This is a genomic window from Streptomyces adustus, assembly GCF_009377175.1.
GTDB classification, from domain to species: Bacteria; Actinomycetota; Actinomycetes; order Streptomycetales; family Streptomycetaceae; genus Streptomyces; species Streptomyces adustus.
Genome location: NZ_VJZD01000046.1, coordinates 1 through 47156 on the forward strand (window position 1 = coordinate 1; position 47156 = coordinate 47156).

General features: G+C 72.2%; 43 protein-coding genes. 19 read left to right on the top strand and 24 right to left on the bottom strand.

The genetic code is table 11. The features are described 5' to 3' along the window. The 6 genes from FNH09_RS14065 to FNH09_RS14090 form a co-directional block, all read right to left on the bottom strand. A partial coding sequence (locus FNH09_RS14065; protein ID WP_152887778.1) for a hypothetical protein occupies nucleotides 1-553 on the bottom strand: 553 nt, incomplete at its 3' end. Nucleotides 554-927: 374 nt separating this feature from the next. Continuing rightward, nucleotides 928-1725, bottom strand: a complete 798-nt coding sequence (locus FNH09_RS14070; protein ID WP_152887713.1) for a type III pantothenate kinase — start codon at nucleotides 1723-1725, stop codon at nucleotides 928-930. 16 nt (nucleotides 1726-1741) lie between these two features. Then, nucleotides 1742-2719, bottom strand: coding sequence for a carboxylating nicotinate-nucleotide diphosphorylase (gene nadC / locus FNH09_RS14075; RefSeq protein WP_162468560.1), 978 nt, complete (start codon nucleotides 2717-2719; stop codon nucleotides 1742-1744). A gap of 5 nt (nucleotides 2720-2724) precedes the next feature. Beyond that, the gene (locus tag FNH09_RS14080) at nucleotides 2725-4482 is read right to left on the bottom strand and encodes an L-aspartate oxidase (protein WP_162468561.1); all 1758 of its coding nucleotides are present in this window, start codon (nucleotides 4480-4482) and stop codon (nucleotides 2725-2727) included. Further along, nucleotides 4479-5471, bottom strand: a complete 993-nt coding sequence (panC, locus tag FNH09_RS14085; protein WP_152887715.1) for a pantoate--beta-alanine ligase — start codon at nucleotides 5469-5471, stop codon at nucleotides 4479-4481. Before panC ends, FNH09_RS14080 begins: the two co-directional genes overlap by 4 nt. Continuing rightward, on the bottom strand, nucleotides 5468-6415 hold the full coding sequence (locus FNH09_RS14090; protein WP_162468562.1) for a DUF2520 domain-containing protein: 948 nt from the start codon (nucleotides 6413-6415) through the stop codon (nucleotides 5468-5470). Before FNH09_RS14090 ends, panC begins: the two co-directional genes overlap by 4 nt. 172 nt (nucleotides 6416-6587) lie before the next feature. Between FNH09_RS14090 and FNH09_RS14095 the strand changes: the two genes are divergently transcribed. Together FNH09_RS14095 and FNH09_RS14100 are read left to right on the top strand one after the other, a co-directional pair. Continuing rightward, nucleotides 6588-7826 carry a threonine aldolase family protein gene (locus FNH09_RS14095; protein WP_420802753.1) on the top strand — a complete coding sequence of 413 codons (1239 nt, stop codon included), beginning with the start codon at nucleotides 6588-6590 and terminating at the stop codon, nucleotides 7824-7826. Nucleotides 7827-7924: 98 nt separating this feature from the next. Further along, nucleotides 7925-9046, top strand: a complete 1122-nt coding sequence (locus tag FNH09_RS14100) for a DUF5937 family protein (RefSeq protein ID WP_152887721.1) — start codon at nucleotides 7925-7927, stop codon at nucleotides 9044-9046. A 21-nt stretch (nucleotides 9047-9067) separates the two neighbouring features. Here the strand turns inward: FNH09_RS14100 and FNH09_RS14105 are convergent, their stop codons facing one another. Beyond that, complete coding sequence (locus FNH09_RS14105; RefSeq protein WP_152887723.1) at nucleotides 9068-9742, bottom strand: response regulator transcription factor; 675 nt, start codon at nucleotides 9740-9742, stop codon at nucleotides 9068-9070. A gap of 113 nt (nucleotides 9743-9855) precedes the next feature. After that, nucleotides 9856-11058 (bottom strand): DUF7134 domain-containing protein, encoded by a 1203-nt coding sequence (locus FNH09_RS14110; protein WP_162468563.1) that lies wholly within the window; start codon nucleotides 11056-11058, stop codon nucleotides 9856-9858. A gap of 220 nt (nucleotides 11059-11278) precedes the next feature. On the opposite strand from FNH09_RS14110, the gene FNH09_RS14115 reads away from it, so the two are divergent. Beyond that, nucleotides 11279-12244 carry an SAM-dependent methyltransferase gene (locus FNH09_RS14115; RefSeq protein ID WP_152887782.1) on the top strand — a complete coding sequence of 322 codons (966 nt, stop codon included), beginning with the start codon at nucleotides 11279-11281 and terminating at the stop codon, nucleotides 12242-12244. Here the strand turns inward: FNH09_RS14115 and FNH09_RS14120 are convergent. Beyond that, entirely contained in the window at nucleotides 12209-13360 is a 1152-nt protein-coding gene (locus FNH09_RS14120) for an NADH-quinone oxidoreductase subunit D (protein ID WP_152887728.1), read from the bottom strand. The genes FNH09_RS14115 and FNH09_RS14120 overlap by 36 nt on opposite strands. Nucleotides 13361-13391: 31 nt before the next feature. Between FNH09_RS14120 and FNH09_RS14125 the strand changes: the two genes are divergently transcribed. Then, a complete protein-coding gene (locus FNH09_RS14125; protein WP_152887730.1) occupies nucleotides 13392-13898 on the top strand; it encodes a PH domain-containing protein in 507 nt (168 codons plus the stop codon). Next, the gene (locus FNH09_RS14130) at nucleotides 13895-15241 is read left to right on the top strand and encodes a PH domain-containing protein (RefSeq protein WP_162468565.1); all 1347 of its coding nucleotides are present in this window, start codon (nucleotides 13895-13897) and stop codon (nucleotides 15239-15241) included. Before FNH09_RS14125 ends, FNH09_RS14130 begins: the two co-directional genes overlap by 4 nt. Nucleotides 15242-15272: 31 nt before the next feature. Here the strand turns inward: FNH09_RS14130 and FNH09_RS14135 are convergent, their stop codons facing one another. Together FNH09_RS14135 and FNH09_RS14140 are read right to left on the bottom strand one after the other, a co-directional pair. Continuing rightward, on the bottom strand, nucleotides 15273-17051 hold the full coding sequence (locus FNH09_RS14135; RefSeq protein ID WP_152887732.1) for a hypothetical protein: 1779 nt from the start codon (nucleotides 17049-17051) through the stop codon (nucleotides 15273-15275). Nucleotides 17052-17124: 73 nt separating this feature from the next. Then, on the bottom strand, nucleotides 17125-18252 hold the full coding sequence (locus FNH09_RS14140) for an alpha/beta hydrolase (protein WP_152887734.1): 1128 nt from the start codon (nucleotides 18250-18252) through the stop codon (nucleotides 17125-17127). A 234-nt stretch (nucleotides 18253-18486) separates the two neighbouring features. Between FNH09_RS14140 and FNH09_RS14145 the strand changes: the two genes are divergently transcribed. The 6 genes from FNH09_RS14145 to FNH09_RS14170 all read left to right on the top strand — a co-directional run bounded on the left by FNH09_RS14145 (nucleotide 18487) and on the right by FNH09_RS14170 (nucleotide 23628). Beyond that, nucleotides 18487-20298, top strand: a complete 1812-nt coding sequence (locus FNH09_RS14145) for a phosphatidylglycerol lysyltransferase domain-containing protein (RefSeq protein WP_152887736.1) — start codon at nucleotides 18487-18489, stop codon at nucleotides 20296-20298. A 130-nt stretch (nucleotides 20299-20428) separates the two neighbouring features. Next, nucleotides 20429-21334 (top strand): dihydropteroate synthase, encoded by a 906-nt coding sequence (folP, locus tag FNH09_RS14150; protein WP_152887738.1) that lies wholly within the window; start codon nucleotides 20429-20431, stop codon nucleotides 21332-21334. Further along, entirely contained in the window at nucleotides 21331-21843 is a 513-nt protein-coding gene (locus FNH09_RS14155; protein WP_162468566.1) for a nuclear transport factor 2 family protein, read from the top strand. The genes folP and FNH09_RS14155 overlap by 4 nt, the downstream gene beginning before the upstream one ends. Nucleotides 21844-22090: 247 nt before the next feature. Then, the gene (folB, locus tag FNH09_RS14160; RefSeq protein ID WP_162468567.1) at nucleotides 22091-22450 is read left to right on the top strand and encodes a dihydroneopterin aldolase; all 360 of its coding nucleotides are present in this window, start codon (nucleotides 22091-22093) and stop codon (nucleotides 22448-22450) included. Then, a complete protein-coding gene (folK, locus tag FNH09_RS14165) occupies nucleotides 22447-23058 on the top strand; it encodes a 2-amino-4-hydroxy-6-hydroxymethyldihydropteridine diphosphokinase (RefSeq protein ID WP_152887741.1) in 612 nt (203 codons plus the stop codon). The genes folB and folK overlap by 4 nt, the downstream gene beginning before the upstream one ends. Before the next feature lie 84 nt (nucleotides 23059-23142). Then, complete coding sequence (locus FNH09_RS14170) at nucleotides 23143-23628, top strand: DUF3180 family protein (protein ID WP_162468568.1); 486 nt, start codon at nucleotides 23143-23145, stop codon at nucleotides 23626-23628. Between the two features lie 133 nt (nucleotides 23629-23761). Here the strand turns inward: FNH09_RS14170 and folE are convergent, their stop codons facing one another. The 6 genes from folE to dacB all read right to left on the bottom strand — a co-directional run bounded on the left by folE (nucleotide 23762) and on the right by dacB (nucleotide 31672). Next, nucleotides 23762-24367: a GTP cyclohydrolase I FolE gene (folE, locus tag FNH09_RS14175; protein WP_152887743.1), complete on the bottom strand. Its 606-nt coding sequence runs from the start codon at nucleotides 24365-24367 to the stop codon at nucleotides 23762-23764. 158 nt (nucleotides 24368-24525) lie between these two features. Then, on the bottom strand, nucleotides 24526-26565 hold the full coding sequence (gene ftsH / locus FNH09_RS14180; protein ID WP_152887745.1) for an ATP-dependent zinc metalloprotease FtsH: 2040 nt from the start codon (nucleotides 26563-26565) through the stop codon (nucleotides 24526-24528). Between the two features lie 183 nt (nucleotides 26566-26748). Beyond that, nucleotides 26749-27309, bottom strand: a complete 561-nt coding sequence (gene hpt / locus FNH09_RS14185; protein ID WP_152887790.1) for a hypoxanthine phosphoribosyltransferase — start codon at nucleotides 27307-27309, stop codon at nucleotides 26749-26751. A 78-nt stretch (nucleotides 27310-27387) separates the two neighbouring features. Beyond that, nucleotides 27388-28581, bottom strand: a complete 1194-nt coding sequence (gene tilS / locus FNH09_RS14190; RefSeq protein WP_152887747.1) for a tRNA lysidine(34) synthetase TilS — start codon at nucleotides 28579-28581, stop codon at nucleotides 27388-27390. Between the two features lie 226 nt (nucleotides 28582-28807). Continuing rightward, nucleotides 28808-29941 (bottom strand): zinc-dependent metalloprotease, encoded by a 1134-nt coding sequence (locus FNH09_RS14195; protein ID WP_152887749.1) that lies wholly within the window; start codon nucleotides 29939-29941, stop codon nucleotides 28808-28810. Nucleotides 29942-30040: 99 nt separating this feature from the next. Next, a complete protein-coding gene (gene dacB, locus FNH09_RS14200) occupies nucleotides 30041-31672 on the bottom strand; it encodes a D-alanyl-D-alanine carboxypeptidase/D-alanyl-D-alanine endopeptidase (protein WP_162468569.1) in 1632 nt (543 codons plus the stop codon). A 79-nt stretch (nucleotides 31673-31751) separates the two neighbouring features. On the opposite strand from dacB, the gene FNH09_RS14205 reads away from it, so the two are divergent. Together FNH09_RS14205 and FNH09_RS14210 are read left to right on the top strand one after the other, a co-directional pair. Next, on the top strand, nucleotides 31752-32243 hold the full coding sequence (locus tag FNH09_RS14205; protein ID WP_162468575.1) for an inorganic diphosphatase: 492 nt from the start codon (nucleotides 31752-31754) through the stop codon (nucleotides 32241-32243). A gap of 103 nt (nucleotides 32244-32346) precedes the next feature. After that, nucleotides 32347-34014: a threonine/serine exporter family protein gene (locus tag FNH09_RS14210; protein WP_162468570.1), complete on the top strand. Its 1668-nt coding sequence runs from the start codon at nucleotides 32347-32349 to the stop codon at nucleotides 34012-34014. A 51-nt stretch (nucleotides 34015-34065) separates the two neighbouring features. On the opposite strand, the gene FNH09_RS14215 is transcribed toward FNH09_RS14210, so the two are convergent. Beyond that, on the bottom strand, nucleotides 34066-35157 hold the full coding sequence (locus FNH09_RS14215) for a VTT domain-containing protein (protein WP_162468571.1): 1092 nt from the start codon (nucleotides 35155-35157) through the stop codon (nucleotides 34066-34068). Nucleotides 35158-35298: 141 nt separating this feature from the next. Between FNH09_RS14215 and FNH09_RS14220 the strand changes: the two genes are divergently transcribed. Beyond that, nucleotides 35299-35664 (top strand): YbjQ family protein, encoded by a 366-nt coding sequence (locus tag FNH09_RS14220; RefSeq protein ID WP_152887759.1) that lies wholly within the window; start codon nucleotides 35299-35301, stop codon nucleotides 35662-35664. A 62-nt stretch (nucleotides 35665-35726) separates the two neighbouring features. On the opposite strand, the gene FNH09_RS14225 is transcribed toward FNH09_RS14220, so the two are convergent. Continuing rightward, on the bottom strand, nucleotides 35727-36488 hold the full coding sequence (locus FNH09_RS14225) for a TipAS antibiotic-recognition domain-containing protein (protein ID WP_162468572.1): 762 nt from the start codon (nucleotides 36486-36488) through the stop codon (nucleotides 35727-35729). A 172-nt stretch (nucleotides 36489-36660) separates the two neighbouring features. Between FNH09_RS14225 and FNH09_RS14230 the strand changes: the two genes are divergently transcribed. Both FNH09_RS14230 and gad read left to right on the top strand, forming a co-directional pair. Continuing rightward, nucleotides 36661-37947, top strand: a complete 1287-nt coding sequence (locus FNH09_RS14230; RefSeq protein WP_162468573.1) for an ion channel protein — start codon at nucleotides 36661-36663, stop codon at nucleotides 37945-37947. 27 nt (nucleotides 37948-37974) lie between these two features. After that, nucleotides 37975-39381: a glutamate decarboxylase gene (gene gad / locus FNH09_RS14235; protein WP_152887763.1), complete on the top strand. Its 1407-nt coding sequence runs from the start codon at nucleotides 37975-37977 to the stop codon at nucleotides 39379-39381. A gap of 54 nt (nucleotides 39382-39435) precedes the next feature. On the opposite strand, the gene FNH09_RS14240 is transcribed toward gad, so the two are convergent. The 3 genes from FNH09_RS14240 to FNH09_RS14250 form a co-directional block, all read right to left on the bottom strand. Beyond that, nucleotides 39436-39984, bottom strand: a complete 549-nt coding sequence (locus FNH09_RS14240) for a DinB family protein (protein ID WP_152887765.1) — start codon at nucleotides 39982-39984, stop codon at nucleotides 39436-39438. A gap of 182 nt (nucleotides 39985-40166) precedes the next feature. Then, nucleotides 40167-41627 carry an aldehyde dehydrogenase family protein gene (locus FNH09_RS14245; RefSeq protein ID WP_152887767.1) on the bottom strand — a complete coding sequence of 487 codons (1461 nt, stop codon included), beginning with the start codon at nucleotides 41625-41627 and terminating at the stop codon, nucleotides 40167-40169. Between the two features lie 180 nt (nucleotides 41628-41807). Further along, the gene (locus FNH09_RS14250; protein WP_152887794.1) at nucleotides 41808-42632 is read right to left on the bottom strand and encodes a helix-turn-helix domain-containing protein; all 825 of its coding nucleotides are present in this window, start codon (nucleotides 42630-42632) and stop codon (nucleotides 41808-41810) included. A 343-nt stretch (nucleotides 42633-42975) separates the two neighbouring features. Between FNH09_RS14250 and FNH09_RS14260 the strand changes: the two genes are divergently transcribed. Beyond that, nucleotides 42976-43476, top strand: a complete 501-nt coding sequence (locus FNH09_RS14260; protein WP_152887771.1) for an ATP-binding protein — start codon at nucleotides 42976-42978, stop codon at nucleotides 43474-43476. A gap of 127 nt (nucleotides 43477-43603) precedes the next feature. On the opposite strand, the gene FNH09_RS14265 is transcribed toward FNH09_RS14260, so the two are convergent. Then, entirely contained in the window at nucleotides 43604-43864 is a 261-nt protein-coding gene (locus FNH09_RS14265; protein WP_338017569.1) for a DUF397 domain-containing protein, read from the bottom strand. A 769-nt stretch (nucleotides 43865-44633) separates the two neighbouring features. Here FNH09_RS14265 and FNH09_RS14270 point away from each other — a divergent pair. Together FNH09_RS14270 and FNH09_RS14275 are read left to right on the top strand one after the other, a co-directional pair. Then, entirely contained in the window at nucleotides 44634-45173 is a 540-nt protein-coding gene (locus FNH09_RS14270) for a hypothetical protein (protein ID WP_338017570.1), read from the top strand. Nucleotides 45174-45251: 78 nt separating this feature from the next. Beyond that, entirely contained in the window at nucleotides 45252-45794 is a 543-nt protein-coding gene (locus FNH09_RS14275; protein ID WP_152887774.1) for a DUF4232 domain-containing protein, read from the top strand. 24 nt (nucleotides 45795-45818) lie between these two features. Here FNH09_RS14275 and FNH09_RS14280 read toward each other — a convergent pair whose 3' ends face one another. Continuing rightward, nucleotides 45819-46934, bottom strand: a complete 1116-nt coding sequence (locus FNH09_RS14280) for a DUF2786 domain-containing protein (RefSeq protein WP_162468574.1) — start codon at nucleotides 46932-46934, stop codon at nucleotides 45819-45821. Nucleotides 46935-47156: the final 222 nt, after the last annotated feature.

The window sequence follows — 47156 nt, forward strand, 5'->3', positions numbered from 1 at the left end:
TTCCTGTGGTTCCCCCGGCGACCGCGCGGACATCGGCGCCGAGGCCGCCGGGGGAACCACAGGAAAGGCCCCCAGGGAGCGCCAGAAGGCGGGTACGGGAGGCGGGGACGGTGGGCGTGGACGAGGTGGCCGCGGGGCCGGCCGCGGACGCCTGAGCGCCCACGGTGGCCCGCCGGGAGGCGCAGCGGGCGAGCCGGGTGCGCACGTCCTGCTCCGCGAGCGTGCGGCAGCGGTCGAGGAGGGCGGCGGCGACGGGGCCGCCCCGCAGCGCCCGCAGGGCGGCGAGGTCGTCCGGGTCGGGACGGTACCCGGCACCCAGCGCCTCCTCCAGGAGCGCGAGATAACCGCTCGCGGTGCCGGGCAGGGCGGCGCGGTACCGGGCGAGGTCGGCCACCAGGAAGGCGCGCAGCCGGGCGCCCTCGCGCATCGCCTCGTCTAGGGACTCGGCGACGCGAAGGCAGTCCTGGACGTCCTCGGCCGAGGCGGGGGCGGGGTTCAGGGCGAGGGCGAGGGCGCGGCGGAGCACACGCAGCTCCTCCACGCCGAACGCCATGCCGCCGCGGGATCCGTATGGCGTGGGCATGGAGCGACGGTACGCGCTAATCAGACAAATTCCGCATAAGGTGCGGGCGTGGCGCGCGCGTCCCACCCGGGTGGCCGCCACCCGACCGGCCGCCACCCGACCGCGACCGGCACGGTCGCCGACCGGCCGTGCGGACCTCGTCCGCCCCGATCCCGGCCGACCGTTCGGAACCCGCCCCGCGCGGCCTCGCCCGACCGTGCCGAACCCGCCCGGCGCCGCCTCGCACCACCGCCCGGCCCGGCGGCGCAGACGCCCGCGCCACCGGCACGCGCCGGACCACGACACGGAGCCGGGGCGTTCCACAGGTTGGAACGCCCCGGCTCTGTCGTGTCGCGTGTGGTGCCTCAGAGGCGGGACACGTTTCGTTCGTAGACCATCCGCAGGCCGATGAGGGTCAGCCACGGCTCGTGCTCGTCGATCACGGACGCCTCGCCCAGCACCATCGGCGCCAGTCCGCCGGTGGCGATCACCGTCACCTCGTCCGGGTCGTCCGCCAGCTCCCGTGCCATCCGGCTGACGACGCCGTCGACCTGGCCGGCGAATCCGTACACGATCCCGGCCTGCATCGCCTCGACCGTGTTCTTCCCGATCACGCTGCGCGGCCGGGCGACCTCGATCTTGCGCAGCTGGGCGCCCTTGACGCCCAGCGCCTCGACCGAGATCTCGATGCCGGGCGCGATGACCCCGCCCACGTACTCCCCGCGCGCGCTCACCGCGTCGAACGTGGTCGCCGTGCCGAAGTCGACGACGATCGCCGGACCGCCGTACAGCTCGACGGCCGCCACCGCGTTGATGATGCGGTCGGCGCCGACCTCCTTGGGGTTGTCGGTGAGGATCGGCACGCCGGTCTTCACCCCTGGCTCCACCAGCACCGCGGGCACGTCGCCGTAGTACCGGCGGGTGACCTCGCGCAGCTCGTGCAGCACGGACGGCACGGTCGCGCAGATGGCGATCCCGTCGATGCCGTCGCCCAGCTCCTCCCCCAGGAGCGGGTGCATGCCCATCAGCCCCTGGAGGAGCACCGCGAGTTCGTCCGCGGTGCGCCGGGCGTCCGTGGAGATCCGCCAGTGCTCGACGATGTCCTCGCCGTCGAACAGGCCGAGCACCGTGTGCGTGTTGCCTACGTCGATCGTCAGCAGCATGGCCGGTCCCCGCTCCCTACTCCGCCGCTCGCAGATCCAGACCGATGTCCAGGATCGGCGAGGAGTGGGTCAGCGCCCCGACCGCCAGGAAATCCACGCCGGTGTCGGCGTAGGTCTTGGCGTTCTCCAGGGTCAGCCGGCCCGAAGCCTCCAGCAGCGCGCGCTCGCGGACGATCCCGGCCGCCTCCGCGCACTGCTCCGGCGTGAAGTTGTCCAGCAGGATCAGGTCGGCGCCCGCCTCCACCACCTCGCGCAGCTGGTGCAGGGTGTCGACCTCGACCTCGACCGGTACGTCGGGGAAGGCCTCGCGCACGGCCGCGAAGGCCTGGGCGACGCCGCCCGCGGCGACCACGTGGTTGTCCTTGACCAGGGCCGCGTCGGACAGCGACATCCGGTGGTTCACCCCGCCGCCGCAGCGCACCGCGAACTTCTCCAGGGAGCGCAGGCCCGGCGTCGTCTTGCGGGTGTCGCGGACCTTCGCCTTCGTGCCCTCCAGGGCGTCCGCCCACGCGCGCGTGGCGGTCGCGATGCCGGACAGGCGGCACAGCAGGTTGAGCGCGCTGCGCTCGGCGGTCAGCAGGTCGCGCGTGCGCGTGGTGACCGACAGGAGCTTCTGCCCGGCCTCGACCCGCTCGCCGTCCTCCACGTGCCGCTCGACCTCGAACTCGTCCGTGCAGACGACCGAGATCACCGCCTCGGCGACCCTGAGCCCGGCCACGACACCCGCCTCGCGCGCGGTGAAGTCGGCGGTGGCCACGGCGTCCTCGGGGATGGTCGCGACCGTCGTCACGTCCACGCCGTTGTCCAGGTCCTCCTGGATGGCGACATTGGCGATGTCCTCGACCTCCAGCGGGTCCAGGCCCGCCTCGGTCAGGAGCTGCGCGAGCGCGGGGTCGAGCCCGCACTCCAGGTATTCCTCGCCGGTGTCCGCGCCGCAGGCACAGCCGTCGCCGCAGCCGCCGGACGAGGCGAGGGGAAGGTCGGGGGTACTCACTGCTGTCACTGCTCCTGGGGACGGTGCGTGGCGGTCCCCGCCGCCCCGGCGGGGCCGGCGGCGGAGGGGAGGGTCGGGGGGAAGTCTGCGGTGTCCGTGGTGCGCACGGCCAGCGAGCGGTCCGGATTCAGCCGTACGACGATGTGGCGCCGCCAGGCGCTGTCGTCGCGGTCGGCGTGGTCCTCGCGCCAGTGGCAGCCGCGGGTCTCCTCGCGCTGCCCGGCGGCGGCGACCAGGACGCGGGCCACGCACAGGAGGTTGGTGGCCTCCCAGGTGTCGACGCCGGGCTCGGCGGTCTTGCCGTTCTCGTCGAGGGCGTCGCGGGCCTCGCTGTGCAGCCGCTGGAGCTGTCCGGCGGCCCGGTCGAGGGAGTCGGCGGAGCGCAGCACACCGGCGCCCTCGGTCATGATCCGCTGGATCGTGAACCGGTCCTCGGGGGCGAGCAGCGGGTGGGCCGGCTTCTCGGGCTGCGCGACCGGTGCGGGCACGCGCGCGTGCAGCCCGTCGCGGGCCCGGCCGCTCGTGATGTCGGCGACGATGCGCTCGGCGTAGACCAATCCCTCCAGGAGGGAGTTGGAGGCGAGCCGGTTGGCGCCGTGCACACCGGTGCAGGCGACCTCGCCGCAGGCGTACAGGCCCGGCACCGTCGTACGGCCGTGGGAGTCGGTGCGCACCCCGCCGGAGGCGTAGTGGGCGGCCGGGGCGATCGGGATGGGCTCGTGCACCGGGTCGATGCCGTGGGCGCGGCAGGCGGCCAGGATCGTCGGGAAGCGGTGCTCCCACATGTCGGCGCCGAAGTGGCGGGCGTCGAGGAACATGTGCTCGGCGTCCTGCTCCTGCATCCGGCGCATGATGCCCTTGGCGACGATGTCGCGCGGCGCCAGTTCGGCCAGCTCGTGCTGACCCACCATGAAGCGCACGCCGTCGGCGTCGACCAGGTGGGCGCCCTCGCCGCGCACGGCCTCGGAGACCAGCGGCTGCTGGCCCTCGGCGTCTGCGCCCAGGAACAGCACGGTCGGGTGGAACTGCACGAACTCCAGGTCGGAGACCTCCGCGCCGGCCCGCAGGGCGAGCGCCACGCCGTCGCCGGTGGAGACGGACGGGTTGGTGGTCGCGGAGAACACCTGGCCCATGCCGCCGGTGGCGAGGACCACGGTCGGCGCGTGCACGGCGCCCACGCCGTCGTGCTGGCCCTCGCCCATCACGTGCAGGGTGACGCCCGCCGTGCGGCCGTCGGCGTCCGTCAGCAGGTCCAGCACGAGCGCGTTCTCGATCGCGCGCAGTCCGCGCGCGTGGAGCGCCTCGACCAGCGCCCGGGAGATCTCGGCGCCGGTCGCGTCGCCGCCCGCGTGCGCGATGCGGCGGCGGTGGTGGCCGCCCTCGCGGGTGAGTTCCAGCCCGCCCTCGGCCGACTCGTCGAAGTGGGCGCCGGTCTCGATCAGCCGCCGTACGGCGTCGGGGCCCTCGGTGACGAGGATCCGTACGGCCTCCTCGTCGCACAGGCCCGCGCCCGCGACCAGCGTGTCGTCCAGGTGCTGCTCGGGGGTGTCGCCCTCGCCCAGGGCCGCGGCGACACCGCCCTGCGCCCAGCGGGTGGAGCCGTCGTCGAGCCGTGCCTTGGTGACGACGACCGTCGTCAGGCCCGCGGCCTGGCAGCGCAGCGCGGCGGTCAGACCGGCCACTCCGGAGCCGACGACCACCACGTCCGCGGAGATGGACCACCCGGGCGCGGGCGCGTGCAGTCGTATGCCTGTGCTGGTCACGAGGCGGCTCCGAAGGTGAGAGGAAGGTTGTCGATCAGCCTGGTCGTGCCGACCCGGGCGGCCACGGCGAGGACGGCCTCGCCAGTGAAGTCGTCGTCGATCTCGGTGAAGTCGGACGGGTCGACGAGGGCGAGGTAGTCCAGTTCGAGGGGCGGGTCCAGCCGGGCGGCGTCGTCGAGCACCAGCCGCGCGGCGGCGCGCACGGCGGCCGCGCAGCCGGGCACGGCCTTGGCCACGGCGTGGGTGTCGGCGGCCGCGCGGGACTCCCCGATGGCGCTGAGCGCCTCGGCGCGGGCGTGCGTGACGGGTGTCGCGCGGGCCCGGGCGCGCAGCGCCTCCTGGGCCGCGTGCCGGTCGCGGCCCGCGAAGAGGGCCTGGGACAGGGCGAGGGCGGTGCGCCGCTGCTCGGGCGAGAGGTAGCGGTTGCGGCTGGACAGGGCCAGCCCGTCCTCCTCGCGCACGGTCGGCACGCCGACGATCTCGATGCCGAAGTTCAGGTCCCGCACCATGCGCCGGACCAGGGCGAGCTGCTGGGCGTCCTTCTGCCCGAACAGCGCCACGTCGGGCCGGGTGAGGTGCAGCAGCTTGCCGACCACGGTGAGCATGCCGTCGAAGTGGCCGGGGCGGGTGGCGCCCTCCAGCCGCTCGCCCATGGGGCCCGCGCCGATCCGGACCTGCGGTTCGCCGCCCGGGTAGACCTCCTCCACGGAGGGCGCGAAGACGACGTCGGCGCCCGCCTGCTCGGCGAGCTTGAGGTCGGCCTCCAGGGTGCGCGGGTAGCGGTCGAGGTCTTCGCCCGCGCCGAACTGCAACGGGTTGACGAAGACCGTGACGACGACCTCGCCGTCCGGACCGGCGAGCTCGCGCGCGGTGCGGATCAGGGTGGCGTGTCCCTCGTGCAGGGCGCCCATGGTCATCGCGACGGCTCGGCGGCCCGCGGGCACACGCGCGTGCAACTCTCCCGCGGTACGCAGCAGGGTGGTGGTCATCCGGCGGCTCCTTCGGTGCCGTGGGTCCCGTCGGTGCGGTCCGCCCCGTCGGCGAGTACCCCGAGCAGGTCCTCCGCGAGTTCCGGCTTCAGCAGTCCGTGGGCGAGCGCCCGGTCGGCGGTCGCGCGGGCCATCGCCAGATAGCCGGCGACGGTTGCCGGGGCGTGCTCGCGCAGCTGGGCGATGTGCGCGGCGACCGTGCCCGCGTCCCCGCGCGCGACGGGGCCGGTCAGCGCCGCGTCGCCGGAGCGCAGGGCGTTGTCGAGGGCGGCGCCGAGCAGCGGGCCGAGCATCCGGTCGGGCGCCTCGACGCCGGCCGTGCGCAGCAGTTCCATGGCCTGGGCGACAAGGGTGACCAGGTGGTTGGCGCCGAGCGCGAGGGCCGCGTGGTAGAGCGGCCGGTTCTCCTCGGCGATCCACTCCGGTTCGCCGCCCATCTCGATGACGAGTGCCTCGGCGGCCAGCCGCAGCTCACCGGGGGCGGTGACGCCGAACGAACAGCCGGCCAGCCGCTGCACGTCCACGGGGGTGCCGGTGAAGGTCATCGCGGGGTGCAGGGCCAGCGGCAGGGCGCCCGCGCGCAGGGCGGGGTCCAGCACCTTCGCGCCGTACCGCCCGGAGGTGTGCACGAGCAGCTGTCCCGGGCGCACGGCGCCGGTCTCGGCGAGTCCGGTCACCAGGCCTGGCAGGGTGTCGTCCGGGACGGTCAGCAGCACCAGCTCGGCGCGGCGCAGGACCTCGGCGGGCGGCACGACCGGCACGTCGGGCAGCAGCAGCGCGGCCCGCCTGCGGGAGGCGTCGGAGACCCCGGAGACGGCCACCGGGCGGTGACCGGCGAGCTCCAGGGACGCGGCCAGCGCGGGACCCACCCGGCCGGCGCCGACGACGCCGACGGTGAGCCGCGCGGGGCGGTCCCTGGGGTCTGGCTGTTGGACTGTACTCACGCGACCGTGACCTTCCCGTTCCAGTCCGCTCTGGGTACCGGACGATTTCTCGTCATGTTAACGCTATCGGCTCCGTCCGGTCCGGTTGTCCACAGGCTGTGGGTTTCCGGACCGGTCCGGATCCGCCGCGCGCACGTGCCCGCACGGACCCGCGCACGGCATGATCCAGGGCATGGACGAGACGACGGAGCAGGGCACGCGGGACACACAGGCCGCGGGAGGCACGGAGATCGCGAGGGGCGCGGAGGACGCGGAAAACGCGGCCGGGTCCCTGGCCGAGCGGCGCTCGGCCGTCCTGCGCAAGGCCCGGCGCACGCTGTCGCGCGCGGGTTCCCGGAGCGCGCTGCGCGACCGGCTGGCGTATCTGCACGAGAGCGCACCCGAGGTGTACGACCTCGACGAACCGGCGGACATCTACGGCAACGGGGTCGTGGAGCGCCTGGAGGAGCGGGTCGCCGCCCTGCTGGGCACGGAGGCCGCCGCGTTCTTCCCGACCGGCACGATGGCCCAGCAGGTGGCCCTGCGCTGCTGGGCGGGCCGCACCGGGAACAGCGCGGTCGCGCTGCACGCGCTGGCGCACCCCGAGGTGCACGAACGGCACGCGCTCAGCCAGGTCAGCGGGCTGCGCCCGGTACGGCTGACGAACGAGCCCCGGCTGCCGACCGCCGACGAGGTGCGCGACTTCCCGGAACCCTTCGGGACCCTGATGCTGGAACTGCCGCTCAGGGACGCCGGTTTCGTCCTGCCCACCTGGGAGGAGCTCGGCGAGGTCGTGGAGGCGGCACGCGAGCGGGACGCGGTGGTGCACTTCGACGGCGCGCGGCTGTGGGAGTCCACCGTCCATTTCAGCCGCCCGCTGGCGGAGATCGCGGGCCTCGCGGACAGCGTCTACGTCTCGTTCTACAAGTCCCTCGACGCCTTCGGCGGCGCGGCGCTCGCCGGGCCCGCCACGCTGGTGGAGGAGGCGAAGGTCTGGCGGCACCGGTACGGCGGCCTGATGTTCCAGCAGTTCCCCACGGCGCTGTCGGCCCTCGTCGGCCTCGACCGCGAGCTGCCCCGGCTGCCCGACTGCGTACGCCACGCGCGCGTGGTGGCCGACGCGTTGCGGAGGGGGTTCGCCGAGGCGGGGGTGCCGTGGGCGCGGGTGCACCCGGAGCGGCCGCACACCCACGAGTTCCAGGTGTGGCTGCCGTACGAGCCGGACCTGCTCAACGAGGCCGCGGTGCTCCAGGCCGAGGAGACGGGGACCCTGCTCTTCGCCTCCGGCTGGCGGCCCGGCGGCCCGGGCCTGGCCTTCACCGAGGTCGGGGTACGCGCGTCCGGACTGGAGTGGACGCCTGAGGACGTGACGGCGGCCGTCGCCGACTTCGTGTCCCGGCTGCGCCGGACGGACGAGCACACCGACGACTGAGCGGTCCCGGGGCCGGACCGGACGGGCCACCCGGACCGGGACCGGGTCGAGGGCGTTGTCGGTGGTGGAGTGCACCATGGGGGCATGAGCGTGGGCACATGAGCGTGAGCATCGACATCGCGGGGCTGCGGCCGGAGAGGGTCACGGTCGTGCCCTCCCCGCTGGCCGAGCTCGGCATGGCGCTGCACGCCCTGGCCGAGCCGGGACACCATCCCGAACTCCAGGGCTGGGTGACGAGCGTCACCAGTCGGCTCGACTCGCATCTGGCCGACCGGATGTGCGAGGCCGACTTCCTGTGGCGTACGACGTTCTCGGACCTGTTCCTGCCGTTCGCGGGCATCCCGGGCCGCGGCACGCTCCCGGGCGCCACGCTCCCCGGCGCTACGCTCGCCGACGACCTCGACCTCCTGGACCAGCTGACGGACGAACAGTTCGTGGACGCGGCGATGGAGTTCACCTGCACGCTGAACTACGACGTCCAGGCCCCGGACCTGCTGGCGGACGCCGACGCCCGCCGCCGCGCACTGGAGGTCGCCGCCTCCCGCGGCCCGCAGCAGGTGCGTTTCGCGCAACGGCTGCTCGACGACCCGCCCAGCGTCCGGGCCTGGCTGCGGCGGTTCCTGGAGGACTGCGACGAGGCGTTCTTCGACGAGGCCTGGTCCCGGCTGCGCCACCAGCTGACGGCGGACGCCCGGCACAAGACGGAGCTGCTGCGACACAAGGGGCTGGCCGAGGCACTGGCCGCGGTCTCCCCCATCGTGACGGTCGACGAGAGCGCCGGGCGGATCCTCGTGGACAAGCTGGTCCAGGGCCGTACGACCACGGCGGGCGGCGGCCTCCTGCTGCTGCCGACCAGCTTCGGCCGACCGCATCTGACCGTGCTGCACCGCTACGGCTGGCAGCCGCTGCTCCAGTACCCGGTCGGATCGCCCGAACCGGCCTCCGCCCCGTCGGTCGAGCAGCTCGCCCTGCGGATGACCGCGCTGTCCCACCCCGTCCGGATGCGCATCTGCCGCCATCTGGCGCGCAGCGCTCACACCACCAGCGAGCTGGCCCGGATACACGGCATGACGGCACCCGAGATCTCCCGGCACCTCGGGGTGCTGAAGAAGGCGGGCCTGGTCATCACCCGGCGGCGCGGCCGGTACGTCATGCACCAGCTGGACGTCTCCGTGGTGGCACGGCTGGGCAGCGACTTCCTGGAGGGGATCCTCCGCTAGGGTCTCGGCCCCGGACCGGGGTCAGCCGTGGCCGCCGCCGGCCCGTACCAGGCCCGTCTCGTAGGCCAGGACCACCACCTGCACCCGGTCCCGCAGCCCCAGCTTCGTCAGGATGCGGCCCACGTGCGTCTTGACGGTCGCCTCGGACAGCACCAGCCGGGCCGCGATCTCCCCGTTGGACAGACCCTGGGCGACCAGCACCATCACCTCGCGCTCCCGGTCGGTGAGCCGCTCCAGCTCGGTGAGCCGGGGCTCCTTGCCGGTGGAGGGCAGCATCGGCGCGAAGCGGTCGAGCAGGCGGCGGGTGGTGGAGGGGGCGACCACGGCGTCACCGCTGTGCACCGAACGGATCGCGGCCAGCAGCTCGGCGGGCGGCACGTCCTTGAGCATGAACCCGGACGCGCCCGCCTTCAGGCCCGAGAAGGCGTACTCGTCGAGGTCGAACGTGGTCAGGATGAGCACCTTCGGCGGCTCCGGCTCCGAGCAGATCCGGCGAGTGGTCTCGACCCCGTCGAGCTTCGGCATACGGACGTCCATCAGGACGACGTCGACCTCGCTGGAGCGCAGCACCTGGAGCGCCTCGACCCCGTCGCCCGCCTCCGCGACGACCTCCATGTCCGGCTGGGCGTCGAGCACCATCCGGAATCCGGTGCGCAGCAGCACCTGGTCGTCGACGAGCATCACGCGGATCGTCATGAGCCTCTTCCGTTTCGTGGTTCGCGGTCGAGCGGTTCGCGGTGGGGCGGCCTGCTCGCGGTCGGTGGGTCGGGCAGGGCGTGACAGGTGTCAACGAGGGGCGCGCGTCGGGGTCAATGCGCGGGTTTGAGCGGGAGCAGGGCGCTGATACGGAATCCTCCGCCCGGCCGCGGGCCCGCGTCGAGGGTGCCGCCGACCATGCCCACGCGCTCGCGCATGCCGATCAGGCCGTGCCCCCGGCCGTCGGCACCGCCCTCCTCGTACAGCTCGTGCGGGGCGCCCTTTCCGTCGTCCTCGACGAGCAGGCCGAGTCCGTCGTCGAAGTAGACCAGGCGCACGCTCGCACCGGCGTTCGACCCGCCGTGCTTGCGGGTGTTGGTGAGCGCCTCCTGCACGATGCGGTACGCCGTGAGCTCCACGCCGCTGGGCAGCGGGCGCGGGGTGCCCTCGATCTTGAAGTCGACGGGCAGCCCCGCGTCCCGGCACTGCTCGACGAGGTCCTCGATCTGCTGGACGTCGGGCTGCGGCACGTACTCCCCGACCTCCTGGTGCTCCCCGGTCCGCAGCACCCCGAGCAGGCGGCGCATCTCGGCGAGGGCCTGGCGGCCGGTGGAGGAGATCGTCTCCAGGGCCTTCCTCGCCTGGTCGGGTGCCGCGTCGAGGACATAGGCGGCGCCGTCGGCCTGCACCACCATCACCGACACGTTGTGCGCGACCACGTCGTGCAGTTCGCGCGCGATCCGGGCGCGCTCGGCGGCGACCGCGACCTTCGACTGCGCCTCGCGCTCCTTCTCCAGGCGCGCGGCCCGCTCCTCCAGCTGGGCGAAGTAGGCACGGCGGGTGCGCATGGAGTCGCCGAGCACCCAGGCGAGGGCGAACGGCACGGTCTGGAAGATCACGATCGCCACGTTGCCCAGGGCGCTCGAATGCTCGTTCGGCCATCGCAGCTGGGCCAGGGTGGCCGCGGCCAGGCCCATGCCCAGGGCGAGCCAGGACGCCCAGCGGGCGCCGGTCGCGGCGACCGTGTAGACGATCACCAGCATGGCGAAGTCGGCGGCCGTCGTCTCGACGTCCAGCACCAGCTGCGCCAGTCCGAGCACGGCCGTCAGCACCAGCATCTGCATCGGCAGACGCCGGCGCAGCGCGACCACCAGGCACAGCAGGAACGTCACCGGGATGATCCGGGCCGGGGAGTCGGTGCCCGCGGTCTCCGCACGGGCGGCTCCACCCGCGACCGAGATCCCGAACAGGACGGCAGCCCAGAAGCTGTCGACCCAGGTCGGGTGTCTGCGGAGGAGGTCATAGAGGCGCTGCACGCAACCCAGCGTAGGGAAGCGAGATGCGGGTGGGGGTCAACCGGAGGGCCGATCCGTGCCCGACGCGCGTACTCCGCAAGGTGGAGGCCGTGATCAACACGACGCCTAGTCTGTGGGGGTGGAGCAGGACACGACGGACCCCGCGGACGCGACGGAAGCGACGAACACGGCAGACCCGGTCGGCGGGTGGCGTGGCTGGCGGGCGGCGGCCGAGGACGCCCTGTACGGGCCGGACGGCTTCTACCGGCGGCCGGAGGGCCCCGCCGGTCACTTCCGTACGTCCGTGCACGCCTCGCCGCTGTTCGCCGAGGCGGTGGCCCGGCTGCTGTGCCGGGTCGACGAGGCCCTGGGCCGGCCCGCCGTGCTCGACTTCGTCGACCTGGCCGCCGGCCGCGGTGAACTGGTCCGCGGGGTGCTCGCCGCGCTGCCCGCGGACGTCGCCGCCCGCACGCGCGCGTGCGCCGTCGAGATCGCGGACCGCCCGTCCGGTCTCGACCCGCGGATCGGCTGGCTGCCCGAGCCGCCGCGGGAGGTCACCGGGCTGCTGTTCGCCAACGAGTGGCTGGACAACGTGCCCGTGGACGTCGCCGAGGTGGACGCGGCGGGGGTGGCGCGACTGGTGCTGGTCCGGGCGGACGGTGCCGAGCGGCTCGGGGAACCGGTGCGGGGAGCGGCGGCGGACTGGCTCGCGCGCTGGTGGCCGCTGCCGGACGAGGAGGGGCTGCGCGCGGAGATCGGGCTCCCCCGGGACCGCGCGTGGGCGTCCGCCGTCTCCCGCGTGGCGCGGGGGCTCGCGGTGGCCGTGGACTACGCGCACACCGCGGACGCGCGCCCCCCGTTCGGGACGCTGACCGGCTTCCGGGAGGGGCGCGGGACGACGCCCGTGCCGGACGGTTCCTGCGACATCACGGCGCATGTCGCACTGGACGCCTGTACGTTCGCGGGCGCCCGCCGGATCACGCAGCGCACCGCGCTGCACCGCCTGGGGCTCACCGGCGCACGCCCCCCGCTCACGCTCGCCTCCAGCGACCCGACGGCATACGTCCGCGCCCTCGCGCAGGCCGGAGAGGCCGCCGAACTGACCGCGCCCGGCGGGCTGGGCGACTTCGGGTGGCTGCTCCAGCCGGTGGGGATCACCGACCCGCGCGCCCTACTTGTCGATGTCCCCGACCACGAAGAACAGTGAGCCGAGGATGGCCACCATGTCCGCCACCAGCGTGCCCGGCAGCAGCTCGGTCAGCGCCTGGATGTTGTTGTACGAGGCGGACCGCAGCTTCAGCCGGTACGGGGTCTTCTCCCCCTTGCTGACCAGGTAGTACCCGTTGATGCCGAGCGGGTTCTCGGTCCACGCGTAGGTGTGCCCCTCGGGCGCCTTCAGGACCTTCGGCAGCCGCTGGTTGATCGGTCCGGGCGCGAGCCCGGCGAGCCGGTCGAGGCAGGCGTCGGCGAGGTCCAGCGCGTTGTGCGTCTGCTCCAGGAGGCACTCGAAGCGGGCCAGGCAGTCGCCCTCCTGCCGGGTGACGACCTTCAGAGTGTCCTGGAGCTCCCCATAGGCGAGGTAGGGCTCGTCGCGGCGCAGGTCGAAGTCGACGCCGGAGGCGCGCGCGATCGGCCCGCTCACTCCGTACGCGTGCACGGCCTGCACCGTGAGGGCGCCCACGCCCCGCGTACGCCCGCGGAAGATCTCGTTGCCGAGCACCAGGTCGTCGTAGACGTCCATGCGCGAGCGCACGGCGGCCACCGCGGCACGGGCGCGGCCCGACCAGCCGGCCGGCAGGTCCTCCTTCAGGCCGCCGACGCGGTTGAACATGTAGTGCATGCGCCCGCCGGAGACCTCCTCCATGACGTTCTGGAGGACCTCGCGCTCGCGGAAGGCGTAGAACACCGGGGTGATGCCGCCCAGCTCCAGCGGGTAGGACCCGAGGAACATGAGGTGGTTGAGCACCCGGTTCAGCTCCGCGAGGAGCGTGCGGGTCCACACCGCGCGCTCCGGCACCTCCATGCCGAGCATGCGCTCCACCGCGAGGACCACGCCCAGCTCGTTCGAGAACGCCGACAGCCAGTCGTGGCGGTTGGCGAGCATGATGATCTGGCGGTAGTCGCGCGCCTCGAAGAGCTTCTCGGCGCCGCGGTGCATGTAGCCGATCACCGGCTCCGCGCTGACGATGCGCTCGCCGTCCAGCACCAGCCGCAGGCGCAGCACCCCGTGCGTGGAGGGGTGCTGCGGCCCGATGTTGAGCACCATGTCGGTGCTCTCCGCGGCGCCGCCGATCCCGACCGTGGTCTCCGTCGTAGGAGTCATGGACACAGTCTCCCCTACGTACGCTGGCCCCATGGAGACGGGGAGCCCGGGTGGGGCCGGTGCGACAGGGGACGAGCAGGTGGTGTGGACGGGGCTGCCGCCCGGGCTGCTGCGGATGCGGCGGTTGCTGCTGGTGGTGTGGCTGGGGTCGGTAGCCCTCGCCGTCGGACTGCTGCTCGGACTGCTGGCGGGGCCCGCCTGGGCGGCCTTCGCGCTGCTGCCGCTGGCCGCGGCCGGATGGGGCTGGGTGATGCTCGGCCGCAACTGGCGCTCCTGGCGGTACGCCGAGCGCGCCGACGACCTGCTGCTCAGCCGGGGCGTGCTGTGGCGTACGGAGACCGTCGTGCCGTACGGGCGGATGCAGTTGGTCGAGGTGACCTCCGGTCCCGTCATGCGGTGGTTCGGGCTGGCCGGGGTGCAGCTGCACACGGCGGCCGCCGCGACCGACGCGACCGTCCCCGGCCTCGAACCGGCCGAGGCGCAGCGGCTGCGCGACCGGCTCACCGAGCTGGGCGAAGCCCGGTCGGCGGGGCTGTGACGGCGCCCGACGCCGGTCCCGACGTCCGCGCGCCGCGGCCGGTGACCGAGCGGCGGCTGCATCCCGTCACACCGTTCCGGCGGGCGTGGGCGCCGGTCGCGGTGATCGTGGGCTGGGCGGCGCACGACCCCGACCAGGCACAGGCGCAGCTGACCCGGCTGACCACGACGACGCTGCTGGTCGCGCTCGCCGTGTTCGTCCCGGCCGCCTGCCTCTACGGCTTTCTCACCTGGTGGTACACCCACTTCTCGGTGACCGACACCGAACTGCGCATACGGACCGGCCTGTTGTTCCGGCGCACCGCGCACATCCGGCTGGAGCGCATCCAGGCGGTCGACGTCACCCGGCCGCTCCTCGCGCGCGTGGCGGGCGTCGCCAAGCTCAGGCTCGATGTCGTCGGCACGGACAAGAAGGACGAACTCGCCTTCCTGGGCGAGGGCGAGGCACGCCGACTGCGGGCCGAACTGCTCGCGCGGGCGGCTGGTTTCGCGCCCGAGACGGCCCACGAGGTCGGCGAGGCGCCGTCCCGGCAGCTGCTGCGCGTGCCCGCGCGCGACCTCGCGGTCTCGCTGCTGCTGACCGGCGCGACCTGGGGCGCGCTGGCCGTCGCGCTCGTCGTACCGCCGGTGCTGTGGCTGGCCACCCACAGCGTGTGGACGGTGCTCGCGACCGGTGTGCCCCTGCTCGGCGCGGCCGGCGCGCGCAGCGTGGGGCGGTTCGCCGGTGAGTACGACTGGACGCTCGGCGAGTCGCCGGACGGGCTGCGCATCGACCACGGGCTGCTGGACCGCGCGCACGAGACCGTACCGCCGGGACGCGTGCAGACCGTGCGGATCGTGCAGCCGCTGCTGTGGCGGCGGCGCGACTGGGTGCGGGTGGAGCTGGACGTGGCCGGGTCGTCCGGTTCGGTGCTGGTGCCGGTCGCGCCGCGCGAGCTCGCCGACGCGGTCGTCGCGCGCGTGCTGCCCGGGGTGACCGTGCCGGCCGCCACGGCCATGACCACGGCGGCGGCCCGGCCGCCGCGACGGGCCGGGCGGTGCGTGCCGGTGTGGTGGCGGGGCTACGGACTGGCGGTCACCGACGCGGTGTTCGCCGCCCGGCACGGGCTGCTGCGGCGCACCGTGGCGCTGGTGCCGCACGCCAAGGTGCAGAGCGTACGGCTGACGCAGGGGCCCTGGCAGCGGCTGTGGCGGGTCGCCGACGTGCACGTGGACACGGGGGCCGGCAAGTCGGTGACCGCCCGGCTGCGGGACGCGCGGGAGGCCGCGGAGCTGCTGCGCGGCCAGGCGGAGCGTTCCCGTACGGGACGCAGGGACGCCCGGCCCGACAGGTGGATGGCCTGAGCGGACGCCGGGCGTCGGACCTGCGGGACCGTCAGGAGGCCGCGCTACGCAGCTTCTGAAGGTCGATCTGCTCCGTCTCGTCGTGCTCCGTCAGGTCGATGACCTGGCCGGCGTCGCGCGCCTGCGGGTCCACCGGGCTGAACTCCCCCTCCGCCGCCTTGTGCACGGCGATGGCCTCCTCGCCGACGACGTCGGCGAGGTCCTCGTGCTGCACGGCGTCCAGGGCGGGCGGCTCCGCGGACTTCTGCATGCCGAAGAAGTCGAACCCACCCTCCGTCGTCGGCCTGCGCACGGGCGCGGCGGCCGGTACGACGGCCACGGCGGTCGGCACGGTGAAGTGCCCGGAGGGCCGGTGCACGGGGGCGGGGGACTTCGCCGGGGCCGGCAGCTGCGGGCGGGCGGACTGCGCCGCCTGGGGTGCGGGTGCCTGGGGTGCGGGTGCCTGGGCCGGCTCCCTGCGGGCGACCGCCGTGCTCGCGGCGGGAGCCGTCTCCGGCCGTGCGACGGTGTCCGTCCGGGCGGCCGTGCGCGCCTCGGGGACGGCGATCTCCCGGGAGGCCGCCGCTCGGGGCGTGCCGGTGTCCTCGGCGGTGCCGCCCGCTGCCGGGCGGGCCGTGCCCTCCGGGGCGGCGGTCTCCTCGACGGTGACGGTCCCTTCCGGGGCGGCCGGCTCCTCCTGGGCGGCGAGCTTCTCCGTGGCGGCGAGCTTCTCCGTGGCGGTCGGCTTCTCCGTGGCGGTCGCAGCGGTGGCGGTCGCAGCGGTGGCGACGGCCTCTTCGCGGGTGGTGCTCTTCGTGTCCGCCATGGGTTCGGCGGCCGCACGCCGGTGCTCGTCGACCGCCTCGGGCTTCCCCTGCGCCTCGTCCTCCTGCCCGGCCTGCGCACGGAGCGCGACCTCGGCGCCGGAGGCACCGGAGGCGGCGGGCCGCACGGAGTCCGTGGACTTCGACCCGGTCCCGGCGGACGCGTCCGCGGCGGCCTCGGCGTCGAACCGGCTCAGCGCCGCCTTCGCCCGCAGGAACAGCTTTGATCCCTCGGGGGAGAAGGCCGCCGGAGCCGGCGGCGCCGCCTCGCCGACCGTCCCCGCGTCCTCGTCGTCGTCCTCGTCCTCGTCGCCGTCCTCGTCGTCGCCTTCATCCTCGGCGTCGGCAGCGACATCGGCCTCGGCATCGATGTCGCGCTCCGCCTCGGCATCGACCACGGCGTCGGTCCCCGCACCGGTCGCGGCCTCGGCGTCGGTCTCTGCGTCGGTCTCTGCGTCGGTCTCTGCGTCGGTCTCCGCCGGGGCAGCCACAGCCTCGGTCTCCTCCGCCGCGGACGAAGCCGTCCCCGGCGGCAGTGCCCGCGCGGGGGCCGCGCTCTCTATCTCCAGCAGCCGGCGGCCCTCCAGGGCGGTCGCCCGCTCGGTCTCCGCCGTCGCGTACCGCCGCAGCAGCGCTGCGTGCTCGTTGCGCAGCCGGGCCAGCTCGGCGCGCTTCGCCCGCAGCCGCTGCTCCAGCTTCACGCGCAGCTCGCGCGACTCCTCCAGGTCGGTCTCCAGTTCGGCGACACGTTCCTCGTGCCGCCAGTCGTCGCTCGCACGCGCGCGAGTGAGGTCGGCGACCTGTTTGCCCGCCTGGGCATCCCAGCGGCGCATGACGACAGCGCCCAGTACGGCCGTCGTCGCGGCGGCCGCGGCCAGACCGCGGAGCACCATCGCCTGCGAGAACACCCAGGGGGCGAAAGCGCAGACAACGGAGACGCCGGCGATCACCGAAGGCGGCAACAGCCTGTGCAGGGGCGGGGAATGGCGGTGACGTCCACGTGGCATGGCCAGAAACTTACCGCGCGTAGGCAAGTGGTGGTGCCCCGCAGCACAAAAACGCAGCCATACCGAAGCCTTTTCAGCCTTCGTTCAGTCGCCCGCTCATCCACTGCAACGCCGCGGGGATCTCCCGGCGCCAGGTATTGAAGTTGTGTCCGCCGCTTTCGAGGATGATCGATGAGATCCGTGTCAGGTTCGTCGCCTGCACCCGTTCTATGAACTTCAGCGTGGTTTTGTAGTTGGATTCGCCGGCCTTGCTGCTGGTGACGAGCAGTGAAGTGTCCGGCGCCGGCTGGTGCTTGATGAACCACAACAGGTCCGCCCGCCGACGCAGCAGCTCGTCGCCGTGGAAGAGATCGCCGGTGGTGGGGTCGTGGGGCGCCTTGTAGTAAGGCGACAGGCCCGCGCCCGCCGCGTAGGCGTCGGGGTGGTGCATGGCGAGCTTCAGCGCGCAGTAACCGCCGGTGGAGTCGCCGATGATGCCCCAGCTGCCCGGTTTCCCGCCCGCCCGGTAATGCGCCCGTACCGCGTTCGGCAGATCCTTGGCGAAGAACGACTCGGTCTGCGGCCCGCCCGGGATGTCCACGCACTCCGTGTCACGCGGCGGCGCCACGGTCGGCCGGAGCATCACCAGGATCATCGGCTGCATACGGCCGTCCTTGGCGAGTTCCCGCGCCGTGCGCGGATAGTTCAATTTGTCCACCAGCGCCTCGGCGGTGCCCGGATATCCGGTGAGGACCACCGCCACGGGAAACGTGCGCGTCCGGTAGGCCGACTGGAAGTACTCCGGCGGCAGATACACGTACGCGGGGGTGGCGATGCGTGTCCTGCGGCCGAAGACGTCGATCTTCTGGATCTGCCCGCCGACCTGCGGCTGGGCACTGCCCTGGTCCGTCACCGGGCTGGTGCCGACCACCTCCAGCGGACCGCCCGAGCCGCGGCCCACCGTGTGGTTGACGACCACGCCCTGGCCTTTCTCCCGCCCGAACAGGTCCGCCCAGTCCGCGTAGAACCCGAAGGCCTGGTTGACCGCCAGTGCCACACAGACGAAAACCGACAGCTGGGTGACGAGCAGGAGCCCCACCCGTCCGACGACCGCCCACCAGGTGCGCCGCGACAGCCGCGGCCACCACCACACCGTGCCGACGAACAGCAGCACGGCGAGGACTATCGCCAGTACCAGCACCTTGTTGCTCGTGAGCCCCATAAGGCTTTCCCGCCTGCGCTTCCCGTCCGGGCTCCCGCGCTCGACGCGATCTTTCGCGAGCACTTGTCCCGAACTTTCCTCTGCCTTTGACGCGGCTTTGTCGAGAGGAGTGAACCTCTCCCCCCGAGACACCGTCCTAGAGGGCGCAATGTCGCCGGATGCCCTGAAACGGCACCGGATTCAAGGTCTCTCGCAGAACCACGGGATGCGATGTCTGTCAGGGAAGATGGGGAAATGTCGGACGGGGTTCCGAACCGATCAAGCCGAGTGCGGCGCCTCCTGCGAGGGCCGCGCCCCGAGTCCGTACCCGCTCTCGTCGGCAGAGCGTGTGCCCTGGTCGGTGCCCTGGACATCGCCGCGGGCGTCTTCCCGCGCTTCCGGCACAGCCGTATGCACTCCATGGCCGAGGTGCTGCCGGGCTCGGTCGGCCCGTTCGCGGCCGCGCTCTCGCTCAGCAGCGGCGTACTGCTGCTCCTGCTCGCCCACGGCCTCAAGCGCGGCAAGCGCCGGGCCTGGCGGGCCGCGGTGGCGCTGCTGCCCGCGGGTGCCGTCGGACAGTTCACGTACCGGCACTCCCCGGTCGGAGTGCTGATCTCGCTCGCCCTGCTCGCACCGCTGCTGCTGCACCGCGACCAGTTCGCCGCGCTGCCCGATCCACGCAGCCGATGGCGTGCTCTTGCCAACTTCGTCCTCATGGGCGCCGGTTCCCTCGTCCTCGGACTCGTCATCGTCAGCGTCCACCCGAAGCGCATGATCGGCGACCCGAGCCTGGCCGATCGCCTGACGCACGTCCTGTACGGCCTCTTCGGCTTCGAGGGTCCCGTCGACTACCAGGGCAGCACCTCCTGGACGGTCGCCTTCTCCCTGGGCGCCCTCGGCCTGCTCACCGCGGTCACCACGATCTACTTCGCCTTCCGCCCCGAGCACCCGGCCGCCCGTCTCACCGAGGAGGACGAGGCCCGGCTGCGCGACCTGCTGGCCCGGCACGGCCGCCGCGACTCCCTCGGCCACTTCGCGCTGCGCCGCGACAAGGCCGTCGTCTTCTCCCCCAGCGGCAAGGCCGCGGTGACCTACCGCGTCGTCTCCGGTGTGATGCTCGCCAGCGGCGACCCCATCGGGGACGTCGAGGCCTGGCCGGGCGCCATCGAACGCTTCATGGACGAGGCCAGGGCCCACTCCTGGACCCCGGCCGTCATGGGCTGCTCGGAGACGGGCGGGGAGGTGTGGACCCGCGAGACCGGCCTCGACGCCCTCGAACTGGGCGACGAGGCGGTGGTGGACGTCGCGGATTTCTCGCTCGCCGGCCGCGCGATGCGCAACGTGCGCCAGATGGTCAAGCGCATCGAGCGCGCCGGTTACGAGACCCGAGTACGGCGCGTGGGTGACCTCGGCGAGGCCGAGCTGGAACGAGTGCGGCAGGCCGCGGCCGCCTGGCGCGGCACCGACACCGAGCGTGGCTTCTCCATGGCCCTCGGCCGGATCGGCGACGCCTCCGACGCCGACTGCCTCATCGCCACCGCCCACAAGGCCGACGCCGAACCGGGACCGTACGGCGACCTGAAGGCCGTACTGCACTTCGTGCCCTGGGGCACCGACGGCGCGTCGCTCGACCTCATGCGGCGCGACCGCTCGGCCGACCCGGGCATGAACGAGCTCCTCATCGTCGCCGCGCTCCAGGCCGCCCCGAAACTCGGCATCGCGCGCGTGTCGCTCAACTTCGCGATGTTCCGCTCGGCGCTGGCCCGCGGCGAGAAGATCGGCGCGGGCCCGGTGCTGCGCGCCTGGCGCGGGCTGCTGGTCTTCCTCTCCCGCTGGTTCCAGATCGAGTCCCTGTACAAGTTCAACGCCAAGTTCCAGCCCCGGTGGGAACCGCGCTTCGTCGTCTACCGCGCCTCGGCCGACCTGCCCCGCATCGGCTTCGCGGCCATGCAGGCCGAGGGCTTCGTGAACCTGGCGCTGCCGCTGCCGGGCTTCCTGCGCCGCCGCTCGGCCAGCCCCCGCCCGTGCGCGCACGGGCTGGCGGAACAAGGTGTGCACGTGGCCTGAGCGTCCGGGCCGGTCACCGCTACGGGCCCGGACGCGGACCCGGCCACGGAACCGCCCGTGGGCCGCTGCGGGCGTCCGGCCCGCGGCCCTTGCGGGTCTGGCGGCCCGGTCCGGGGCCTACGCTGAACATATGAGCAAGCAGAGCGGACGCGGGCGCGTGGCGGGTCTTCCGGACTGGGACCGCTGCGCGGTCATGGGGGTCGTGAACGTGACCCCCGATTCCTTCTCCGACGGCGGCCGCTGGTTCGACACCACGGCCGCGGTCAAGCACGGCCTCGGGCTGGTCGCCGAGGGCGCGGACCTGGTCGACGTCGGCGGCGAGTCCACCCGCCCCGGCGCCACCCGCGTCGACGAGGCGGAAGAGCTCAAGCGCGTCGTCCCGGTGGTCCGCGGGCTCGCCGCCGAAGGCGTCGTCGTCTCCGTCGACACCATGCGCGCCTCCGTCGCCGCCCAGGCGCTCGCGGCCGGCGCCCGCCTGGTCAACGACGTCAGCGGCGGTCTCGCCGACCCCGCGATGATCCCCGTGGTGGCCGAGACGGGTGCCCCCTTCGTCGTCATGCACTGGCGCGGCTTCCTCCAGGGCGACGCGGTCCACGGCGCTTACGCCGACGCCGTCGCCGAAGTCGTCGACGAGCTGCACGCACGCGTGGAGGCCGTCCTCGCGGGCGGCGTCGCCCCCGACCGCATCGTCGTCGACCCCGGGCTCGGCTTCTCCAAGGAGGCCGAGCACGACCTGGCCCTGCTCGCCCACCTCGACCGGCTGCGCGCCCTCGGTCACCCGCTGCTCGTCGCCGCCTCCCGCAAGCGGTTCCTGGGGCGGGTCCTGGCGGGCCCGGAGGGCGCCCCGCCGCCGGCCCGCGAGCGCGACGCGGCGACGGCCGCCGTCTCCGCGCTCGCCGCCCAGGCCGGCGCCTGGGCGGTACGGGTGCACGAGGTTCGCGCGACCGCGGACGCCGTACGCGTCGCACGCGCCGTGGAAGGCGCCCGCACCCCGGGCGGCGCCCCGGGCACCGACTCCGCCGAGGGAGCCCGGTGAGCGCCCCCCACACCGACGTGGAGCAGGTCGAGGCCGCCAACACGGCCTTCTACGAGGCACTGGAGCGCGGCGACTTCGAGGAGCTGACCTCGCTCTGGCTGACCCCCGCCGACCTCGGCGTCGACGAGGAGTACCACGACCCGGCCGACGCGGGCGTGATCTCCTGCGTGCACCCGGGCTGGCCCGTGCTCACCGGCCGCGGCGAGGTCCTCAGGTCGTACGCGCTGATCATGGCGAACACGGAGTACATCCAGTTCTTCCTCACCGACGTGCACGTCTCCGTCACGGGCGACACCGCCCTGGTGAACTGCACCGAGAACATCCTCAGCGGCGGGCCCGCCCCGAAGGACGGCGAGGAGCTGGGACCCCTGGTCGGGCAGCTCGTGGTCGCCACGAACGTGTTCCGCCGCACGGCCGCCGGCTGGAAGCTCTGGTCGCACCACGCCTCGCCGGTGCTGACCGAGGCCGGCGAGGAGGACGACGAGGAAACCCCCGGCAACCCCTCCTGAGGGGTTGTGTGGGCCGTCGGGACCGGAAAGTGGTTGGAATCACGGCCCGCCGGGTAGAAGCGGCTCCCGGCCCGTGCGCCGCCGGGTTTCCCGGGGGAAACTCCTGAGGAAACTTTCGGGGCCGACCGGGGCCGGTGCGCCGCGGGCCCGGCACTGTCAGTGCTCGCAGGTAGATTCGTTTGAGGCCGGTGTGCCGCGCGCACACGGTACGGACCGGCCGTCACCGACAATTGCAGGAGTGATTCGCGTGGATCGTGTCGCGCTGCGCGGCCTCAAGGCCCGCGGGCACCACGGTGTGTTCCCCAAGGAGCGCGAGGAGGGCCAGACCTTCATCGTGGACCTCGTCCTTGGCCTGGACACCCGGCCGGCCGCGGCCGACGACGACCTGGCGAGGACCGTGCACTACGGCATCGTGGCGGAGGAGGTCGTGGCCATCGTCCAGGGCGAGCCCGTCAACCTCATCGAGACGCTCGCCGAACGCATCGCCGAAGCCTGCCTGAAGCACGACGGGGTCGAGGAGGTCGAGGTCTGCGTCCACAAGCCTGACGCCCCGATCACCGTCCCGTTCGACGACGTGACCGTCACCATCATCCGGAGCCGAGTATGACCGCATCCCTCGCCGGGGGTCACAGCGACCCGACCGTACAGCCGGTACCCGCCTCCGTCGTCGAGAAGGTCGACGCCGCCGACACCACCCTGCACAACCCGCAACGGGCGGTGCTCTCCCTCGGCTCGAACCTCGGCAACCGTCTGGAGACCCTCCAGGCCGCCGTGGACGCGCTGGAGGACACCCCCGGCGTGCGCGTCAAGGCGGTCTCCCCGGTGTACGAGACGGAGCCGTGGGGCGTCGAGCCCGGCAGCCAGCCGTCGTACTTCAACGCCGTCGTGGTCCTGAAGACCACCCTCCCGCCGTCCTCGCTGCTGGAGCGGGCCCACGCGATCGAGGAGGCCTTCCACCGCGTGCGGGACGAGCGCTGGGGTCCGCGCACCCTCGACGTCGACATCGTCGCCTACGCCGACACGGTCAGCGACGACCCGCGGCTCACCCTCCCGCATCCGCGCGCCCACGAGCGTGCCTTCGTCCTCGCCCCCTGGCACGACGTGGACCCCGAGGCCGAGCTGCCCGGCCGCGGCCCGGTCGCCGGTCTCCTGGACATCGTCACCCGGGACGGGGTCACGGCACGCAAGGACCTGGAACTCCGGCTGCCCGAGTAGTCGTTAGGGTCTAGACGACCACAGGGACGGCCCACCGGGTGCGGGCCGTCCACGACCGCTGTCCGGGGGAGCTGAAGGAACACCGTGAGAGAGCTTCGCATCAGGGTGCTGGCAGGCGTGTTCGTCGTCGCCGGAGTGCTCTCCTGGGCGGGCGCCCGCCTGTGGAGCGCGCTGGGCACCCTTCCCAGCGTCCCGCTGGCCGCCCCCATCGTCCTCGCCGTGATCGCGGTGATCCTCCTCGCCACGGCCCTGTCGATCCGCGCCCGTCTCAAGGCCCAGCGCGAGCGCCGCCCCGACGCCAAGGGCGTGGACCCGCTGATGGCGGCCCGCGCGGTCGTCTTCGGCCAGGCCAGCGCCCTGGTGGCCGCTCTCGTCGCGGGCATGTACGGCGGCACGGGGGTCTTCCTGCTGGAGTCCCTCGACATCCCCGCCCGCCGCGAGCAGGCGATCTACGCCGGCTTCTCGGTGCTGGCCGGGTTCGCCGTCATAGCGGCCGCCCTCTTCCTGGAGCGTGTGTGCCGCCTCCCGGAGGACGACGAACACGACAACGGCGCAACCACGACGGCATAGCAACAGCGCCCGGCTCGCAACGGCCCAGGGCCGCTCCGATCCGCGACGGCCGCCTCCGAGGCGGCCGTCGAGAGCGACCCGGAACCGCCCGGAGACCGGGCCGCGAGGCTCGGCCCGGGTCGCCGCTGCGGTGTCAGCGCGCCATGATCAGGCTCATGGCCTCGGTGCGGGTGGCCAGGTCGCGCAGCTGTCCCCGCACGGCCGACGTGATCGTCTTCGCCCCGGGCTTGCGCACGCCCCGCATGGACATGCACATGTGCTCGCACTCGACGACCACGATGACCCCGCGCGGCTCCAGGATCTCCATCAGCGAGTCGGCGATCTGCGTGGTGAGCCGCTCCTGGACCTGCGGTCGGCGGGCGTAGACGTCCACGAGCCGGGCCAGCTTCGAAAGTCCGGTGATCTTGCCGTCGACGGACGGGATGTAACCGACGTGGGCGACCCCGACGAACGGCACCAGGTGGTGTTCGCAGGAGCTGAGCACCTCGATGTCCTTCACCAGGACCATCTCGTCGTGCCCCAGGTCGAACGTCGTCGTCAGCACGTCCTCGGGCTTCTGCCACAGCCCCGCGAATATCTCCCGGTACGCCCGCGCCACCCGGGCCGGAGTCTCCTTGAGCCCTTCACGGTCCGGGTCCTCACCGACCGCGATGAGGAGCTCGCGCACGGCGTTCTCCGCGCGCTTCTCGTCGAACTCGCCGATGGAGCCCTCGCCGTCGAGCGTCACGGGGTCGGTCATCTGAAGCCTCGTTCCTGTACCTGTCATGCGTGCGTGCGGGCGGGCCACCGCGTCTCACTTGCGGACATCCCGAAATGCCGCGCCCCCCAAGGCTAGAACCTTGGGGGACGCGGCATCCATTCCGGGCCTGGTGAGGCCACCGGGGACGGCCGGGAGGGTCAGCTCTCCGGTCGGTCCTCCGTGACCGGTTCCGTCGCCGGCGCGGACTCCGCGGCGGTCGACTTCACGGTGCTGATGGCCGGCGTGGCGCCGTTCGCGCCGTTCGTCAGTGCCAGCTCCTTGGGGGAGAGCACCGGCGGACGGGTGGACGGCGTACGGCGGGAGGAGCCGGTCCAGGCGGGCCGCGGCGGCCGCTTGACGATCGTGGCGAAGACCTCCGCGATCTCCTCCTTGCCGAGCGTCTCCTTCTCCAGCAGCTGGAGCACCAGGTTGTCGAGGACGTCGCGGTTCTCGACCAGGATCTCCCAGGCCTCGTTGTGCGCGTTCTCGATGAGCTTCTTGACTTCCTCGTCCACCAGGGCGGCGACCTCTTCCGAGTAGTCGCGCTGGTGAGCCATCTCACGGCCGAGGAAGGGCTCGGTGTTGTCGCCGCCGAACTTGATCGCGCCGAGCCGCTCGGTCATGCCGTACTGCGTGACCATCGCGCGGGCGGTGGCCGTGGCCTTCTCGATGTCGTTCGCGGCGCCCGTGGTCGGGTCGTGGAAGACCAGTTCCTCGGCCGCGCGGCCACCCAGCATGTAGGCGAGCTGGTCGAGCATCTCGTTGCGCGTGGTCGAGTACTTGTCCTCGTCCGGGAGCACCATCGTGTAGCCGAGGGCGCGGCCGCGGGACAGGATCGTGATCTTGTGGACCGGGTCGGAGTTCGGCGAGGCCGCCGCGACCAGGGCGTGACCGCCCTCGTGGTACGCGGTGATCTTCTTCTCCTTGTCCGACATGATCCGGGTCCGCTTCTGCGGGCCCGCGACCACACGGTCGATCGCCTCGTCCAGCATCAGGTTGTCGATCAGCTTCCGGTCGCTGCGGGCCGTGAGCAGCGCGGCCTCGTTCAGGACGTTGGACAGATCGGCACCCGTGAAGCCGGGGGTGCGGCGGGCGACGGCGGCCAGGTCGACGTCGGGCGCGACCGGCTTGCCCTTCTGGTGGACCTTGAGGATCTCCAGGCGGCCCTGCATGTCGGGCCGGTCGACCGCGATCTGGCGGTCGAAGCGGCCGGGGCGCAGAAGGGCCGGGTCGAGGATGTCCGGGCGGTTGGTGGCGGCGATCAGGATGACGCCACCCTTGACGTCGAAACCGTCCATCTCGACGAGCAGCTGGTTCAGCGTCTGCTCGCGCTCGTCGTGACCACCGCCGAGGCCGGCGCCGCGGTGGCGGCCGACCGCGTCGATCTCGTCGACGAAGACGATCGCCGGGGCGTTCGCCTTGGCCTGCTCGAACAGGTCACGCACTCGGGAGGCACCGACACCGACGAACATCTCGACGAAGTCGGAACCGGAGATCGAGTAGAAGGGCACGCCCGCCTCGCCCGCGACGGCGCGCGCGAGCAGGGTCTTGCCGGTGCCGGGAGGGCCGTACAGCAGTACGCCCTTGGGGATCTTGGCGCCGACCGCCTGGAACTTCGCCGGCTCCTGGAGGAACTCCTTGATCTCCTGGAGCTCCTCGACGGCCTCGTCCGAGCCCGCGACGTCCGCGAACGTCGTCTTCGGGGTGTCCTTGGTGATGAGCTTCGCCTTGGACTTGCCGAAGTTCATGACCCGGGAGCCGCCGCCCTGCATCTGATTCATCAGGAACAGGAACACGACGACGATGAGCACGAACGGGAGCAGGGAGAGCAGGATGCCGAGGAAAGCGTTCTGCTTCGTCGGGGTGACGGTGTAGCCGTCGGGGATCTGCTTGTCCTGGTACTTGGTCTGCAGCGTGTTGGCGATGGTCACGCCCTGGTCGCCGATGTAGCTCGCCTGGATCTTCGAGCTGCCGTCGACCTTCACGCCGTCCTTGAGCGAGACCTTGATGGTCTGCTCGTCACCGGTGGTGATCTTGGCCGACTCGACCTTGTTGTCGTTGATCGCCTGGACGACCTTGCCGGTGTCCACCGTCTTGTAGCCGCCGGACGAGCCGACGACCTGCATCAACACGACCACGGCAAGGACGGCCAGCACGATCCACATGACCGGCCCACGGAAGTATCGCTTCACGTCCATCCATACGGAGCGGTGTCGCCCCGTCCCTCCTGCCATAGTGAGTTTGATAAGACAGTTCTTCTGACGGTACCCCAGCATTGTGGACCGAAGCCGCACGGGACGGCTGGCGATCCGTCTGCCTGCTCCAACGGCGCGAGGCCCGCTGGGGTTCCCGATCGTCCTGGTGAGCTTGGTCCTACTGGCTCAGCCGCCGTAGACGTGCGGCGCGAGAGTACCCACGAACGGCAGGTTGCGGTACTTCTCGGCGTAGTCGAGGCCGTAGCCGACGACGAACTCGTTGGGGATGTCGAAGCCGACCCACGCCACGTCGATGGCGACCTTGGCGGCGTCCGGCTTGCGCAGCAGCGTGCACACCTTCAGGGAGGCGGGCTCACGCGAGCCGAGGTTGCTGAGCAGCCACGACAGGGTCAGGCCGGAGTCGATGATGTCCTCGACGATCAGGACGTGCCGGCCCTTGATGTCGGTGTCGAGGTCCTTGAGGATCCGCACCACACCGGAGGACTGGGTGCCCGCCCCGTACGAGGACACGGCCATCCAGTCCATGGTGACGGGGGTGGACAGCGACCGGGCGAGGTCGGCCATGACCATCACCGCGCCCTTGAGGACGCCGACGATCAGCAGGTCCTTGCCCGCGTACTCCTCGTCGATCCTCGCGGCCAGCTCGGCCAGCTTCGCGTCGATCTCTTCCTTGGTGATGAGTACCTCTTTGAGGTCGGCACCCATGTCTTTCGCGTCCACCCGCATCACTTTCGGTCGGTCGTCCCACCGGCTGCCCGGCCCCTGCCCGAAGGGGAGGCCGGCCGTCTCCCCGAGGGGGGAGATTCAGCCTTGCCGGATCACCAGTCTGCCACCCTGCCGCTGGGCGACGACCCGGCCCGGGAGGTTGATGGCTCCCTGACCCCGCCAACCGGTGATCAGCCGGTCGACCTCCTCGATGTGGCGGGCGAACAGCGAACCGGCCGGAGCGCCCGCCTCGATGGCCGCACGACGCAGGATCCGGCGGCGTACGGCGGGCGGCAGGGCGTAGAGCTTGGCGCACTCCAGCAGGCCCGTCGCGTCGCGTACGGACGCCTCGGCCTGACTGGCCCAGGCGTCGAGGGCGTCGGCATCGTCACGGGAGAGCTGGGCCGTACGGGCGAGGGCCTCGACGACTCCCTTGCCGAGGGCCTTCTCCAGGGCGGGCAGGCCCTCGTGGCGCAGCCGGGAGCGGGTGTAGGCCGGATCGACGTTGTGCGGGTCGTCCCAGACGGGCAGCGACTGGGCCATGCAGGCCTTGCGCGCAGTCTGCCGGTCGAGCTGGAGGAAGGGCCTGCGGTAGCGGCCGTCGGCCCCCGAGACCGCGGCCATCCCGGACAGGGACCGGATGCCGGAGCCCCGGGCGAGCCCCAGCAGGACGGTCTCGGCCTGGTCGTCGCGGGTGTGGCCGAGCAGGATCGCGGCGGCGCCGTGGCGGTCCGCGGCGGCGTCGAGGGCGGCGTAGCGGGCGTCGCGGGCGGCGGCCTCGGGCCCGCCCTCGCGGCCGACGGTCACGGCGACGGCCTCGACCGGGTCCAGGCCGAGTTCGCGCAGCCGCAGCACGACCTCGTCGGCGCGCAAGTCGGAGCCGGGCTGGAGGCCGTGGTCGACGGTGACGCCGCCGGCGCGGATGCCGAGCTTGGGCGCCTCGAAGGCGAGGGCGGAGGCCAGCGCCATGGAGTCGGCACCGCCGGAGCACGCGACCAGCACGACCGGCGGTGCGGTGCGCTCGTGCGGGGCGCGGGCGGCGCTCTGGGCCGGGACCTGGTCGGAGTACCGGCCGGGGGCCTGGTCGACGGAGCCGGGCACTTCGGCGGCCGCGAGCGGGCCCGCGGCGGAGGGCGTGCCGGTGGCGGCGAGCGTGCCGGTGGCGAAGGGCGTGCCCGTGGCACCGGTGGCGTCGTCGGCGCCGCTGGTGGTTCTGTTGAGTTCGATGAGGATGTCGTGGAGGACGCGGCGGACCGCCAGGCGTATCGCCGCGACCGCAGGATGGGGACCCATGTCCGGTTCCCTTCATGAAGTTTTCGGGAGTGAGCCCGAGGTTCGGTCACTCAGAGTGTGTCGATGGTGACAGAACCGGGCCGTTCCCCGAGCATTGCACGCCTACGCATGGCTCACGGTCCCTCGGACGGGTGATTGGAGGGGCATTCGCCTGCCGTCGGCCGGATTCCTCTCCCGGCTCCTGCGTGTCGTCCGCGACCCATGGACCGGCCCTCGCCGACGGGGTTCAGGAGTCGGTCCTGCGGTGCACCCGCGCGACCCAGTCCCCCGGTTCGGCGATCTCCGCCTTGGTCGGCAGGGTGTTGGGCGACGTCCACACCCGGTTGAACCCGTCCATGCCGACCTGGTCCACCACGGCCCGCACGAAACGCTCGCCGTCCCGGTACTGCTTGAGCTTGGCGTCCAGGCCCAGCAGCTTGCGCAGCGTGGTGTCCAGGCGCGAGGCGCCCTTGGCGCGGCGCTGCTGGAACTTCTCGCGGATCTCCGCGACGCTCGGCACGACCGAGGGCCCGACCCCGTCCATCACGAAGTCGGCGTGCCCCTCCAGCAGGGACATCACGGCGGTCAGCCGGGTGAGGATCTCCCGCTGGGCCGGGGTCTGCACCAGTTCCACCAGGGAGCGGCCGCCGTCGTCCTCCTCGCCCTCGGGCCGGCCGCCGGCCAGCGACTGGGCGGCCTCCCTGATGCGCTCCAGGAAGGTCATGGGGTCGACGTCGGTCTCCCCCAGGAAAGACTGGATCTCACCCTCCACGTGGTCGCGCAGCCAGGGCACCGCGGAGAACTGGGTGCGGTGCGTCTCCTCGTGCAGGCACACCCAAAGGCGGAAGTCGTGGGGCTGTACGTCGAGTTCCCGCTCCACGTGCACGATGTTCGGCGCGACGAGCAGCAGCCGGCCGCCGCCGGCCGGCCCGGCCGGCAGTTCGCGGGTGGCGGGGGCGAAGGTCTCGTACTGGCCGAGGACCCGGGAGGAGAGGAACGACAGCAGCATGCCGAGTTCGACGCCGGTCACCTTGCCGCCGACCACGCCCAGGACCGCGCCGCCGGGGCTGTTGCCGCGCCGGTCCTGCATCTTGTCGAGCAGCGGCCTGAGGATCTCCCGGAACCCGGCGACGTTCGCCCGGACCCAGCCGGGGCGGTCGACGACGAGCACGGGGGTGTCATGGACGTCTGCGGTGCCCATCCGGGTGAAGCCCCGGACGTGTTCCTCCGCGGCCTTGGCGTGGCGGCGCAGCTCCGCGACGACGGCCCGGGCCTCGTCGCGGCTCACCTCGGGGCCCGGCCTTACGAGCCGGGTCGCGGTCGCCACCGCGAGATTCCAGTCGACCATCCCAGTAGATGCAGCACCACCGATGCTCGTCATGGCTCAACGGTACGTGAGCGTTCCCGTCGCGGGCAGGCCTCGAAGCGGTGTCCGCGGGCCGCGGCGCGCCGGGCGGCACCCGGCGCCGTGCGGTCCGGTTCAGCCGCAGCCGCACGCGGCGAGCGCGGTCGCCGTCCGGTCCAGCGCCGACTGGGCCGCCGCCGGATCGGTGGTGTCCGCGGTCAGGAAGGCGAAGGCCAGCAGTCGGCCGTCCTCGTCGACGACCGTGCCGGCCAGCGTGTTGACGCCGGTCAGGGTGCCGGTCTTGGCCCGTACGACGCCGGCCGCGCCGTCGCTGTAGCGGGCGCTCAGGGTGCCGGTGAAGCCGGCCACCGGAAGGCCGGTGAGGACCGGGCGGAGTTCGGGGTGGGCGGGGTCACCGGCCTTGACCAGCAGGGCCGTCAGCAGGTCCGCGGTCAGCCGGTCGTCGCGGTTCAGACCGCTGCCGTCCTTGAACTCGGCGCCCGCCAGGGGCAGTGCGAGCTTCTGGAGCTGGGCGCGGATCGCCTTCCCGCCCCCGGCGAAGTCGGCCCGTCCGCCGGTCGCGACGGCGGTCTGGCGGGCGAGCGCCTCGGCGATGTCGTTGTCGCTGTTGGTCAGCATCCGCTCGACGACGGCGGACAGCGGCGGCGAGGAGACGGTGGCGAGGGACTCGGCGCGGCCGCTCGCCTTGGACGGGCCGGGCGAGGTCGTCGCGATCCCGGCGGAGTTGAGGAACTCACCGAACCGGCGGGCCGCGTCGGCCGCCGGGTCGGCCACCCGGGCCACCGGGCCGTGCGTCGAGTCGTCCGTGCGGCCCTCGTCGGCCATCAGGGCGCTGACCTGGGCGATGTTGTCGTTGACGCCGATCGGGTGCTGCGCGGGACCGGCGTAGAGGGTCGTGTCGTACGACAGCGTCACCTGGCGCAGGCCGCGCTTCTTCAGGGCGGCGGCGGTGTCGGCGGCGAGGGCGCGCAGGCTCGCCCAGCCCTCCTCGTCGTCCGCGCGGGCCGTCAGGGTCGGGTCGCCGCCGCCGACCAGGACGACCTCCTTCGTGCCCGGTTCGAGGGCGGTGCGGGTGGTGAAACGGTGGTCGGCGCCCATCGCGGAGAGCGCGGCGACGGCGGTGGCGATCTTCGTGGTGGAGGCGGGGGTCAGCGCGTCGTCGGCCCCGGTGCCGTACAGGCGCCGGCCGGTGCCGAGGTCGACGACGACGGCGCTGTGCCGGCTGCCGAGCGCCTGGTCGTCCAGGAGCGGGTCCAGTACGTCGGCCACGGACTTCGCGCCCGGCTGCGACTTCACGGCCGTCACGCCGACGGTGAGGCCGGTCAGCACCGACGGGGCGCTGGGCGCGGGCCGGGGCCCCCGGGCCTGCGCACCGGACGTATCGGACTTACGACCGTGATCTGCGCCACCCGTGCCGTCCAGGGCGACTGCCCGGTCCCGCTCGGCCGTACGCTGACCGGTGGCGTCCCAGGGCCCGGCGGCGCTCACCACGACGGCGGCCAACGCCAGCCCGGCGGTGGCCGCACCCGCGGTGTACTGCCAGGTCTTCGGCCTGACGGGCCGCGTGACCTGCGGTTTCACGGCCTGTGCCAGCCGCGCGACCCGCGGCCTCACGGCCGTCGCGACCCGTACGAGAGGCGGCTTCACGGCCGTCACTGCTCGCACGAGACGCGGTCGGACGGCGCCCGCGATCCGCACCACATGCGGCCTCGCGGCCTGCCAAGGCCTCAGCTCGGGCACGACCACCAGCCCCTTTCGCGATCACACACCTGCGTGAGGGACACTTAATCACCAGAACTATGTGCTGATCATGGAGGAGCCACCGGTGGAGTTCGACGTCACGATCGAGATCCCGAAGGGTTCGCGGAACAAGTACGAGGTGGACCACGAGACCGGTCGGATCCGACTGGACCGTCGGCTCTTCACCTCGACCAGTTACCCGGCCGACTACGGCTTCGTCGAGAACACTCTCGGCGAGGACGGCGACCCGCTCGACGCGCTGGTCATCCTGGAGGAGCCGACCTTCCCCGGCTGCCTCATCAAGTGCCGTGCCATCGGCATGTTCCGGATGACCGACGAGGCCGGCGGCGACGACAAGCTGCTGTGCGTCCCGGCGTCCGACCCGCGGGTGGAGCACCTGCGCGACATCCACCACGTGTCGGAGTTCGACCGCCTGGAGATCCAGCACTTCTTCGAGGTCTACAAGGACCTGGAGCCCGGCAAGTCCGTCGAGGGCGCCGACTGGGTCGGCCGCACCGAGGCCGAGGCCGAGATCGAGCGGTCCTACAAGCGCTTCGAGGACCAGGGCGGCCACTGAGTCCCCTGCCGTCCACGGGCCGTACGCTCACGCGTGCGGCCCGTCGGCATGTCTGTGCGCATACTGGGGCTGGGAAAGGCGTCGTTCAGGGAGCGTTGCGTCAGTGACGGAAGCGGAGGACCGCAAGCCGCAGTCGGACGAGGCGAGGGGCACGTACGAGTCGGAGATCACGTCCGAGTTCGCGATTCCGGAGGGCCTCGCGGTCCCCAAGGGCGGTACGGAGTCGGAGACCACGTCCGAGTTCGCCGTCCCCGACGGGCTGGACGTGGCGCAGGCGGCGGCCGGGGAGTCGGAGGGCTCGGCCTTCAGCACGCCACGGACCTACAGCGCCCGCAGCGCCCCGCCCGCCTTCACCCCGCCGGTCGGCGTCCCCCTGGTCAACCTGACCAAGGACGTCCCCTGGCAGGACCGGATGCGCACGATGCTGCGCATGCCGGTGGCCGAGCGGCCCGCGCTGGAGACGGCGCGCAAGGCCGAGGAGGTCGCGCCCGCCGTCCCTCGCGTGCTCGACCTGACCCTGCGCATCGGTGAACTGCTGCTGGCCGGCGGCGAGGGCGCCGAGGACGTGGAGGCCGCGATGTTCGCGGTGTGCCGCTCCTACGGCCTGGACCGCTGCGAGCCGACGGTCACCTTCACCCTGCTGTCGATCTCGTACCAGCCGTCGCTGGTGGACGATCCACTGACCGCCTCGCGGACCGTGCGCCGCCGTGGCAGCGACTACACCCGGCTGGCGGCCGTCTTCCAGCTCGTGCACGACCTGAGCGACACCGACAGCCACCTCTCCCTGGAGGAGGCCTACCGGCGGCTCGCGGAGATCCGCCGCAACCGGCACCCGTACCCCACCTGGGTGCTGACCTCGGCCAGCGGGCTGCTCGCGGGCGCCGCCTCCGTGCTCGTCGGCGGTGATCTGCTGGTCTTCGTCGCGGCCGCGCTCGGCGCGATGCTCGGCGACCGGCTGGCCTGGCTGTGCGCGGGACGCGGGCTGCCGGAGTTCTACCAGTTCACGGTGGCCGCGATGCCGCCCGCCGCCATAGGGGTCGCGCTGACGCTGGCGCACGTCGACGTGAAGGCGTCCGCGGTGATCACCGGTGGGCTGTTCGCGCTGCTGCCGGGGCGGGCGCTGGTCGCCGGGGTCCAGGACGGCCTGACCGGTTTCTACATCACCGCGGCCGCGCGGCTGCTGGAGGTCATGTACCTGTTCGTCGGCATCGTCGTCGGCGTGCTGGTGGTGCTGTACTTCGGCGTGAAACTGGGCGCCCAGCTCAACCCCGACACGGCGCTGAGCGTCTCCGAGCGGCCGGTGATCCAGATCGGCGCGTCCATGCTGCTGTCGCTGACCTTCGCGGTGCTGCTCCAGCAGGAACGGTCCACCGTGCTGGCGGTGACCCTCAACGGAGGCGTCGCGTGGTGTGTGTACGGCGCGATGCACTACCCCGGCGGTATCTCCCCGGTCGCCTCCACGGCCGTGGCCGCGGGCCTGGTGGGGCTGTTCGGGCAGCTGCTGTCCCGGTACCGGTTCGCGTCGGCGCTGCCGTACACGACCGCGGCCATCGGCCCGCTGCTGCCCGGTTCCGCCACGTACTTCGGGCTGCTGGCGATCGCCCAGAACAACGTCGACAAGGGCGTGGTGTCGCTGACGAAGGCCGCCGCGCTCGCGATGGCCATCGCCATCGGCGTGAACCTGGGGTCGGAGATCTCCCGGCTGTTCCTGCGGGTGCCGGGCGGCACCACCGGGGGGCGGCTGGCGGCGAAGCGGACCCGCGGCTTCTGACCACCGCGCGGCCGCCTCGCGTGTTCCGGGCCCGCAGGCCCGCGGCGGACCTCAGCCCTGGTCGTACGGGTACTGACCGCCCTGCTGGTAGTCCTGCGGGTAGTCCTGCTGCGAGCCGTACTGCCGGCCGCCGTAGCCCTGGCCCTGCGGGTGCTGCTGGGCATGGGGCTGAGGCTGGCCGTAGGGCTGCTGCTGGGGCTGCTGAACCTGACCGTACGGCTGCTGAACCTGACCGTACGGCTGCTGGGGCTGGCCGTACTGCCCGTCGTAGCCCTGGCCCTGCGGGTGCTGCTGGGCGTAGGGCTGCCGGTGCTGGGGCTGGCCCTGGTACTGGTCGTAGCCCTGGTCCGCGCCCTGGTCGTAGTACCCGTCGTGGCCGGGCTGCTGGTTCTGGTGCTGGTGCTGCTGGGACCGGTCCGCCGACGGGATGCGGCGCAGCTGGGTCGTCGCGTCGTCCATGGCCGGGGTCTGCTGCCCGAAGGCCTGCTGCGGGAACTCCGGATCGGCCGGAACGTCCGCGGCCGCACGCTTCTCCTTGCGGGCCTTCAGGACCTCGATGATCACCGGGACCACGGAGATGAGCACGATCAGGACGAGGATGGCCTCGACGTTGTTCTTGATGAGGTCGATCTGGCCGAGGAAGTAACCCGCGACCGTCACGCCCGTACCCCACAGGGCGCCACCGACCACGTTGTACGTGAGGAACGTGCGGTACTGCATGCGGCCGGCGCCCGCGATGATCGGGGCGAAGGTCCGCACGATCGGCACGAAGCGGGCCAGCACGATGGCCTTGGGACCGTAGTTCTCGACGAACTCGTTGGCCTTCTCCAGGTTCTCCTGCTTGAAGAGCTTGGAGTCGGGCCGGCTGAAGAGCTTCGGCCCGAAGAACTTGCCGATCAGGAAGCCGACCTGGTCGCCGAGGACGGCCGCGGCCACGATCAGCGTGCACACCAGCCACAGCGGCTGATGGATCCACTTGCCGTCCGCGACCAGCAGACCCGCCGTGAACAGCAGCGAGTCGCCGGGCAGGAAGGCGAACAGACCCGACTCGGCGAAGACGATGACCAGGATGCCGATCAGCCCGAAGGTCGAGATCAGGTAGTCCGGGGTAAGCCACTCGGGGCCGAGGGCGAGGGTAGTCACGGGTTCCGGGCTCCTGAGAAGGGGGAGGGCGGTCGGTGCGGCGGCGGGGCCGCCCAAAACTATCAACGCTACGCCATGGGACCAGGTTCCCAGGGCTTCCCACAGGATGCACTGTGCGTCGGCCTGGTCAAAGCTGTGAACATGGGCATCGACGAATACGGCGGCGGTCAGCAGCCACAGGCGGCGGTTCTGGTCGTGACCACGAACGACGTACCCGGACACCGTGTCGAGCAGGTCATCGGCGAGGTCTTCGGGCTGACCGTGCGCTCCCGGCACCTGGGCAGCCAGATCGGCGCCGGTCTGAAGTCGATGATCGGCGGTGAGCTCAAGGGGCTCACCAAGACGCTCGTGGCGACCCGCAACCAGGCCATGGAACGGCTGGTGGAGCAGGCACACGCGCGTGGCGCCAACGCGGTGCTGGCGTTCCGCTTCGACGTCACGGACGCGGCGGACGCGGGCACCGAGGTGTGCGCCTACGGAACGGCGGTGGTCCTGGCCCGGGAATGAGACCGGGCCAGGACCACCGGCCCGCCGCCCGGGCGGCGGGCCGGGCCGGGACCACGGACTCCTCAGGCGGTGTGCCGGGCCGCGTTCGCGACGATCGCGTCCCGCAGATGCTCGGCGAGACCCGGCCGCATCGAGTCGTAGAAGGCCTTGAAGCGCTCGTCGGCGACGTACATCTCGGCGAGGCCCTGGTGCATGTCGTACGGACACTCGTAGAACCAGGTGCAGATGTGCAGCCGGTGCTCCTCGGCCATGTCCATGGCCCGCTCGCCGTCCGACGGCTCGTCGGCGGCCATCAGGGCGGCGTAGCGCTCGCTCCAGTCGGCCACCTCCGCCTTCATCCGCTTCCAGTCGTCCTTGGTGTAGCGGGCGGCACGGCGCTGCGACTCGGCGTACGCGCGCGTGCCGCCCCAGCGCTGCTCCGCCTCCTCGGCGTACTGCTCGGGGTCCTTGTCGCCGAAGACCTCGAACCGTTCCTCGGGTGTCAGGCTGATGCCCATCTCGTTCGCCTCCATGGCGTGTTCCACGGCCGCGGCCATCTTTCGCAGCTTCTCGATCCGGGCGGTCAGCAGGTCGTGCTGCCGGCGCAGGTGTGCGCGCGGGTCCGCGGCCGGGTCGTCGAGCAGGGCGGCGACCTCGTCGAGCGGAAAGCCGAGCTCCCGGTAGAACAGGATCCGTTGGAGCCGGTCGAGGTCGCCGTCGCCGTAGCGCCGGTGACCCGCCTGACTGCGCTCGCTGGGCACGAGCAGACCGATGTCGTCGTAGTGGTGCAACGTGCGCACCGTGACGCCGGCGAACCCCGCGACCTGTCCCACGGAGTAGCTCACTTTCCGCTCCTTTCGTCGGTACGCGCTCCACGGTGCGTCCTGACGTGACGTGAGGTGCAAGTCCGTTCCCCGGTCGGCCCGCCTCCTGCCCGCCCGGGGCGCACCCGGCTCCGCGCGCCCCGCATGCCCTGTTCGGGATGTTTGAGATGTGACGTCCGCTTATGGTGAGCGCGTGGCCCAGGACTCCGCGCAGCAGGCGCCCGACACCTCTCCCGCGGCCCCGCCGCGCGCCCTGTTACCGCTGATCCTGCCCGCCCTCGTCGTGGGTGTGGTGAGCAGCCTGCTGTTCGTCGGCGTGAGCGTCGGGGCCGAGCAGCTCCAGGGCGTCCTGTGGGGGAACCTCCCCGACGCCCTGGGGATCGGCCGCTACTCGGTGCTGTGGATCTTCGTCATGCTCTTCGCGACCGGTGTCGCGGTCGGTCTGGTGGTGTGGAAGGTCCCCGGGCACGCGGGGCCCGACCCGGCCACCATGGGGCTGAACGCGCCCGCGCTGCCGCCCGTGGTGCTGCCCGGCCTGCTGCTGGCGGCGGCCCTGATGCTCGCGGGCGGGCCGAGCCTCGGCCCGGAGAACCCCATCATCGCCGTCAACGTCGGGCTCGCCGTGTGGCTCGGCCGCCGGTTCCGGCCCGGGTCGCCGGAGCCGCTGTGGCCGGCGCTGGCGGAGGCGGCGACGCTCGGCGCGCTGTTCGGCACGCCGGTGGCCGCCGCCCTGGTCATCTCGGAGGCGCTGGCCGGCACGCGGACCACGGGCCAGCTCTGGGACAACATCTTCGCCCCGCTGGCCGCCGCCGCGGCCGGCGCCCTGACGACCGACCTGGTCCACAAGGCGACCTTCGACCTGCATCTGCCGCCGATCGCCGAGCCGACCGCGGGCGACGTGCTTGCGGCGGCCGTCGTCGCGTCGGTGGCCGCGCTGCTCGGCATGGCCGCGGTCCACGCCTTCCCCCACCTCCACCGTGCCTTCCAGCGGCTGCGGCACCCGATGCTGATGATTCCGGCGGGCGGGCTCGTCCTCGGGGCGCTGGGGGCGCTGGGCGGGCCGCTGACGCTCTTCAAGGGGCTGGACCAGATCGCGGAGCTGGCCCGCGACCCCGAGGGCTGGTCGGCCGGGCAGTTCGCCCTGATGACCGTCGTCAAGCTGGCCGCCCTGACCGTCGCCGCGAGCTGCGGCTTCCGCGGCGGCCGGATCTTCCCGGCCGTGTTCGTGGGGACCGCCCTCGGGCTGTGCGCCCACGCCCTGGTGCCCGGCGTCCCGCCCGCCCTGGGCGTGGCGTCGGGCGTGCTGGGCATGCTCCTGGCCATCACCCGGCAGGGCTGGGTGAGCCTGTTCACCGCCGCCGTCCTGGTGGCCTCCCCCGTCATCCTCGCGCTGCTGTGCATCGCCTCGCTGCCGGCCTGGCTGCTGGTGACAGGACGCCCGCAGATGCAGCTGCACAAGGACGGCACCCCGATCCGCTGAACCGTTTCCCCGTCTGGAGGCACGTCCATGGCTCTGCATAAGGGTCCCGAGAAACAAGAACAGCGCCCGATGTCGGTCAACCCGTTCTTCGGCGAGGCGAACCCCGTCGGCGGCATGACCGAGGCGCCGCCCACGCACCGGCTCCCGGACAGCCCCCTGCCCCCGCAGACGGCGTACCAGCTGGTGCACGACGAACTGATGCTGGACGGCAACTCCCGGCTGAACCTGGCCACGTTCGTCACCACCTGGATGGAACCGCAGGCCGGGGTGCTGATGGGGGAGTGCCGGGACAAGAACATGATCGACAAGGACGAGTACCCGCGCACCGCCGAACTGGAACGGCGCTGTGTGGCGATGCTCGCCGACCTGTGGAACGCGCCGGACCCGTCGGCCGCCGTGGGCTGTTCGACCACGGGCTCCAGCGAGGCGTGCATGCTCGCCGGGATGGCGCTGAAACGGCGCTGGGCCAAGCGCAACGCCGACCGCTACCCGGGAGCGCGCCCGAACCTCGTCATGGGCGTCAACGTCCAGGTCTGCTGGGACAAGTTCTGCAACTTCTGGGAGGTGGAGCCCCGACTGGTCCCCATGGAGGGCGACCGCTACCACCTCGATCCGCAGGCGGCGGCCGAACTGTGCGACGAGAACACCATCGGGGTCGTCGGCATCCTGGGCTCCACCTTCGACGGGTCCTACGAGCCGATCGCCGACCTGTGCGCGGCCCTGGACGCCCTCCAGGAGCGCACCGGCCTCGACGTCCCGGTGCACGTCGACGGCGCGTCCGGCGGCATGGTGGCACCCTTTCTCGACCCGGACCTGGTGTGGGACTTCCGGCTGCCCCGGGTGACCTCGATCAACACCTCGGGGCACAAGTACGGCCTGGTCTATCCGGGCGTCGGCTGGGCCCTGTGGCGCGACACGGAGTCCCTCCCCGAGGAACTCGTCTTCCGGGTCAACTACCTGGGCGGCGACATGCCGACCTTCGCCCTGAACTTCTCCCGGCCCGGCGCCCAGGTCGTCGCGCAGTACTACACGTTCCTGCGGCTGGGCCGCGAGGGCTACCAGGCTGTGCAGCAGACCACCCGGGACGTGGCCACCGGCCTCTCCGCGCGCGTGGCGGAGCTCGGCGACTTCCGGCTGCTGACCCGCGGCGACCAGCTGCCCGTCTTCGCCTTCACCACGGCCGACGACGTCAAGGCGTACGACGTCTTCGACGTCTCCCGGCGGCTGCGCGAACACGGCTGGCTGGTGCCCGCCTACACCTTCCCGCCCAACCGCGAGGACCTGTCGGTGATCCGGGTCGTGTGCCGCAACGGCTTCTCGGCGGACCTGGCCGAACTGTTCCTGGAGGACCTGAACCGCCTGCTGCCGCAACTGCGCCGGCAGCCGCATCCGCTGACGCAGGACAAGGAGAAGGCCACCGGGTTCCACCACTGACCCGCGGCCGGGCGGGCGGGACGGTCCCGCCGCCCGGCCGCGGGCCCGGCGGGCTCAGCCCCAGGACGTGCCCTGCTCCTGCGCGACCAGTTCGAACGCCGTCTTCCCGTCCAGCGACTCCCGGATGATGTCGGCGTGACCGGCGTGCCGGGCGGTCTCGCGGATCAGGTGCAGGGCCAGCCAGCGCATGGAGACCCGCCCATCCGGCGGGAACCAGGGGTCGGCGGGGAGCGCGAAGGAGTCGTCGAGGCTCGGCACCTCGCGCAAGAACTTCTCCGTCTCCGCGGCGACTTCCTCCCAGTACGCGAGCTGCGCGGCCAGGGTCTCGCCTTCGGCCAGCGCGAAGCACTCGTGCCAGTTGGACTCGTCGCGCTTGACCGCGGGCGCCTCGCCCTTGGCCCGGGCGACCCAGCCCTGCTCGACCTCGGCGACGTGCTTGACCAGGCCGGACAGCGACAGCTCACTCGCGCTGGGGCGGGAGCCCGCCTGCTCCTCGGTCAGCCCGAGCACCGACCGCCGGATGCCGCCGCGCTGCTCCGCCAGGAAGGAGAGCAGTGCTCCGCGCTCGTCGCCCTGCGCCTCGGCTCGCACGTGAGTGACCATGACCGGCTGCCTTTCCTCGGTGCGGCGGGGAACTCCTCCCCGCCCGACACCGACGAAGCTACGAGCCCTTGCGGTCAGCTTCTGTCCTCGATGCGCCGACCCGGCCGAGAAAGACCCGGGAACCACCGGGAAGCAGCAGAGCGGCGGGAGGGCCGAGGGCCTGGAACGGGAGGACCGAAGGTCTAGAAGGGGAACGTGCTGCGCCCATGCTGCACGGAGATCCACTTCAGGGTGGTGAAGGCGTCCAGCGTGGTCTCGCCGTTCAGCCGGCCGATCCCGGAGTGCTTCTCGCCGCCGAAGGGGACGAGCGGCTCGTCGTGGATGGTGCCGTCGTTCACATGGAACATGCCGGTGTCGACCCGCTTGGCGAAGGTGACACCCCGCTCCACGTCCGCCGTGTGGACGGCGCCGCTCAGACCGTAGGGCGTGTCGTTGACGATGCGGATCGCCTCGTCCTCGCCGTCGAACGGGACCAGCAGGGCGACCGGGCCGAAGATCTCCTTGTGCAGGAGGGAGGAGTCGGCGGGCACGTCCGTGAGGACGGAGGGCTCCACCAGGTTGTCGGTCGTCCCACCGCGTACGAGGACCGTGGCGCCCTCGGCGACGGCCTGGTCGACGGCTGCGGAGATGGCGTGCGCCTGGAGGGAGTTGATGACCGGGCCGATGACCGTCTGCGGATCGCTCGGGTCACCGGTCTTCAGGGTGCGCACCTTGGCGACGAACTTCTCGGTGAACTCCTCCGCGACCGAGCGGTCCACCAGGACCCGGTTGGCGGCCATGCAGACCTGCCCCTGGTCGACGTACCGGCTGAAGACGGCCGCGTCGACCGCGTAGTCGACGTCGGCGTCGTCGAGGACCACCAGGGCGCTGTTGCCGCCGAGTTCGAGGACCGTGCGCTTGAGCTGGGCGGCGCAGACGGTGGCGATGTGACGGCCGACCTTGTCGGAGCCGGTGAAGGAGATGACCTTCGGGACCGGGTGCTCGATGAAGGCGTCCCCGATCTCGGCGATGTCCGTCAGGACGACGTTCAGCAGACCGGCCGGCAGACCCGCGTCCTCGAAGATCTTCGCGATCAGTGTGCCGCCGACGACCGGGGTGTCCTGGTGCGGCTTGAGGACGACCGCGTTGCCGAGGGCGAGCGCGGCGGCGACCGACTTGATGGACAGCAGGAAGGGGAAGTTGAAGGGACTGATGACGCCCACGACGCCGACCGGGACGCGGTAGAGGCGGTTCTCCTTGCCCTCCACCGGGGAGGGCAGCAGCCGGCCCTCGGAGCGCAGCGTCAGCTGGGCCGCCTCGCGCAGGAACTCCTTGGCGAGGTGGAGCTCGAACCCGGCCTTGAGCCGGGTGCCGCCGAGCTCGGCGGTGATCGCCGCGGTGATCTCCTGCTCGCGCTCCTCGACGAGTCTGAGCGCACGGTCGAAGATGTCCCGGCGGGCGTACGGGTTGGTGTCGGCCCATGCCCTCTGGGCTCTGGCGGCCGCGCGATAGGCCTGATCGACCTCGTCGATGGTGGCTATCGTGATCGAGGCCAGCTTCTCGCCGTCGTAGGGGTTGAAGTCGATGATGTCCCAGGAGCCGGTACCGGGGCGCCATTCACCGTCGATGTACTGCATGGCCAGGTCGGTGAAACAGGACGACATGTGATCCTCAATCCCCTTGCCGCCGAAGCAGTCGGGGCAGACACCCGGTCGACCCCCGATCGACCGTCGGTCTGATCACACGTCATCGTACGTGCGAAGCAGGCGAGTTGGGGTGATCGAGACGGGATACGCAAGAGCGCACGGCAAGGTCGAGGGTTATCCCTAAGGCGGCTTCGGTCCCTAGGACAGTTGCAGCAGCCCCCGCAGCAGGTCCCTGCTCTCGTCCGGGCCGGGGCTGTCCTGCTGGAGCTCCTTCAGCGCGTGCTCGTACTGGGCGACGTCCTCGCGCTTGTCCAGATACAGCGCACTGGTCAGCTGCTCCAGATACACGACGTCCGACAGATCGGACTCGGGGAAGCTGAGGATCGTGAAGGCGCCGGACTCGCCGGAGTGCCCGCCGAAGCCGAACGGCATGATCTGGAGCCGCACGTTGGACCGCTCGGAGATCTCGATGAGGTGCTGGAGCTGGTCGCGCATGACCTCGCGGTCGCCGTAGGGGCGGCGCAGGGCGGCCTCGTCCAGCACGATGTGGAAGTCGGGGGCGTTCTCGGAGAAGAGGTACTTCTGCCGCTCCAGGCGCAGCGTCACGCGCCGTTCGACGTCAGCCTCGCTCGCGCCCGTCATACCGCGCCGCACGACCGCGCGGGCGTACGCCTCGGTCTGGAGCAGGCCGTGCACGAACTGCACCTCGTAGGCGCGGATCGCGGACGCGGCGCCCTCAAGGCCCACATAGGTGGGGAACCAGCTGGGCAGCACGTCGGAGTAGCTGTGCCACCAGCCGGCGACGTTGGCCTCGCGGGCGAGGGCGACGAGCGAGGCGCGCTCCGCCTCGTCCGTGATGCCGTACAGCGTCAGCAGGTCCTCGACGTCCCGCGTCTTGAAGCTCACCCGGCCCAACTCCATCCGGCTGATCTTGGACTCGGAAGCGCGGATGGAGTAGCCCGCGGCCTCACGGGTGATCCCGCGCGACTCGCGCAGCCGCCTGAGTTGCGAGCCGAGCAGCATGCGCCGCACCACCGATCCTGGCTCTCCCGCGCTCACGTTCGCCAGCCTCCCCAACGTCCTTAGGCGCCGAAGTCTGCCACTAAAACACTCCGAGCAGTACTCGCCCGATTACAGAGATGGAAATAAGGCAACGCATGTGCACAGGAAGGAGCAAGCAGAGGACAAGGGAGTGGCGGGGCCAGGCCGAGAAGATGGCGGAAAAAATGGCCAAGAAGCGGTACGGGCGGGTCCAATTCGGTCACGTGCACGTGCATCTGCCCTTGCATCTGCTGTGCGCATCCGAAACCATGGTCCCGCGCCACCGCTGCATCGCAACGACCGCGAATTCCCGGGAGTGCCTCGCATGGGGACGAATGGATCGACCATGCTCGAGCCGTTACGGCAGGGCCTTCCGCCGCTGGATCCCGCGGCCGTGTCCAGCGCCGCCTCCTGCGCCCTGCCGGCCCGTTACGAGGCCGTGGGCGAGGCCAGACGCTTCACGCGCAGAACCCTCGACCAGTGGGCGATAGAGGAACGCTTCGACGACGTCTGTCTGGTCGTCTCCGAACTCGTCACCAACGCCCTGCGCCACGCGCTGCCGAACGGCACCGCCTGCGACCGGGAACAGCACCCGCCCGTGCGGCTGCATCTGATGCGCTGGACCGAGCGACTGGTGTGCGCGGTGCGCGACCCCAGCCACGAGAGCCCCGCGACCCGCCCCGCGGACGACTTCTCGGCGGAGTCGGGCCGCGGTCTGTTCCTGGTGGACTCCTTCAGCGACGGCTGGGGCTGGCACCCGCTGGCGGGCACGCTCCACGGCAAGGTGGTCTGGGCGCTGTTCCATCTGCCGCCCCCTGCGCAGTAGCGAACCGCGGCGCTTCCTGGCGCCGCGGTTCTACGCGCGTTACGTATGAAATGCACGCTACGGGCTTTACGTGCGCCGCAGGTGTCGCGAAGGGGTGCGTGTCCCCGGCCGCTCCCGGCCCGGACCGTCAGCCGACGATCAGATGGTCGAACTCCCCGTCCTTGATGCCGAGCAGCATCGCCTCGATCTCGGCCCGCGTATAGACGAGGGCGGGACCGTCCGGGAAACGCGAGTTCCGTACCGCCACATCGCCGCCCGGCAGCCGGGCGAACTCCACGCAGGAACCCTGCGAGTTGCTGTGTCGGCTCTTCTGCCAGGCCACCCCGTGCAACTGTGTGGCCGCCATGCCGTTGTACACGTCGTACCCCCCGTCAACATCGTGGTCCACAGGTCGCTCCCAGGTGGTGCACTGGCTGGTGTGGCCAATTGATGCAGTAGTCAACTGCCCTGGATCATAGCTCTGTTCATGTGCAGATGCATGGGCAGATGCACGTGCACGCGGGGTGGTCTCGCGATTACAGCTTTGACGACCCCTTTACCGAAGTCGTTACGGCATGTGCCCCGAAGTCGGCGGGGCATTCGCACATGCACTACAGACAGACGCGCGGCGAGGCCGCTGTGTTCCACCATCCACATGATCGTCCGATGGACAGGATGACGGATCGGCATCGGTCCCGCGGACGGACACCGTCCGTTCTCTGGCGTAGTCGTGGCGTTCCCGTTCTACGACACCGGGACCGCGCGGACTCGACGCCAGGCCCGGGCGCGCGACGGCCGGAACCACTGGTCCCCGCGGATGACCGGGGAGTCCTCCCCCGGTGCGGGCCAGGGCATCGGATCCGGCGCGGCGTACGAGTCCGCTCTTCGCCGGATGCGCGGCCGTCCGGCGCGCGGACACGGCTGGACGAGGGCCACGGATCTCCTCCGGCGGGCGGATCCGGTGCCCGTACGTCGACCGGCGGTGCCGTTCCGGACGGCGCGTCGGCGACGCGTCACGGGACACCGCGTTCCGGCCGCGGGGTTCCACGGTTTCGGCCACGGAGGCGGGGGTTCCAGGCGACGGCGGAGGCCGAAAAGACGCGTCCCGGAGGCCCCCTGATAGCTTGCTGCGGTCCTCCCGGCCCGCGGGCCGGCCGGCTACTGCTTGGGAGTTTCCAGTGACTTCGGCGACCTTCTCCCGACCTTCGCACGGCGCGGCGCGCGGGGCCTCCCGCCGGTGGGTGCGGCTCGCCGCCCTGGGTGCCGGGCTCACGGGGGTGCTCGCGCTGAGCGCGTGCGGCGGCGGTGGCGGCTCCACGGACGAGTCCTCGGCGAGCCCGACGGCAACGGCGACCGCGGACACCGGGGGTACCGGGGGTACCGGCAAGGCGACCGCGGCCGCCGACGCCCTGGAGGGCAGCTGGCTCGCCACGACCGACGGCCAGGCCGTGGCCCTGGTCGTCACCGGCAAGCAGGCGGGCCTCTTCGCCACCGGCGGCAGCGTGTGCAGCGGCACCGCGGGCGAGGAGGCCGGGATGCGGATGATCCACCTGAAGTGCACGGACGGCAGCGGCAAGCGGGCCACGGGGATGGTCGACTCCGTCAACAGGACGACGCTGAAGGTCACCTGGCAGGGAGATCTCGGCAAGGAGACATACACCAGGTCGGAGGGCGGACAACTGCCCTCGGGACTGCCCACGGCAAGCCTGGGATCCTGAGAAAAACGGGGTCGCGCGACGGGACCACCGGTCCATGCGTGATGATCCAGGGGCACCGACACGACCTCAGGGGAACTCATGCGCGCCTTGCCCATCACCGTCACCGCCCTCGCCGCGGCACTGCTGCTCACCGCGTGCGACAGCGGCGGCGGCACCAGTGACGACAAGACCGCCGCCGGCGGCGGCGCCGTCGACAGCGCGTGCGCGTTCGGCAACGTCGACATGGAGATCGGCCCCGTCAACGCCGCGCCGGCCACCGGCGACACCGGCAACGTCTCCGTCACCGTGACCAACACCAAGTCCGAGTGCACGCTGAACGGCTTCCCGACCGTCACCCTCGGGTACGACAGCACCTCCGCCACCGTCCCGCACGACGAGGCCGCGCAGGCGCAGAAGCTGACCCTCGCCAAGGGCGCGACCGCCTCCTTCACCCTCACCTACGTACGGGGCGAGGCGGGCGGCGCCAAGAGCTTCCCGGCCGACGTCATGAAGTCCCGCCTGCCCGGTGACGACGCCGCAGCCACCCACAGCGTCGACTGGACGTACGGCGATGTCGCGCTGAAGGACGGCACGGACAAGCCGGACGTCACGGTGAGCGCCTTCCAGCAGTCCGGCGACTGACGGCGGCGGACGCCGGGCGTCGGGTCAGGGCAGCCGGGGCCGGGAGCCCATCCGGGCCCGGTCGGCCGCCTCCATGCCCTCGGTCCAGCCCGCCTCGTCGCTCACCCCGCGCAGCCTGGTCGTCACCGTCTGCGGGAACATGCGGTCCGTGGCCGAGGAGACCGCGACCTCGCGGGAGGCGAGGACGGGCAGCAGGTCGTCCGTCACCTGCGTCTTCGCCGCGGCCGTCAGACGGCTGCCGATGCGATGGGCGTACGCGGCGAGGAACGACTGCCGGAAGGTCTTGGTCCGCTTGCGGCCGCCCGCGCGCTGGGCCGCCTCCGCCCGGGTCATCGCCGTGGTGGCCTGCACGAGCAGCGAGGTGTACAGGAGTTCGACCGACGTCAGGTCGGCCTCGAACCCGACGACCGTGGAGAAGCCGAGAGGTTCGTTCCACACCGCCCGGCAGTGGTTCGCACCGGCCACCGCGTCCAGCAGCACCGCCTTGGCCTGCTCGTACGGCGGCTCGACCCCGATCCGGCAGGCGCCCGGGGCGTCGGGGGCCGGCGCGCGGGCGGCGAGCAGCGCCTCGTCGACGCTGTGCCGGGCCATGAGCTCCTGGGCCTTGGCGCTCAGCGCCTCCGCCTCCTCCGGGAACCCGGTCGCCTCCGCCTTGGCCAGCAGCGCGCGGATCCGGCCGAGCATCCGGGTGTCGGACCCGGTCCCGGCCTGTCGCCGTACGGGCTGCGCCAGCGGCTCCAGTGTGGGCAGCCGCAGCAGCAGGCGGTACAGCTCCAGGACCGCACCCGCCCGCGAGAAGCGGTCGGTGCCCGACGGAGCGCCGACGGCGGCCAGCTCGTCCAGCTGCGCCGCCCAGCGGGGATCGCGCGGACCGTCCGCGGGCGCCTGCGCCCGGATCAGCGCCACGCACAGGCGCAGGTGTACGTCGTCCAGCTCGCGGCGCACATAGCGCACGAGGTCGGCGGGCTGCCAGCCGCGCCGCCAGGCCGTCGCCACGAACTCCCTGCCCCGGGCGTCGAGTTCGGCGTCGGCCGCGGGGTCCGACGCGAGCAGCGAGGCGCCGGTGTCGAGGGCGGTGTCGGTGGCGTCGTAGAGGGAGGCCTCGAAGGCGCGCTCCACGGTGCTGGTCGTACGGCTCACCCGTCGATCGTGCCACGAGGTCCCGCGGCGTCGAAGCCGCCCGTGTCTCAGCCCCCGAAACCCGGTCGCCCGGGGTTCCGCGCGGAATCCAGCATGGCCGCCATGGTGAACACATCCTTGTACGCGGCGTTCCTCGTCACCGCCTTAGCGCTCTGCGTCACCCCCGGCCCCGACATGATGTTCATCGTCGCGATGGGCGGGCGGGGCCTGTCTCTTATACAC

Coding starts and splice junctions, on each gene's coding strand:
- FNH09_RS14070 (WP_152887713.1), bottom strand. CDS start 1,725: ATGCTGCTGACGATCGACGTAGGCAACACGCACACGGTGCTCGGCCTG.
- panC (WP_152887715.1), bottom strand. CDS start 5,471: ATGACCACCACCCTGCTGCGTACCGCGGGAGAGTTGCACGCGCGTGTG.
- FNH09_RS14095 (WP_420802753.1), top strand. CDS start 6,588: ATGGACGAGACGACGGAGCAGGGCACGCGGGACACACAGGCCGCGGGA.
- FNH09_RS14100 (WP_152887721.1), top strand. CDS start 7,925: ATGAGCGTGAGCATCGACATCGCGGGGCTGCGGCCGGAGAGGGTCACG.
- FNH09_RS14105 (WP_152887723.1), bottom strand. CDS start 9,742: ATGACGATCCGCGTGATGCTCGTCGACGACCAGGTGCTGCTGCGCACC.
- FNH09_RS14120 (WP_152887728.1), bottom strand. CDS start 13,360: ATGACTCCTACGACGGAGACCACGGTCGGGATCGGCGGCGCCGCGGAG.
- FNH09_RS14125 (WP_152887730.1), top strand. CDS start 13,392: ATGGAGACGGGGAGCCCGGGTGGGGCCGGTGCGACAGGGGACGAGCAG.
- FNH09_RS14135 (WP_152887732.1), bottom strand. CDS start 17,051: ATGCCACGTGGACGTCACCGCCATTCCCCGCCCCTGCACAGGCTGTTG.
- FNH09_RS14140 (WP_152887734.1), bottom strand. CDS start 18,252: ATGGGGCTCACGAGCAACAAGGTGCTGGTACTGGCGATAGTCCTCGCC.
- FNH09_RS14145 (WP_152887736.1), top strand. CDS start 18,487: ATGTCGGACGGGGTTCCGAACCGATCAAGCCGAGTGCGGCGCCTCCTG.
- folP (WP_152887738.1), top strand. CDS start 20,429: ATGAGCAAGCAGAGCGGACGCGGGCGCGTGGCGGGTCTTCCGGACTGG.
- folK (WP_152887741.1), top strand. CDS start 22,447: ATGACCGCATCCCTCGCCGGGGGTCACAGCGACCCGACCGTACAGCCG.
- folE (WP_152887743.1), bottom strand. CDS start 24,367: ATGACCGACCCCGTGACGCTCGACGGCGAGGGCTCCATCGGCGAGTTC.
- ftsH (WP_152887745.1), bottom strand. CDS start 26,565: ATGGACGTGAAGCGATACTTCCGTGGGCCGGTCATGTGGATCGTGCTG.
- hpt (WP_152887790.1), bottom strand. CDS start 27,309: ATGCGGGTGGACGCGAAAGACATGGGTGCCGACCTCAAAGAGGTACTC.
- tilS (WP_152887747.1), bottom strand. CDS start 28,581: ATGGGTCCCCATCCTGCGGTCGCGGCGATACGCCTGGCGGTCCGCCGC.
- FNH09_RS14195 (WP_152887749.1), bottom strand. CDS start 29,941: ATGACGAGCATCGGTGGTGCTGCATCTACTGGGATGGTCGACTGGAAT.
- FNH09_RS14220 (WP_152887759.1), top strand. CDS start 35,299: ATGGGCATCGACGAATACGGCGGCGGTCAGCAGCCACAGGCGGCGGTT.
- gad (WP_152887763.1), top strand. CDS start 37,975: ATGGCTCTGCATAAGGGTCCCGAGAAACAAGAACAGCGCCCGATGTCG.
- FNH09_RS14240 (WP_152887765.1), bottom strand. CDS start 39,984: ATGGTCACTCACGTGCGAGCCGAGGCGCAGGGCGACGAGCGCGGAGCA.
- FNH09_RS14245 (WP_152887767.1), bottom strand. CDS start 41,627: ATGTCGTCCTGTTTCACCGACCTGGCCATGCAGTACATCGACGGTGAA.
- FNH09_RS14250 (WP_152887794.1), bottom strand. CDS start 42,632: ATGCTGCTCGGCTCGCAACTCAGGCGGCTGCGCGAGTCGCGCGGGATC.
- FNH09_RS14260 (WP_152887771.1), top strand. CDS start 42,976: ATGGGGACGAATGGATCGACCATGCTCGAGCCGTTACGGCAGGGCCTT.
- FNH09_RS14275 (WP_152887774.1), top strand. CDS start 45,252: ATGCGCGCCTTGCCCATCACCGTCACCGCCCTCGCCGCGGCACTGCTG.